The organism is Methylobacterium sp. Leaf117 (assembly GCF_001422985.1).
GTDB lineage: Bacteria > Pseudomonadota > Alphaproteobacteria > Rhizobiales > Beijerinckiaceae > Methylobacterium.
Genome location: NZ_LMNL01000001.1, coordinates 171,434 through 229,104 on the forward strand (window position 1 = coordinate 171,434; position 57,671 = coordinate 229,104).

Below are 57,671 nucleotides of genomic sequence, written 5' to 3' on the forward strand. Positions count from 1 at the left end.
TCCAGCCGTTGCAGGCCTCGCAGCGCCCGCGCCAACGGTTGTAGACCGCCCCGCAGGACTGGCAGACGAAGCTCTGTTGGATCTTGGCCATCGCGATTCCGCTGGAGGAGCCGGAGGACTCGCCCGGATCAGGCGGAGGTCAGGCCCCGGTTCCTGTCACATAATGGCGAACATAGCGAGAACCTAGCCCCGTCAGGATCTCGTAGCCGATGGTGCCGGCGGCCCGGCCGACCGTGTCGACGTCGAGGCCGTCGCCGATCAGGGTCGCGGTCGCGCCGCGCGCCGCCGCCGGCGCGTCGGTGACGTCTAGGATGATGAGGTCCATCGAAATCAGCCCGAGGATCGGGCAGCGCACGCCGCCGACCAGGGCGATGCCGCGCCCGCTCGCCGCCCGGGGATACCCGTCGGCGTAGCCCATCGACAGGGTCGCGAGCCGCCGGGGCTCGGCCGCCCGCCAGCGCCCGTTATAGCCGCAGGTCTCACCCGCAGCGACGTCGCGGATCTGCGCGATCTGCGCCTCCAGGCGCACCACCGGCCGCATCGGGTTCGGCTTCCACGGAGTCGGATTGCCGCCGAACAGGGCATAGCCCGGACGCAGCAGGTCGTGATGCGCGGCGACCCCGAGGAAGATGCCGGAGGAATTGGCGAAGGACCCCGGCACACCCGGATGGGCGGCACGCACCGCCGCGAAATCCGCCATCTGGCGCGCGTTGATCGGATCGCTCGCCAGCTCGGCGCTGACGAGGTGAGTCATGAGCAAGGCGATTCCGGCCCGCCCGATCAGCGGATCGCCGGACAGCGCCAGCGCCTCGGGCACGGACAGCCCGAGGCGGTTCATGCCGGTATCGACGTGGAGCGCCGCCGGCCGGGTCCGGCCGGACGCCTCGGCCAGAGCCGCCCATTCGGCGAGTTCGTCCCGGCTTCCGAGCACGGGCCGCAGGTCATGGGCCGCCAGGGTCGGGCCGAGGCCGGGCAGCAGCCCGTTGAGGACGTAGATCGTGGCCTCGGGCAGGAGCGAACGCGCCGCCACGCCCTCGCTCAGGTGGGCGACGAAGAACGTCCCGCACCCCGCCGCCCACAGCATCGGCAGCACCCGCGCAAGGCCGCAGCCATAGGCATCCGCCTTGACCACGGCGGCACAATCCGCCTCCGGAGCCTGCGCCGCCAGCCGGCGCCAGTTCTCCGCGAGGGCGGCGAGGTCGATGGTCAGGAGAGCGCCGTGCGTCGATGGAATGACGATCTCCTGGTTCATGGCCTCAGCTTTCCACAGAGTAGGATGCCGGGCGCACCGTGGGACCCAATGCGGTAAGGTAATCGCATATGGGGACCTGCGAGCCCAAAAGTCCTCCGAAGCACCCCGTCATCCCGGGGCCGCGCAGCGGAGCCCGGGATCCAGAAACACAGGTGGCGCAATGACTTGCGCTGTTAGCGGCACTGGATTGCACGCCGGTGGCACGCCCCTTCGGGTCCGGGCTCGCCTGCGGCGCCCCGGAATGACGGCGCGTTTTCATATGCCATCGCCCTTGCGGGAAGGAGAGGCAGAACGGCGCATGGCTTCCCAGACTTCGGGATATTCACCTGCGGCCGTCTCATGTCCCTTCGATCTTCCGGGACAACTGCCCTCCTGATCACTCCGGTCGGCAGATCACATCTGCTCCGGCAGGCGGTCGGACTGGGCAAGGTCCGAGAAGCGCGTGATGTTGGCGTCGAACTGCAGTTCGACGGTCCCGGTGGGGCCGTGGCGCTGCTTGCCCAGGATCACCTCGGCCTTGCCGTGGACGCGGTTCATCTCGGCCTCCCAGGCGAAGAATTCTTCCGTGCCTTCGCGGGGCTTCTTGTTGTTGACGTAGTATTCCTCGCGGAAGACGAACATCACCACGTCGGCGTCCTGCTCGATCGAGCCCGATTCGCGAAGGTCTGCGAGCTGTGGGCGCTTGTCTTCGCGGTTTTCCACCTGACGCGAGAGCTGGGACAGGGCGATGATCGGCACCGCCAGTTCCTTGGCCAGGGCCTTCATGCCGGTGGTGATCTCGGTCATCTCCTGGACGCGGTTGTCGCTGCGCTTGCCGGAGCCCGAGAGGAGCTGAAGGTAGTCGACGATCAGCAGGTCGAGGCCCTTCTGCCGCTTGAGGCGACGGGCACGGGCGGCGAGCTGGGCGATCGAGATGCCGCCGGTCTGATCGATGTAGAACGGGATCGTCTGCATGTCCCGGGCCGCGTCGGTGATCTTGTAGAAGTCGGCCGGCTGAATGTCGCCGCGACGGATCTTGTAGGACGGCACGCCCGACTGCTCGGCGATGATACGGGTCGCCAATTGCTCGGCCGACATTTCGAGGGAAAAGAATCCGACGATGCCGCCGTTCTTGGTCTCGGTGCGCCCGTCCGGCAGCTTCTCGGACTGGTAGGCCTTGGCGACGTTGAAGGCGATGTTGGTGACGAGCGAGGTCTTGCCCATGGCCGGGCGGCCGGCGAGGATGATGAGATCCGAGCGCTGCAGGCCGCCCATCTTGGCATCGAGGTCGGACAGGCCGGTGGCGACGCCCGAGAGCTTGCCTTCCCGCTGGTAGGCCTTGGCGGCCATGTCCACCGCCGCCGTCAGGGCGTCGGAGAACTTCTGGAAGCCGCCATCGTATTTGCCTGATTCGGCGAGCTCGTAGAGCCGGCGCTCGGTGCCCTCGATCTGGTCGCGGGGCGAGGATTCCACCGGCGCCTCGTAGGCGCCGTTCACCAGATCCTCGCCGATGGTGATGAGCCGGCGCCGGATGGCGAGGTCGTAGATGGTACGGCCGTAATCGCCCGCGTTGATGACGGTGGTGGCTTCCGCCGCGAGGCGCGCGAGGTACTGCATCACCGTCTGGCCGCCGAGGTCGGCGTCGCCCAGGTAGGTCTTCAGGGTGATGGGGGTCGCGAGCTTGCCCGCCTTGATGAGCTGAGAGGCCACCTCGAAAATCTTGCGGTGGACGTCCTCCATGAAATGTTCGGGGAGGAGGAAGTCCGAGATCCGGTAATAGGCATCGTTGTTCACCAGGATCGCGCCGAGCAGGGCCTGCTCCGCGTCGATGTTGTGCGGCGCGACGCGGAATTCCTGCGCGACGGGCTGAAGGTTGGCCGTCAGGGCGTTGGGCAGGGCCATGGGCTGATTCGAGGCTCCGACTCTTCGTTTCATGGTCCGCGCGGCGGTCCGCCACCGCGCCTCTCTATCTGCCGACCATGGCGCCGGCATGGTTAGCCGAACCTTAGCCGATTCGCGCTTGGGCCCGTCTTTTGCTGACCGGTCTTTCACGGCCACGTCTCTTCTCGAGCCCGTCTCTTCCCGAGCCCGTCTCTTCCCGAGCCCGTCTCTTCCCGAGCCCGTCTCTTCTCAGGGATGCGTCGCCCCGGAGGATCCGGCGAAACCCCTCGCAGAAACGCCCGCCATCCTTGCGGATGACGGGCGTCCATGCTGGAACAAACGAGGAACTAGTCAACCATTAAGGCTGTTCGTCCCCGTTCTTCACCGGGTGTGTGGTCCGCTTACTCGCGGTCGTCGCCAGCCTCGGCCAGGGCTGCGCCGACCTCGAGGCCGAGGTCGTCGAGGTTGAACGCCTCGCGCTCGGTGGTCGACTCGCCGCGTGCCTGACGCTCGGCCTCTTCCGGCGAACGGGCGACGTTGACGGTGACGCTGACCTCGACCTCGGGGTGCAGCACGACCGGAACGGTGTGCAGACCCAGGGTCTTGATCGGCTGGTTGAGGGCGAACTGGTCGCGGCCGACGGTGAAGCCGTCGGCGGTGACGACCTCGGCCAGATCGCGGGTCGAGACCGAACCGTAGAGCACGCCGGTCTCGCCCGACTGGCGGATGAGCACGAAGCTCTTGCCCTCAAGGGTCTCGGCGACGGCCTGCGCCTCGGACTTGCGCTCGAGGTTGCGGGTCTCGAGCTGGGCGCGCTGGGTCTCGAAGTGCTTCTTGTTGTTCTCCGTGGCGCGCAGGGCCTTGCCGCGGGCGAGGAGGAAGTTGCGGGCGTAGCCCGGCTTCACGTTCACGGTCTCGCCCATCTGGCCGAGCTTGGCGACGCGCTCGAGAAGAATGACTTCCATGGTGTTCGTCCTTTGGGGTCTGGGGTTGGTCAGGGTCGTCCGGCCGCACCCGTGGGGCGGCGGCGGTCGAGGGCGGTATCGGCGATGCCGAACAGGGTCAGGGCGGCGAGGGCGACGCCCTGGGTGAAGAAGAGGATCAGGTAGAGGCCGAACAGCAGAGCGAGGCGCCCCGGCCGGCCGCGGCTGCGATCGTGGAAGGCCGCGAGCCCCTGCATGGCGAAGGCGGCGCTCAGGGCGCCGGCGACGGCGATGCCGAGGACCCCCGGGAAACCCGGCACCAGGGCGATGAGGAGGGCACCGAACAGCACGGCCAGCACGCGTCGCGGCATCATGGTAGCGGCGAGGTCCGGCCACGGCCGTGGCAGGCGCCCGGAGACGCGGACGATTCGGGCCGCCGCCCAGAGATAGAAGGTGAGCAGAACCGTGAGGCCGTGGGCGGCGAGGCCCGGCGCGATCGCCGCCAGGGCATTGGCGACCTCGGTACGACTGGCTTCTGCGGGATCTTGTGAAGCGGAGTCCTGTTGGGGGGCGTCCTGTTGCGCCGAGTCCTGTTGCGCCGAGCCCTGTTGGCCCGATTCGGTCGGTGTGCCGGCGTCGGGTTTCGGCGTCGCCGCATTCGGGATCGGTGCGGAAGGGTTGGCGGCCCGGTCGGTTCGCACCTGGATCAGCGTCCGGGTCATGCCGCGGAGCTGCGCCTGAAAGGCCTCGTAGCTCGGGGCTGCGATGACCGCGATGGCCACGAAAGCGATGCCGGCCGTCCCGGCGGTCCAGGCGAGGAGGCGGCCGGTCGGATACCATTCCATCGTGCCGCCCGCATCGGGACGGCCGAGGAGCGCCAGGTAGGCGAGCCACCAGGCGGGCAGCGCCAGGTAGGCGAAGAAGCCGAGGCCGAGGAAGGGCTGCACGACGACAGCCAGGGCCAGCGCGCCCGTGATGGCGGCGACCAGGGCGGCCCGGTGGCTCCAGCCGAGGCCCACGATCAGGATCGGGAGCGGGGCGAGCAGGTAGAGCAGGATCGCGAGCGCTGTCGCCTTCAGCAGAACGCCGAAGAGGAGGGCGGAGACGAGGCCCGCGCCGATACCGATGCCGAGGTACTGTGCCATCACATCCCGCTGTCCCACTGTCCCGATCCGGGCAGGGTTAGAGGCGCCTGTCGCCCCAACGACTCCCGGCCGCCCTGTCGGATCGGCCGGTACGAAATCTCCTGTCCCGGACCGGATGGACCGATCCGGGACATGTTGATGCAGGCTCTCGGGGCCGCTCGCGCGTGCCCCAGGGCGCTTACTTGATCACGTAGGGGAGGAAGCCGAGGAAGCGGGCACGCTTGATCGCCTGGGCGAGCTCGCGCTGCTTCTTGGCGGACACCGCCGTGATGCGCGACGGCACGATCTTGCCGCGCTCGGAGACGTAGCGCGACAGGAGCTTGACGTCCTTGTAGTCGATCTTGGGCGCGTTCGCGCCCGAGAAGGGGCAGGTCTTCCGACGACGGAAGAAGGGACGGCGTCCGCCGCCCGCACCACCACCAGCACCGCCAGCGGCGGGTGCACCGGGTCCAGCACCAAATGCCATGACTTAAGCCTCCCCGCCGAAGCTGCGCTCGGGGCGGTCACCCCGGTCGCCGCGATCACCACGGTCGCCGCGATCGCGGTCGCCGCCGAATCCACCACCGCCGCCGAAGCCCTCGTCGTCACGACGACGGCCGCGCTCACGATCCTTGCGGTCGTCGCGGTCGCGCTTCTGCATCATCGCCGACGGCTCGGACTCGAGCTCTTCGACGCGGACGGTCATGAAGCGGAGAACGTCCTCGGAGATCTGCATCTGACGCTCCATCTCGGCGAGCGCCGCCGGGGGGGCGTCGACGTTGAGGAGCGTAAAGTGCGCCTTGCGGTTCTTCTTGATGCGGTAGGCGAGGGACTTCACGCCCCACATCTCGATCTTCTCGACCTTGCCGCCATTGGCTTCGATGACGCCCTTGTAGGTCTCGACCATGGTCTCGACCTGCTGGGCCGTCACGTCCTGGCGCGCCAGGAAGACGTGTTCGTAGAGAGGCATTAACGGGCCCTTCATATCCAAAGGGACCCGACGGCACTGCAGGAGTGCGGAAAAGGAAGCGTCGGGCCGGTTCACACGCGAGATCGCCCGGCGCCAAGCCCTTCGAGCCGTTTGAAGGCCCGAGCGGTTGATCGAAGGCGGAGACACGGGACGATGGACACTCCGTCTCCGGGTTGCCCTATGCCGATGGAATCGACACCGTCCGTTCAGCCCCCAGCCGGAGCGAACGCGAGGGATGGCGCATAAACCAATTTTTTCGGAGTGACAAGGTTTGGCAAACCGAAAGGGCATGCAGAGGCCGGCGGGATTTCGCGGAAGCCAAGGGGATTTCGCTGGACCTGAAAAGGGTCTTGCCCGGATCAGGCGTCTGGTTCGCGTCCGATCGATTCGCGGGTGATCGATTCGACACTGCCGACACCGTCGCGGCGACGCAGCCGTTCCGCGAACGCATCGACCGCGCGTCGGTCGACATGCACCAGAGACAGTGTGACCTCGTCGAAACCCTCTGGTATTCCCCGAGCGATTTCAGTCTGCCGCAGCTTCGCCGCGCAGGGTCCCGCCAGCACGCGGATCATCTCCATCGTGAGGGCGCCGTGGGCGGCGACGATCCGCAGATCGTGCTTCTGGCGACGGGCGCGATACCGCTCCTCGAACGGCTTCATCCCGGCCAGGATCGCCAGCACGATGGCGGTGGTCGCCATCGCCGGCACGAACAGCCCGCCGCCGGACGCCAGGCCGATCGCCGCCACCGCCCAGAGGCTGGCCGCCGTCGTCAGTCCCTTCACCACCTCGCCGCGCAGCAGGATGGTACCGGCTCCGAGAAAGCCAATGCCTGAAACGACTTGCGCGGCGACACGGGACGGATCGAGCGTGATGTTCGGCTGTCCCAGAACGTCCGAAAAGCCGAAGGCCGAGACGATCATCAGCAGGCATGAGCCGACGCAGACCAGCATATGGGTCCGCATGCCGGCCGCCCAGATCAGCCGCTCCCGCTCGAATCCGATGACGCTTCCCAGGAGGGCGGCGACCAGCAGACGGCCGATCATGTCGAGATTGCTCAGCATGCCCGACAATCGACGTGCCAGGAGATCAACATGGACGAAGACTTGCTGCGCCGCTGCAACCGGTCCACCGCCGAACCGGCTACTTGTCAGGCTTCTCCGACAGGATCGCGCCGGTCTTCGGGTCGGCGTGGAACTGCATCTTCATGCCGTTCTTCACACCTTCGCCTTCCCAGTGGCCGTCATCGGCCTCGAATTCGGTGATGCTGGAGTAGCCCGCCGCCATCAGCTTCTGCTTCACCTGATCGGCGGGCATCCAGTCGGGACCGGGTGTGTCGGCCAGCGCACCGGTCGCTGCCCCGGTGCTCAGCGTTACGGCGAGGAGGAGTGCCGAAAAACGGATCATGGATCACCTCTGGATCAGTGCTGTCTGATCCAACCGGGTGCAAAACGTCCGGTTCCGGACGGATCAGGTCTCGTCCGGTCCCGCAAACACGCGCGCAATCTCAGCCTCGCTGAGGATACGGTGCTCGCCGGGTGCCAGATCCGCCGGTAAAGCGAGACCACCGACGCGGTCCCGATGCAGCGCGGTGACGTGGTTGCCGATGGCCGCGAACATGCGCCGGACCTGATGGTAGCGCCCCTCGTGCAGGGTCACCACGGCGCCGGTCTCGTCTTCAGCGACGAACTCCACGGGCAGCAACGGCTTGTCTTCGCCGTCGAGCATCAGGGTCCCGGAGGCGAAAACCGCTTCCTCGTTGCCCTTGAGGGGGCGGTCGAGGGTGACGCGGTAGCGTTTCGCGACATTGGCCTTGGGCGCGATGATCCGGTGCAGCAACGCGCCGTCATCGGTGAGGAGCAACAGGCCCGAGGTCTCCTTATCGAGGCGTCCGACCGTCGACAGTGCCGGATCGCGCCGGCGCCAGCGCTCCGGCAGCAGAGCATAGACGAGGGGGCCTGCCTCCTTGTGTGAGCAGGTGACGCCCAGGGGCTTGTGCAGCATCAGGGTCAGCCCTGGCGGAGGATCGAGGGGGGCGCCATCGACCGTCATCCGCTGCGCCAAATCCGGCGTAACCGGGATGTGCTGGTCGGCGTCGCGCAGCGGCGCACCGTCGAGGACGACAAGCCCGGCCCGGGTTAGGAGCGCGATCTCGCGGCGCGAGCCGTATCCCATATTCGCCAGCAGCCGATCGAGGCGTGCGTGAACGATCTTCGTCGGTTTCGTCACCGGCGGGCCTCGTAGATCTTGTAGCCTCCCGCCGAGGCTTTCAGTGCCACGCTCTTGAAGGCCGCGTTCAGGGGCGCCTCGTAGGGCAGGTGGGTGTTGGCGGTCAGCCAGAGGGTGCCACCGGGTCGCAGCGCTTCCGCGGCTCGGGCGATGAAGGCTTGGCCCAGGGCCTGGTCTTCCGCTCCCCCGTCATGGAAGGGCGGGTTCATCACCACGAAATCCAGACGGCTCAGCCCGAGGCCACCGGCGCGGATATCCGCCCAACGCAGGCTCGCGCGCGGATCGCCGACGTTGCGGCGGGCCATCTCGATGGCGCGCCGGTCGATGTCGATCAGGGTCAGCTCCGTCACCTTCGGCGCAGCCAGAATCGCCCGGGCCAAAATGCCGAGGCCGCAGCCGAAATCGGCGCCGGTACCTGCGAGCGGCGGCAGGTTCGCCAGCAGAAGAGCCGTACCGGGATCGAGACGGTCATAGGAGAAGATCCCGGCCTGGGTGCAGAGCGCGAGATTGTCGATGTGACGCGGCCCGCCCTCAAGAATGGCCTCGTCAAGTCCGGTAAGGTTCTCGGGGCACGCGACCGTGCAGATCCGATGATGGCGGCGCGCATTTTCATGCACCGCGCAGCCGAAGCCGGTGAGTTCTTTGACCAGCCGGCTTCCCCCGCGATCCTTCGGCGCCAGAGCCGTGAGGACTCCGCCCGGCTTCAGGGCTTTCAGGGCGAGAGCCAGGACGTAGCGCCGCTCGATCGTGCCGGCCGGTGCCAGCATGTCGAGTCGGTCGAGGCTATGAGGCGCGACATCCTCCAAGCGCGCCGCGCCCGGAACCAACGGCGAGACTTGTACGGCAGTGTCGGGCACCTCCACCAGTTCCAGCGGCGGCGCGCCGTAAACGGCTTCCGAGACAGGCATTGTGGACATCGTAACGGGATCCGGCGCGACGGCGCGCGCGCCTCGACGGCTCAGGGCGTGACAGGAAAGCGGGAGGCCCGGCCCACCAGGCGACAAGAATCGCCGCCGGGGTCGGTCTCCCATTCTCTTAGCCCATGCTCAGCCGCGCGGGAACTCCAGACCCATCTCTCGGTATCGGGCCGGATCGTCGGCCCAGTTCTCTCGTACCTTCACGTGCAGGAAGAGGTGTACCGTCTGCTCGGCCGCTTCCGCGATTTCGAGACGCGCCGCTTGTCCGATGGCCTTGATGGTCTGCCCGCCCTTACCGAGCACGATGGAGCGCTGGCTCTCGCGCTCTACGAAAATAGTCTGCTCGATACGCACGGACCCGTCCGGACGCGGCTGCCACTGGTCGGTCTCGACGGTGGAGCGGTAGGGCAGTTCCTCGTGCAGGCGGTCGTAGAGCTTTTCGCGGGTGATCTCCGCCGCCAGCATGCGGATCGGCGCATCCGAGACCTGATCCTCCGGGTAGAGCCAGGGACTCTTCGGCATCATGCCGGCCAGCGTCGATTTCAGCGTCTCGATGCCATCGCCGTTCAGGGCAGAGACCATGAAGGTGTGTTCGAAGGAGATACGCTCGTTCAGCGAGGCCGCCAGGGCGAGTAGCCGATCTCGCGGAATCAGGTCGATCTTGTTCAGGATCAGAACCTTCGGGCGCTTCACGTCGGGAAGCTTGGCGAGAATCGCATCGACCTCTTCGGTGACGCCCTTGCGCGCATCGATCAGCAAGCAGACCGCATCCGCGTCCGAGGCTCCACTCCAGGCCGAATGGACCATGGCGCGATCGAGGCGGCGTTTGGGTGCGAAGATCCCGGGCGTATCGACCAGAATGATCTGCGCGGTCTCATGCATGACGATGCCGCGCACGAGGGCGCGGGTGGTCTGCACTTTCCGCGACACGATCGAGACCTTCGTGCCAACGAGGCTGTTCAGAAGGGTCGACTTGCCCGCGTTGGGGATACCGATCAGCGCGACGAAGCCGGCCGTGGTATTCTCCGGCATCGTCACGGCCGGCAGCGGGATCAGCGGCGGCGGGGCGAAATCGTCGTCGAAGTCGTGATCATCTTCAGGCATTGGAGGCGTGTCCTTCATCGACGTCCGCCGACGTCTCCTTGGATCGGGCCGGATCGGAGCCGGTTATCTCGCGCTCGAGCACGAGGCGGGCGGCCTCCTGCTCGGCGAGGCGTTTCGAGGGACCGACGCCGATACCGACCTCAAGACCCTCGACGCGCACCGCGATATGAAACACCGGCGCATGGTCGGGACCCGAGCGCTCGACCACGTCGTAGACTGGGATCGGCAGAGCGCGGGCCATCGCCCACTCCTGAAGCGACGATTTCGCATCGCGACCGCGCGGCGCGGCGGTGTCGGTGTCCGGCGTGAAGGCCGCGTTGACGATCGCCTTGGCGACCTCGTAGCCGGCGTCGAGGAACACTGCACCAAGGATTGATTCGCAGACGTCGGCCAGGATGGTCTGATTGCGACGTCCACCACTCTGGACCTCGCCGGGGCCAAGTGCGAGGTGCGGACCGACGTCCCAGCTCGTCGCGACGGACGCACAGGTTTCACGCCGCACAAGCCCCGCAAGGCGTCGCGACAGCTCGCCCTCGTCGGCGCCCGGGAAGGCCTCGTAGAGGAGGTCGCCGATGGCAAGCCCAAGGACGCGGTCGCCGAGGAATTCCAGGCGTTGGTAGCTGCCGAGTCGGCCGTTCCCACCGGCCTTACTCACGTGCGTAAGGGCGTGGAGCAGAAGCTTCGGATTGGCAAAAGCATGTCCGATCCGCGCCTCGAGTACCGCGAGGTCGGGCTTCGGACGGGGCGCGCGCCGCGCCCGGCTGGAGGGACGCGCCTCTTCGGTCACAATGCGTAACGTCCTAATGGATGGCCGTGAACAGCCGGTTCCAGCGAACCTTCGCCGGCCAGTTCCAGATCTGCCACGCCGGCGTGCCCTCGTCGATGGAGAAGAAGATCATCTCCGCCCGTCCTACGAAATTTTCGAATGGCACGAAGCCGACACTGGCGAGATCGCGCGAATCCGTCGAGTTGTCGCGATTGTCGCCCATCATGAAGAAGCGCCCCTGCGGCACGGTGTAGGGCTCGGTATTGTCCCAGTAGCCGTTATCGCCATCGCGCTCGATGACGCGGTGGGTAATCCCGTTGGGCAGGGTTTCGAGGTATTGTTCCGCCTTGGCTTGTTCGCCGTAGGGGCCGGTCGTCTCGAAAGGTGCGATCTTCTCACGCTTCACCGGCACGTCGTTGATGTAGAGGAGGCCGGCTTTCATCTGGATCTTGTCACCCGGCAAACCGATCACGCGCTTGATGTAATCGGTGGAATTGTCCTTCGGCAGTTTAAAGACGGCGATGTCGCCCCTCTTCGGCTCCGCCGCCCAGATCCTTCCGTCGGCCGTGAAGGGCAGGTATTCGCTCAAGGGTAACGAATATTTCGAATATCCGTAGGAATATTTTGATACAAACAGATAGTCGCCGATCAGAAGCGTCGGCACGAGGGAGCCCGAAGGGATGTTGAAGGGCTGGAACAGGAGCGTTCGAACCACCAGCGCGATGAGAAGCGCCTGACCGCCGACCTTCAGCGTCTCCTTGATGCTCGCCCAGGTGCTGGTATCAGCAGCCTTCAGGTCACGCTTTGTCTGCTGATCCACGTGGGCACGTTCCATCTGGCTGCCATCTCCGGTCCGACGCGCGCACCCGGATTCCGGGCGACTTCCGTCGTTGACGGTCGACCGGCGGCATAGACCATGCGGATAGGCGCCGCAACGCACGCGGCTTCACGGCTGAGTTCCGGGCGTGCTGTCCGGCACTGCCTCGATGATCACGAAGGCCTGTGCCAGGGGGGGGTCATCCGTGAGCGTGATGTGGAGTTTGGGCCGGTGACCGACCGGCATGAGCGCCGCCAGGTGCTCGGCCGCCGCTCCGGTGAGCCGGAGGGTCGGGCGTCCGCCCGGTAGATTGACGACCTCCATGTCGCGCCAGAACACTCCTTGCGCGATACCGGTGCCGAGGGCTTTGGAGCAGGCCTCCTTGGCCGCGAAACGCCGGGCATAGGACGGAGCGCGCGCCGCGCGAGCATTGCACTTGGCCCGCTCCGCTTCGGTGAAGATCCGGTAAGTGAAGCGTTCGCCGTAGCGCTCCAGCGACTTCTCGATCCGCCGGATGTCGCAAAGGTCGGAGCCGATGCCGACGATCATGCGCGTGCCTCTTCCATGGCCGCGCGCATATCGCGGATCGCTTGGCCCAAGCCCACGAAGATAGCTTCGCCGATGAGGGCATGACCAATGTTCAATTCGGCGATCTCGCGCAGGGCGGCCACCGGCCCGACGCTGTCGAGAGCGAGCCCGTGGCCGGCATGGATCTCAAGCCCGATGCCAAAGCCATAGGCTGCCGCCTTGGTGATCCGCTCAAGCTCTCGCGCGGTCCTGGCCGTATTCCCCTCGGCAACCGCGTCGCAGTAGCTGCCGGTGTGAAGCTCCACGACGGGTGCACCCAGGCGCTTGGCAGTGTCCATCACGGCCAAGTCTGGCTCGACAAAAAGCGACACGCGGATGCCTGCCGCAGCGAGGCGTGCGATGCGAGGCTTCAGTGAATCCTGAGCCCCGATGATGTCGAGCCCGCCCTCGGTGGTACGCTCCTCGCGCTTTTCGGGCACGAGGCAGGCGGCGTGTGGCCTCAATCGGGTTGCTAGCTCGATCATCTCGTCGGTGGCGGCCATCTCGAAGTTGAGCGGAATCGTGAGGGTGCGGGCGAGTGTTTCCATATCGGCGTCGCGGATGTGCCGGCGATCCTCACGCAGGTGTGCGGTGATGCCGTCGGCTCCTGCCGCGACCGATTCGCGAGCGGCACGGATCGGATCAGGTGCCGTCCCGCCGCGGGCATTCCGGACTGTAGCCACGTGATCGATATTGACGCCGAGCCGGAGACGATCTGAAGGCAGGGCACGGGATGACATCGCGGATAGCTCCGAAGGGGATCGCTGCACCCTGATGGAAGGGCGCGTGCGTCACTACATAGGAGATGCTGGGTCGCAGGGGATATGACGCGCGATGGGATTTCTAGACGGACTGCTCGGCCATGGCAGCGACCTCTCGCCCGGGGAGGTGAACGAGCAACTGGCTGGAATTCTCACGGAGGGCGAGCCGGTTCAGATCGCCTTCCGGATCATTCGCGACCTGATCGTCTTCACGGACCGCCGCCTGATCCTTGTGGATAAGCAGGGCATTACAGGTCGCAAAGTCTCGTACCTGACAGTCCCCTATCGGGCGATCACCTCCTTCTCGGTGGAGACTGCGGGAAGCTTCGACCTTGAGTCCGAACTCGCGATCTGGGTCTCGGGTCGAGCCGAGCCGATCCGCAAGACCTTGAAGCGGGGCGCCAACATACTGGGGATTCAGCAGGCCATCGCGGCATCGATCCGCTGATGCCATCCTGTATCCGATGTTTTTCCCCTGAGGGGAACTGGCCGGGGAAATCTTGCCTCAGCGCGTGGTCTCTGGTAAGGCCCCGCCCATTCCACACGCGGAGTCTGCCTCATGCCTGAATGAGGCGTTTCCGGTGGTCGTTGCCCTTAGGCGCGATCGCTTCCTCCGCGGCGGTACCAACCGGAGAGTACAAAGACATGGCCGTTGATTTCACCATGCGTCAGCTTCTCGAGGCCGGCGCCCACTTCGGACACCAGGCCCATCGCTGGAACCCGAAGATGCAGTCCTACATCTTCGGGACGCGCAACAATATCCACATCATCGATCTCGCGCAGACCGTGCCGGCCCTCCATCAGGCCCTTCAGGCGGTGAGCGACACCGTGGCCAAGGGCGGCCGCGTGCTGTTCGTCGGCACGAAGCGCCAGGCAGCTGACACCATTGCGGAAGCGGCCAAGCGCTCGGCTCAGTACTACGTCAACTCCCGCTGGCTCGGCGGCATGCTCACCAACTGGAAGACCATCTCGGGCTCGATCCAGCGCCTGCGCAAGGTTGACGAGACCCTCGACGGCGGGGCCCAGGGCCTCACCAAGAAGGAGCGGCTGATGCTGGCCCGTGAGAAGGACAAGCTTGAGAAGGCCCTCGGCGGCATCAAGGACATGGGTGGCGTGCCTGATCTTCTGTTCGTGATCGACACGAATAAGGAGCAGCTCGCGATCAAGGAGGCCCAGCGTCTTGGTATCCCGGTGGCAGCCATCGTCGACACCAACTGCAACCCGGACGGCATCACCTACGTCGTGCCGGCCAACGATGACGCGGGCCGCGCCATCGCGCTGTATTGCGATCTGATCGCTCGTGCTGCCATCGACGGCATCTCGCGCGGCCAGGGCTCGATGGGTATCGATCTCGGTGCTTCCGAGGAGCCGGTCGCCGAGGAGCTTCCGGCCAACGACGACGCGGCGGCTTCCGTCGAGTCCGGTTCGGTCACGCAAGCCGACGTCGCTGCCCTCGTGGAGTCGACCGAGCACTTCGAACTGCTTTCGGCCCCTCGCGGTGCTCCGGACGATCTGTCCAAGCTCCATGGCGCTGGTCCGCAGATCGTTCAGAAGCTCAACGAGGCGGGAATCTATCACTACTGGCAGCTTGCTGCGATGAGCGCGGATGATGTCGCCAAGGTCGATGCCGATCTGAAGCTGAACGGCCGCATCGGGCGCGATGGGTGGGTCGATCAGGCTCGCGGCTTCGTCGAGGCTGCTGCTGCCGCCTGATCCCGCATCGGCGGCCCGTCATTGGGCCGCCATCGGCAGATCCGACAATCGAAGCTGAAGCCCGGTGCTTTCCAAGAGCGCCGGGCTCATTCGCTTCCAGAGTGTCTTGCCCACCAAACACGACGCGTTTCGCCGGACACAAGTTTCGAACGACCCGCGCTTCATCACACTTCGCATTTCATACGACACGGAAAGGACCGGCCATGGCCAACATCACCGCCGCACTGGTGAAAGAGCTCCGCGAAAAGACCGGCGCGGGCATGATGGACTGCAAGGGCGCTCTGAACGAGACCGACGGCGACATCGAAGCTGCGGTCGATTGGCTGCGCAAGAAGGGCCTCGCCAAGGCCGCCAAGAAGGCTGGCCGCGTGGCCGCTGAGGGCCTTGTCGCCGTCGAGTCGGCGGGTCACCATGCAGCAATCGTGGAGGTGAACTCCGAGACCGATTTCGTCGCTCGCAATGACAGCTTCCAGGCTTTCGTTCGTGAAGCCGCCAAGCTTGCGCTGAACACCGACGGCACGCTGGAGGGCCTTGAGGCCGCCACGTTCCCGGGTGCGACGAACACGGTTAAGGAAAGTCTCGCCAACCTCATCGCCACTATCGGCGAGAACATGACTCTGCGCCGAGTTGCTAAGCTCGACGTGACCAAGGGCGTTATCGCCTCCTACGTCCATGGCCAAGTGGTCGAGGGTCTTGGCAAGATCGGCGTGCTCGTCGCGCTCGAGTCCGAGGGCGATGTCGAGGTGCTCTCCACCCTCGGTCGCCAAATCGCCATGCACGTTGCCGCCACCAACCCGGTGGCTCTCGATGCTGCTGGCGTCGATCAGGGCACGCTCGACCGCGAGATTAACATCTTGCGCGAGAAAAACGCCGGTAAGCCCGAGAACGTGCTCGCTAAGATCGTCGAGAGCGGCCTGAAGAGCTACTACAAAGAGGTGACCCTCTTGGAGCAGCCCTTCGTCCACGACAGCTCCAAGACGATCAGCCAAGTTCTGAAGGAAGCCGAGGGCAAGGCTGGTTCGCCGGTCAAGCTCACTGCGTTCGTGCGTTATGCGCTCGGCGAGGGTATCGAGAAAGACGAGGGGCCGGATTTCGCGGCTGAAGTCGCGAGCCTTTCACGCTGATCTGAAATTTCGAGCATTTTTTGCTTCGGAAATGAGAGGGGCAGCGGCAGGGATGCCGCTGCCCCTCGACGTTGAGGCCTCCGTTGGGCTAGACACCCCCCGCTTCCGATTGGCTCTCCGACCTGATCCAGGCCGGATTAGAGGGGACTGGCTCGATGCCGGAGACCGCACCGTTTCGCCGCGTACTCGTGAAGCTTTCGGGCGAGGCACTGGCTGCTCCCGATGGTTATTGGCTTCACCCGCCGACGCTCGCGGGCATCGCCGACGACATCGCCCGCACGCGCGAGGCCGGCTTTCAAATCGCGCTGGTGGTGGGAGGTGGCAACATGATCCGCGGTGCCCGTATCTCGGCGGCTGGTTGGATCGACCGGGCTACTGGTGATTCCCTGGGCATGATGGCCACGGTGATGAACTCTCTGGCTCTGGAAACGGCCCTGAATGCTGCGGGCGTGCCGGCACGCACCATGTCCGCCGTCTCAATGCCGACCATCTGCGAAACTTTTGCGCGTCAGCCTGCCCTGCACCACCTCGACAAGGGTCAGGTCATCGTCCTTGCTGGGGGCACCGGTAATCCCTTCTTCACGACCGATACCGCCGCCGTACTCCGCGCCGCCGAGTTGCGCTGTGACGCGGTGCTGAAGGCGACCCAGGTGGACGGGGTCTATTCAGCCGATCCGAAGCGCGACCCGACTGCGACACGCTACGATCGTCTGACCCATGATGAGGCGATCGCTCGCGACTTGAAAGTAATGGACACCGCGGCCTTCGCGCTGGCTCGCGAAAGCCGCCTTTCGATCGTGGTCGGCTCCATCCATGCCCCGAGTTCGGTCCTGGCTATTTTGACCGGTTCGGCGCCGGCCACGCAGGTAGTCCCATAGACCACGACTGACACGGCGCGAGGGTAGACACGCAGCGACGGCAATCAGAAATCTTGTCGATCATTTCAGCGCCGATGCCTCGCAGCACTCTTTTCGATCAATGCCATCAAGGTCGCTGATTTTATCGAACAGATTTTTCTCAAATGATGGGGTGCGTTTGCTTGGTTGACGGCGCTATCTGCATGAATCCGACGAAATGACATGTTAGAAATTCGACGCTCTCACCTGGAGCTGGAAACGTATCTCTAGCCGAGAAGCCGCTGAATTCGTGAACTGAGTGCCTATGATGAATGTCGCAATCTGTTCCGGATCATGACAGCTTTCGCGACAGCAATTCTTGCAGTCGCCGCGGATTGATCGGTCTGCGTCTTATGACGAGGTGGGACGGCGCCGATGGATTCTGCTTCGGGCTGACCCCGACGCATAAGCGCCGTAGCCCCATTTGCGGCCTCTCTGATTTTGGTTCATTGAGGCGCACGAACGGGCCTTCGCGGCTCGGCCCCCAATTTCCCCTAGTTCGCGTCGGGATAGTCCAGCATGGCAGCCATTCCAGAATTCGACCTGAATGACATCAAGCGCCGTATGCAGGGTGCCGTAGCCTCGCTGAAGGGCGATCTCGGGTCGCTCCGTACCGGCCGCGCCACGCCGAGCATCCTCGATCCGATCCAGGTCGATGCCTACGGCGCCATGATGCCGATGGCCCAGGTCGCAACCGTGAGCGTTCCCGAGCCCCGCCTTCTCAGCATCTCGGTCTGGGATCGCGGCATGATCGGTGCCGTCGAGAAGGCCATCCGGGAATCCGACCTCGGCATGAATCCGCAAACCGAAGGTCAGACCATCCGCCTGCGTGTTCCTGAGATGAACGAGCAGCGTCGCAAGGAAATGGTCAAGGTCGCGCACAAATACACGGAGGAGGCTCGCGTTGCGGTCCGCCATGTCCGGCGTGATGGGCTCGACCATCTGAAGAAGCTGGAGAAGGACGGCGCCATCAGCGAGGATGATGAGAAGCGTCAGGCCGGCGAAGTCCAGAAGGCCACCGATCAGTTCATTGCTGAGATCGACGGTGTGCTCGCCGCCAAGGAGAAGGAAATCATGCAGGTCTAGGATTTGCTGGTCCGGGTTCGAGATCACGTGTGATCGACACGAAAGACGGTTGGGGGAGAAGCGCGTTGGGTCGCTCAGAAGGCGCGCGTCAGATCGAGGCGGCAAGGGTGCACGGCGTTGAATCGTCTGGTCGTGAGCCCGCGGATGGTGCCGCGACGGTTTATGCAGGCTCTCATCAATCTAAGACAGGTCTGCAAACCGCGCCGGCTCATGTCGCCATCATCATGGACGGAAATGGACGCTGGGCGGCAAGTCGTGGCCTGCCGCGCGTCGAAGGTCATCGCCGTGGTGTCGACGCGGTGCGGCGCGCGGTACGTTCGGCGATCGAACTCGGCGTGCACTTCCTGACCATCTACAGCTTCTCATCCGAGAACTGGCGCCGCCCGCCGGCCGAGGTCGCCGACCTCATGGGCTTGCTGAAGCTTTTCGTCCGCCGCGATCTCGCCGACCTGCACGGGAACAACGTTCGGGTCCGCATCATCGGCGAGCGGGAGGGACTCAGTTCCGACATTGCTGGGCTCCTGGACGAAGCGGAGTGCCGCACGCAGGCTAATACCGGGCTCACCTTGATCGTGGCCTTCAATTATGGCGGTCGTCAGGAAATCCTTCGGGCGGTTCGAAATCTCGCACGGTCCGTAGCCGAAGGCGCCCTTGCGCCGGACGCCATCGATCTGGATGTCCTGACCGGCGCCCTCGACACTACCGGGATACCGGATCCGGATCTCGTCATCCGCACGTCGGGGGAGCAGCGGTTGTCGAATTTCCTGACCTGGCAGACAGCTTATGCGGAATACGTGATTGTCCCTGAATTCTGGCCAGACTTCGATCATGCGGCGTTCCACGCTGCAATCGAGGAATATCATCGCCGTGACCGCCGCTTCGGCGGCCTGAGCGGCAAGGTCGGGTAATCGTGGTGCCTGAAGAGGCGGCTCCCGCCTCCCGGCGCGGACTTTTTGCCAGCCGAGAGTTCCGCGCTCGGCTCGTCTCGGCAATCTTGCTCGGCGGTATCGTCGTATCGGCGCTGATCCTTGGCGGCTGGCCCTTCGCAATGATCTGGCTCGCCGCAGGCATCGTATTTGCCGCCGAGTGGATCGGCATGAGCGCGATCGCGCCGCGGCGCTTCGTTCTTTCGGTGACGGCCGCGACCCTATTCGGCCTCGTTCTCTGTCTTCACGGCGACGTTGCTCCGCTGCCAATGACCTTGGTGGGACTCGTTGGGGCCAGTCTCCTGACGGCCATCGCGAAGGAACCTGCCGGACGCCTTCGTGCCTTGGGCGGTCTCGCCAGCGCCGCTGTGATCGCTCTGGTGCCTACAGCTCTGCGCGATGATCCCGGGATCGGGATCCTGGGTCCCGCCTGGATGTTCGCCGTGGTCTGGTCCACCGATATCATCGCCTACTTCACGGGGCGGACATTCGGCGGCCCGAAGCTGATGCCGCGGGTCAGCCCGAAGAAGACGTGGTCCGGTGCCCTCGGTGGGCTGGCCGCAGGAACGCTCGCTGGAGTAGCGCTCGTGCTGATCGCCCGAGACCATGGCTGGAGCAGTCTTTCGACGACATCGCTTGCCGTCGTCGCCCTCCTTAGCGCTACTGCCTCGGTTCTCAGCCAAGGCGGTGACCTCGTTGAGTCCGCCCTCAAACGCCGGTACGGCGTGAAGGATTCGGGCCGTGCGATTCCCGGACATGGTGGCGTCATGGACCGTCTCGACGGGTTCTTCGCCGTCGCTCTCCTCGCCGGTTTCTATCTTCTCGTACGCCGCTTCGTCGCGCCCTGAAGGACCCTCCCGTTGCTGACCGTCACCATTCTCGGCGCCACAGGCTCCATTGGCCAATCGACCATCGACTTGTTGCTTCAGCATCCGGACCGCTTTCGCATCGGCAGTCTCGTAGCCGGGCGCGATGTCGACGCCATTGTTCGGCTCGCAGGTAACCTGCAGCCGGATTTCGTGGCACTCGCCGATGAAGCCGCCGGTCCGGCCCTGCGCGACGCGCTCGCTCACACTGGAATCCGCAACGGAGCCGGGGAGGGTGCCGTGCTGGAGGCGGTGGCACGGGATGCCGATATCGTCGTGGCAGCCGTGAGCGGAGCTGCCGGCCTGCGGCCCACGCACGAGGCGCTGAAGCTCGGCCGTACCGTGGCACTTGCCAACAAGGAAAGCCTCGTCTGCGCCGGCGACGCCTTCATGCGGGACGCCAAGCGCTACGGAGCTACTCTGCTGCCAGTAGATTCCGAGCACAACGCTTTGGCTCAAGCTCTCGGTGACGGCCGCCTCGACGATGTGGCCAAGATGACGATCACGGCCTCCGGCGGCCCGTTCCGAACCTGGACCCGTGAGCGTATTGCGAATGCTTCCCCAACGGAGGCGGCGGCCCATCCGACGTGGTCGATGGGCATGAAGATTAACATCGATTCCGCCTCCCTGATGAACAAGGGGCTGGAGTTGATCGAGGCGCACCATCTCTTCGCCCTCGAGCCCGATCGTCTGGACGTGATCGTTCACCCGCAATCCATCGTGCACGGTCTCGTCTACTGGCGGGACGGCGCGGTGACGGCGGGCTTGGCCATGCCAGACATGCGCGTGCCGATCGCCCATTGCCTCGGGCTCGGCGAGCGCTTGTCGATCGCACGCGGACGTCATCTCGACCTCGCGGCCGCCGGCAGCCTGACCTTCGAAGCAGCCGATGAGGTGCGCTTCCCCTGCCTGCGCATTGCCCGTGCGGCCCTTGCCGCCGGCGGCGCGGCGCCGACCGTGATGAACGCTGCCAACGAAATTGCGGTGTCGGCGTTCATCCAGGGTGCCATCGGTTTCTACGGCATCGCCGATCTTGTTGAACGCGCCTGTGAACACTTCGCCGGCCAATACAGGACCGCACCCGAGAATGTCGACGCGGCCCTGGCCATCGACGCCGAGGTTCGGCGTTGGAGCAGCCAGGCCCTCGCGGCGGCCTGAGCGAGGCTGTCAGCTTTCTGGGCCGTAGCCCTCCAGAAACACGCGCACCGCCTCTCGAACATTGTGTTCGATCTCTGCTGGGACGACCCTGTCGCCGGCGTTGAACAGGAGCCGGGTCAGCAAACCGGCCTGACAGATCTGAAGGAATTGGCGCGCGGCGAGGTTGGTGTCCGCTGGGCGGAGGCGCGTTGCCGCCACCTGCGCATCAAGGTAAGCGGCGAGCCGGGTCGTACCCTGCACAGGGCCAGCCTCGAAGAAAGCTTGGCCAAGGCGCGGGAATTTCTCGCAGGCACCGATGACCATCCGAATTACGGTGATGTGCTCCGGCCTGACCATTTCGGTGAGATAACTCAGTCCCAGCCGCGTGAGCACGCCTCGTACATCGGGATCGTCGGCATCGAGGCGAAACAGCACCTCGGCAAGCCCGCGCTTTTCGGCCAGCGCCAGCGCCTCGAATAGAGCTTCCTTGCTGTCGAAGTAGACGTAGAGCGTTCCCTTTGAGACGCCAGCCGCTTTGGCGATCTCGCCCATGCTTGCTCCGTCGAAGCCGGAGGCCATGAAGACCGCACGGGCGCCGTCGAGGATCTGCCGACGCTTGTCGGTTTCCGGCAAGGCGCGCTCACGCCCATCCATGGGGGCTTCTACGGTCGTCATGAAGCTGATCCTGATTGACCGAACGGTTCAGTCAGAATATCTAAATTTCTTGGAAAGCGCCAGCATGTGCAGTCTCAGCTCAGCATGCGCAGTCTCAGAAATGACCGAACGGTTCGGTCATTTCCGCGGAGGTCAGGATTTTCGCCATGAGCTTGCGCGAAGACGACGCATATTCGCCCAAGCCGCCTGAGCTCGATGCCGGCGGGATGACTGGGAAGTTCTCAGCGGCCGTCCCGCTTGTGCCAAAGACGCCAGCACTGATCGCGACGGAGCCGACAGACAGGCTGCGGCGCGCGCGCAAGCTGGTATTTGCCACCCTGTTGCTCGCCGGCCTCGGTGGCGCAGCCTACAAGGCGCATCATTGGTGGACGGTGGGACGCTTCTTTGTGACGACCGACGACGCCTACGTGCAGGCCGACATTTCGGTGCTTGCCGCCAAGGTCCCCGGCTATCTTGCGGCAGTGCCGGTCGTGAATGGGCAGATGATGCACAAGGGTGATGTGATCGCGCGGATCGACGACGGCGACTACCGCCTTGCCGCCCAGGCGGCGCATGACAAGCTGGTAACCCAGCAAGCAGCCATCGTCCGCATCGGCCGGCAGGTCGAAGCCGCGCAGGCGCAAATGCTCCAGGCCTCGGCTCAAATCGACGCGAGCAAGGCCGATGCGGTACGAGCAGCGGCCGATTACGCCCGCCAGCAACAGCTCGAGAAGGTCGACTTCGTCGCTAAGGCACGCATCGAGCAGGCGCGAGCCGACCGCGACCGGACCGACGCCGCGGTGAAGGGGGCCGAAGCCTCGCTGGTTGCGATGCGCGCCAATGTCGAGGTGCTTCGGGCGCAGGCCCAGGAGGCTGAGGGGCTGGCCGCCGAACTGCACACGGCCGAGGCGCGGGCGGCTCGCGATCTCGCATTCACGACGATTCGAGCGCCCTTCGACGGCGTCGTCGGCAACAAGGCCGTGGAGGCTGGCGCCTATGTCGCGCCAGGCTCTCGCATCGCTGCCCTGGTCCCCCTCGAGAGCGTTCGCATCGACGCCAATTTCAAGGAGACGCAGGTCGAGCGTATGCACCCAGGCCAGCGCGTCCATATCGCAGTGGATGCCTATCCCGATCGCGACATTCTGGGCGAGGTCGAGTCGCTTTCGCCCGCTTCCGGTTCGGTTTTCAGCCTGCTGCCTCCCGACAACGCCACCGGCAATTTTACGAAGATCGTCCAGCGCCTGCCGGTGCGGGTGCACGTACCGGCGGAGGTCGCGAGCGAGGGAATTCTGCGTCCCGGCCTGTCGGTCACCGTTCGGGTGGATACTCGAGAGGGTAGTGGATCGGCTGGCGGGGACAATCCCGTGCGCACGGCTTCACGGCGCTAGAGACGCCCATGACCGCTGATGCCGTCCCGGGGCCATCCGCGATGGCCACCGAGCCGCCGCTCGATCGCCGCCGAATGGTGGCATTCGTATGCATGGTGTTCGGGATGTTCATGGCGATCCTGGACATTCAGATCGTCTCGGCTTCCCTGGCTGAGATCCAGGCTGGTCTCTCGGCCTCGGGTGATGAAATTCCCTGGGTCCAGACCAGTTACCTCATCGCCGAGGTGATTTCGATCCCACTCTCCGGCTTCTTGTCGCGGGTGGTGTCCACGCGGTGGATGTTCGTGATCTCGGCCGGTGGCTTCACGCTGATGAGCCTGATGTGCGCGACATCGACCTCGATCAACGAGATGATCATTTGGCGCGCCGCTCAAGGCTTCATCGGCGGCGGTATGATTCCGACGGTCTTCGCGTCGGCCTTCACGATCTTTCCGCCCTCGAAGCGCTCCGTCGTTTCGCCGATGATCGGACTGGTTGCGACGCTTGCTCCCACGATCGGGCCGACAGTCGGCGGCTACCTCACCGACCTGTTCGACTGGCACTGGCTTTTCCTCGTCAACGTCGTGCCAGGCATCTTCGTGACGGTCTCGACCTATCTACTGGTCGATTTCGATGATCCGAACCTTGCCTTGTTTAAGCGCTTCGACTGGTTCGGCCTCGTCCTCATGGCGCTGATGCTCGGCTGCCTCGAATACGTACTGGAAGAAGGGCCGAACCACGACTGGTTGGCCGACGAGGCAGTGTTCGCGAGCGCCGTGGTCTGTCTCATCGCGGGGCCGGCCTTCTTCTGGCGCGCCTTCACGGCCGCCGAGCCGATTGTCGATCTGCGCGCTTTCTCCGACCGCAATTTTACCGCCGGCTGCATCTTCAGCTTCGTCCTCGGCATCGGCCTCTACGGTTTGACCTACCTCTACCCGGTCTATCTCGGACGAGTGCGCGGCTACTCTGCACTGCAGATCGGCGAGACGATGTTCGTCTCAGGGCTGTGCATGTTTGCGACAGCTCCCATCGCGGGTCGTTTCTCGGGGAAGGTCGATCCCCGCATCATGATGGGTCTCGGCTTCCTCGGCTTCGCCACCGGGACTTGGATGGTCACCGGCTTGACCAAGGACTGGGACTTCTGGGAATTGTTGGTGCCACAGGTCCTGCGCGGTTGCTCGCTGATGCTGTGCATGATTCCGATCAACAATATCGCTCTTGGAACGCTGCCGCCGGCGCGGATGAAGAACGCGTCCGGGCTCTACAATCTTACCCGCAACCTCGGTGGCGCCGTCGGTCTCGCGCTGATCAACACCGTGTTGAACGACCGCTGGGACCTCCACCTCGCCCGGCTGCACGAACGCTTCACCTGGACGAACACCGCTGTCCTTGAACGACTTGAGATGACGCGCCGGCAATTCGAGGGGTTCGGTGGCAGTGCGGACGCGATGGCTCTGAAAGCGATGATGAACACGGTTCGCCTTCAGGGATTGGTGATGGGCTTCACCGACGTGTTCCTGGTGCTGACCTTCCTGTTCGTGGCGATGGCTTGTGCCGTACCGTTTATTCGGAGGCCGCGTGCGGCAGCGGGGGCAGGGGGCGGCCATTGAGGCAGATGCCCTTTACCAACGGGCTGGGAATGCGGGGATAGACCGACGAAAGGGGTCTGCTGCGACCTCGAATCACGTCCGCCGGGTTTGCGTTCGCGTTCCACGCATCCGATCTGCTACAGCGGGACGACGGCCCCGCGAGAGGCCGAGAGGATCGACGTATGGATTTCCTGAATGCCATGGGCGGCACGGCGACCGGTTTCTTCGGTGCGGTGATTCCCTTCCTGATCGTGCTGAGCATCGTCGTGTTCGTCCACGAGATGGGGCATTTCCTGGTCGGCCGCTGGTGCGGGGTCGGCGTTCACGCGTTCTCCCTCGGCTTCGGACCGGAACTGTTCGGCTTCAACGATCGCCATGGGACGCGGTGGAAACTCTCTGCCATTCCCCTCGGCGGTTACGTCAAGTTTCACGGTGATGCCAACGGCGCCAGCGTTCCCGATCCGGAAGCGGTGGCACGCATGACGGCACGGGAGCGTGCCATTAGCTTTCCGACCCAACCGTTGCCGAAGCGGGCCGCGATCGTAGCGGCAGGGCCCATCGCTAACTTCATCCTCGCCATCGTCCTGTTTTCCGGCGCGATCTATTTCGGTGGCCGTTATGAAACCCCCGCCCGCGTCGAGGCCGTGATCCCAGACAGTGCCGCGGCCCGCGCCGGATTTGAACCTGGCGACGTGATCCGGGCCATCGGCGGATCAAAGATCGATAGCTTCACCGACATGCAGCGCACGGTTTCGGGTGCCGCAGGTTCGAGCCTGACCTTCACGGTCGAACGTGGCAGTGAGACCAGGGAACTGGTCGCCGTGCCGGAGAGCAAGGAGGACGTGACCCCGTTCGGGCGTCATCGTTTCGGGCGGCTCGGCATCCAGGGGCCGAAGGGGACAGAGGCGAAACTTGTGCACTACGGCCCTCTGCAGTCGGTGGGCCTGGGCGTCTACGAGACCTATTTCGTCGTTGACCGCACCATAGACTATATCGGCAAGCTCGTGACCGGACGAGAATCCCCCGACCAGCTATCGGGCCCCATCGGGATCGCGCGGGTCTCGGGCGAAGTCGCAAAGGTCGGTGGTATCGGCGGTCTGATCGGCCTGATCGCGCTGCTCTCCGTCTCGATCGGGCTGCTGAACCTGTTCCCCGTACCCTTGCTGGATGGGGGGCATCTGCTGTTTTACGCCTTCGAAGCGATTCGCGGCCGGCCCTTGAGCGAGAGGGCACAGGAAATCGGTTTCCGGATTGGGCTGGCTCTGGTTTTGTTCCTCATGCTGTTCGCTGCGTGGAACGATATCCTCAACCTCGGTGCATCCTGGGGCGCACGTGGGACCTGAGCTTGTCCACCTGATCTTGCGCCTGACCTGAGGACTATGACGGCCGTCCCGTTGCGAGACACGCAAACGCCTCGATCTTAACCACAATCCCCATTGCGCGCGGAACCTTGCGTTTCGCGTGCAACCGTTTGTTGACCCTATTCGACGATCGATCCGGGGCGTTAAGTGACCGGAAGGCCACGTCTCCCCAAAATCCCCAGAGTGCGGGACCTGCCGGCGTTTCCTTAACGCAGGAATCCCGATAGAAGCTGAGCTTGGGACCAGGTGTCAGGACGTCCGGAAAACGGACGCCTGACTGCGGGTGCAAACTCGCGCTGAAGATATAAAGAGACGGGCGATTACATGATGTCGATGACGGGGAAGCGCCGGCGTAAGTCGGTGGAACAGACCATCGTCCTAGTCGCCGCGGCGGCCGCTGGCCTCGTTCTCGGTGGAACCGCCCAGGCGCAGCAGATCGTCGTTCAGGGAAACAAGCGTGTCGATGCCGACACCATCCGGTCCTATGTGACCGGCACCGCCTCCGGCTCCCCCGAGGAAGCCCGCCGCAACCTGCTGGCGAGCGGCATGTTCTCCGATGTGAAGGTCTCTCGTAGCGGCGCCAGCACCGTCGTCAGCGTCCGTGAGAACAACCTCATCAATCGGGTTGTGTTTGAGGGTAATAAGAAGATCGAGAAAGCGACCCTTGAGGGCGAGGTCGAGGCCAAAGCGCGCGGCGCTTTCAGCGAGGCTGTTGTTCAGGCCGATATTCAGCGCATCAAGGAAGTCTATCGTCGCGCCGGTCGCGGTACGGCCAAGGTGACCTATCGGACCGTCGACCTGCCGAATGGTCGGCTCGACGTGATCTACGTCATCGAGGAAGGTGACAAGACTGGTATCAAGGCGATCAATTTCGTTGGGAATAGTGCCTACTCGGAATCCAAGCTCCGGGAGCTGATGTCGTCGTCCGAGATGAACTTCCTCAGCTTCATCAAGACATCTGACGTTTACGATCCGGACCGTATCACGAACGACCTCGACATCGTCCGGCGCTACTACCTGAAGAATGGCTACGCCGATTTCCGGGTCGTCAACGCCGATGCGCGCTATGTCGAGGGCGAGGGAGATGCCGGTTGGGTCATCACCGTCACTGTCGACGAAGGCGAACAGTATCGCGTCGGTGCGGTAGCGATCGATTCCCGTCTGCCGGGTCTGGATACGCAGACATTGGACGGCGAGATCCGGTCCCAGGTCGGCGACGTCTACAACGCCGAGGACGTGGAGCGGACTCTCAACGGCGTGACCAATCAGGTCGGCCGCCAGGGCTATCCCTTCGCGCAGGTGCGCCCCACTGGCCAGCGCGACCGTGCAACCCACACCGTGGCTCTTGGCTTCGTGGTGGAGGATGGTCCGCGCGTCTATGTCGAGCGCATCAACATCCGCGGTAACACTCGGACCCGCGACTACGTCATTCGCCGCGAGCTCGATATCACCGAAGGTGACGCCTATAATCGGGTGCTCACCGATCGCGCCGAGCGCCGCCTGAACGGTCTGGGCTTCTTCAAGAAGGTTCGCTTCTCGAACGAGCCGGGTTCCTCGGCCGACCGCGTGATCATCAACATTGATGTCGAGGACCAGCCGACGGGTTCGTTCTCGGTGGCTGGCGGCTACTCCACCCAGGACGGTATCATCGGCGAGGTCTCGGTCTCCGAATCGAACTTCCTGGGTCGTGGTCAGTACGTCCGTGTCGCTGGTACCGGTGGTCAGTACTCGCGCGGTTTCGACTTCTCGTTCACGGAACCGTACTTCCTCGGCTATCGTCTCGCTGCGGGTTTCGATGCCTTCTACAAGTACAGCGACCAGACCCGTTACTCGCGTTACGAGACCACGGTTTATGGTGGGCAGCTTCGTGTCGGCCTCCCAATCACCGAAGAGTTCGGGATTACGCTCCGCTACTCGGTTTACAATACCGAACTCAAGGTTCCGAATACCGTCAAGCGGCCGTATAACGACTGCTCGAACCCGATCCTTGGATACACTGCGATTACAAGAGGTGGACTCGCGACTGGTGCACCAGGCGAGCAAGCTGCCTATCCAGCTTGCGCCCTCGACGGTGAAGCCTCAATCGCGTTGAAGGGATCGCAGGGCAACACCCTGACCTCCCTTGCAGGACTTACGCTCGCCTACTCGACCCTCGACAACCTCGGTTCGCCGCGGAACGGCCTCTACGCCGAACTGAAGCCTGATCTCGCGGGTCTCGGTGGCGACTCGAAGTTCTTCCGCGTGACGGGCGATGCCCGATATTACAAGGAGTTCTACGAGGACGTGGTCGGCTTCGTCCGGTTCCAGGGCGGTCACATCTCAGCTCTGAACGACCAGCCGCTGCGGATCACCGACCAGTTCTTCCTTGGACCGTCGCTCGTCCGCGGCTTCGCGCCGAACGGCATCGGGCCGCGTGACGTCGGCATCAGCGACAGCCGCTCCAACGCGATCGGTGGTTCGACCTACTTCGGCGGAACCGTCGAAGTTCAGTTCCCGCTTCCCGGAGTGCCGCGTGATCTCGGCTTGAAGGGCGCGGTCTTTGCTGATGCTGGTACGCTGTTCGGCTATAACGGTCGGACGCAGTTCAATGTGAACGGCGACAGCTTCATCAACGGTATCGCTCCGGGTGGTGCCTGTAACTTCAACCAGCTTACCATCGGCGTTGAGCCCGAGTGCGTAAACGTTCGTGACAAGATGACGATCCGCTCCTCGGTCGGTGCTTCGATTCTGTGGAATTCGCCACTCGGACCGATCCGCTTCGATTATGCTTATGCGCTCTCGAAGGACGAAGGCGTGAAGGCCTACGATGCGAACGGCAGCTATCTGGGACGGGTCGGAAAAGATCAGCTCCAGGCCTTCCGCTTCTCCGGCGGCTCACGCTTCTAAGTCAGAGCGCCGTCTCCTTTTCGGGAGGCGGCGCGTTGTGACCGAATGTCAGATCCGATCTTCTTCTCCGCGACCTCCACCCTCAGCCTCGGCGCCATCGCCGAGGCTGCTGGCGTTTCATTGCCAGCGACGGCTGACTCCAATGCCCTGATTACCGGCGCCGCACCGCTCGAATCCGCGTCGCCGTCTGATGTCGCCTATATGGACAATGCCCGTTACGGCGATGCGCTCGCGAAGACACGTGCAGGGCTCTGCCTCGTTTCCCCACGTTTTGCGCCGCGTGTTCCTTCCGGCACGATCAGTTTGGTTCTTAAAGATCCCTATCGGGTCTATGCAGGGTTATTGGCGCGGCTCCACCCGGATGCGATGCGTCCCGGCTCACTCTTCGGTGTTGCCGGTGTCGCCCCCGGCGCTCACATCCACCCCGAGTCACGCCTCGAGCCCGGCGTACAAATCGATCCCGGTGCGGTCATTGGGCCGGGTGCGGAGATTGGCTCGGGCACGATCATCGGCGCTAATGCGAGCATCGGACAGTCCGTTCGCATTGGACGGGACTGCGCCATCGGGGCCGGTGCGACGTTGACCCATGCGCTGATCGGAAATCGGGTGATTATCCATCCCGGCGCACGTTTGGGCCAGGACGGATTTGGATTCGCGATGGGCCCGGGGGGACACCTGAAGGTGCCGCAGATCGGCCGGGTCATTGTTCAGGATGATGTCGAAATCGGTGCCAATACGACGATCGACCGGGGGGCCAGCCGGGATACAATCATCGGGGAGGGGACGAAGATCGATAACCTCGTCCAGATCGCCCACAACGTCGTCATCGGTCGGCACTGCGTCATCGTCTCAGGCGTGGGGATCTCCGGTTCGACCACCCTTGAGGATTATGTTGTCCTCGGCGGACAGGTGGGCGTCGTCGGCCACCTTCGCATCGGAATGGGATCGCAGATCGCCGGTTCGTCCAATGTGAACCGGGACGTTCCTCCTGGAAGTCGATGGGGGGGTACACCCGCAAAGCCGGTCCGAGCGTGGTTCCGTGAACTCACGACCCTGGCACGCCTCGCCGAGCGTTCGACGCCCGGCGACGAACCGAAGAGCTGACGGCGTCTGCTCGGCGGGGACACACTGGACCAAGAGCGCGTAGCGAGAGCGGGTTCGAGCGCTCTGGGAGAAGCCCGACGATAGGGCTCTCCTCCACAGCGTTCGCGCGCCATGCGAGCGGCCTGATCCCAGCCGATTTGCATCGACAAAGCTGAATGATCGCAGCCTGAGCCGGTGCACGAACCTGTCCAAATCGGGGATCTTTTGATCGGTACGTGCCTGATGGAGGCCGTAGAGGATTACCACCTCGATCCGAAGGCCGGCGATCCTTCCCTGTATCCCATTCGATCCGCAGGGGCTTGCATCCCGTCCGCTTCTGCCGAATGAAGGCGCATCCTCCAAGTTGGCGGCTGATAGGAACGAGGCGGGGCGGCGGGGGCGTCGACGCGCAGTGAGGTAATCGAATCGATGAACGACATGCCGCGTGAGCTCGGCTCGGCTGACATCCAGAAGGTCCTGGAACTGCTGCCGCACCGCTATCCCTTCCTGATGATCGACCGGATCGTGGAGATCGACGGAGACCGCAGCTGCGTCGGCATCAAGAATGTCACGATTAACGAGCCGCAATTCACAGGACACTTCCCCGGGCTGCCAGTGTTCCCCGGGGTCCTCCTTATCGAAGGTATGGCTCAGACCGCGGGGGCCATCTGCTGCCGCCACATCATGAGCGACGAACTGCGTGCTAAGCAGGTCTTCTTCATGACCATCGACAAATGCAAGTTTCGCAAACCCGTCGTTCCGGGCGACACCGTTCGCTATCACATGACGAAGATCAATCACCGAAAGACCATGTGGTGGTTCCGGGGCGAGGCGCGGGTGGATGGTACCCTGGTGGCCGAGGCCGAGATCGGCGCCATGCTGGTGACCGAGTGAGCACTGTCGGCGAGATCCATCCGAGCGCTGTGATCGAGGACGGCGCGATCCTCGGGGAAGGCGTCCGGGTCGGGCCGTTCTGCCATGTCGGGCCGTCCGTCGCTCTCGGTGATGGGTGCGAACTCGTAAGCCACGTCGTGGTGGCCGGCCGGACAACGATCGGCCCACGGACACAGCTCTATCCCTTCGCCTCGATCGGACATCCACCCCAGGACCTCAAGTTCAGGGGTGAGGCCTCCGTTCTGACCATCGGCGCCGATTGCGTGATCCGCGAAGGCGTGACCATGAACCCCGGAACCGCCGGGGGGGGGCTGGAGACGACGGTGGGCGACAAGTGCACGTTTCTCGCCAACTCCCATGTCGGCCATGATTGCCGCGTCGGTGACGGAGTCGTGTTCTCCAACAACGTCATGCTGGCCGGGCATTGCAGCGTTGGCGATTACGCGATCCTCGGCGGTGGTGCAGCCGTGATCCAATTCGCCCGCGTTGGGGCCCATGCCTTCGTCGGCGGGCTTTCCGGGTTGGAGAATGACTGCATTCCTTATGGCATGGCGCTCGGGAACCGCGCCTACCTCTCCGGCCTGAACATCATTGGATTGCAGCGGCGCGGTTTCGCCCGTGAGGATATTCACACGTTGCGGCGAGCCTATCGCCTTCTCTTTGCCAATGAGGGGACGCTGATGGAGCGTCTGGAAGACGTGGCCGCGGAGTTCGAGAGTCACCGCGCCGTCGCCGAAATCGTTGCTTTCATTCGCGCTGGCGGCAAGCGTTCCCTCTGTACCCCGCGCGAGACGCCGAGCACCTCTTGAACGCGAACCCAGCGCCCGCTGCGCAGATCACCGGGGCACCGTTATTGGTCCTGGTGGCGGGCGCCGGTCACCTGCCAGAATTGGTGGCGGCCTCGCTCGACCGCGCCGGGCGCCCATTTCGCGTTCTGGCAATTCGCGGGTTCGCCGAGCGGGCGATGCGAAGACGGGCCGAAGCGACGGTCGATCTCCTCGACATCGCCGGTATCCTGTCCGTCCTCGAGGCATGGGGACCCGCTTGTGTCATCCCGGCCGGCGGCGTGTCTCGGCCGAACCCCGCCGCGATTCTGAATGCCGCGGCGGCGTTACGGAACCGCGACGCCCTGAGGGCGATCTCTGCCGGCGGCGACGACCGGCTGCTGCGCAGCGCTCTTCTGCTTCTGGAGGAGCACGGCCATGGTGTGATGGGCGTCCACGAAGTCGCGCCCGATCTTCTCAGCCCCGAAGGAGTACTCGGCCTGCATGCGCCCGACGCTGCTTCACGCGAGTCGATCGAAACCGGCCAGGCTCTGCTGTCTACGCTTTCTCGATACGATGTCGGGCAGGCAACGGTTGTGGTGGGTCAACGGGCGCTCGCCATCGAGGGACCTGAAGGCACCGACCGAATGCTGTCCCGCGCCCGGGGACTCGGCCGCCGCCCCTTCGGTTACGGCAACGCGCAGCCCGGCACCGTGCTGGTGAAGTGCGCCAAGATCGGACAGGATCTTCGCGTCGACCTGCCGGCAATTGGACCCCGTACCGTGGTGAATGCCGCTGCGGCCGGTTGCGCAGGTGTGGCCGTCCAGGCTGGCCACACGCTGATCATCGATCGCCAAGCGACGATTGCGGCGGCGGATCGGATAGGCCTCTTCGTCGTCGGATTGAATCTCGATGCCAGAACGGGACCGGACGCATGAACGAGCCCCATCCTGAGCGAGTCATCTGGCTGGTGGCAGGCGAAGACTCGGGGGATCAACTCGGATCGAAGCTGATGCGCGGACTGCGTGAGTTGTCGGATCGCCCGATTCGTTTCGGAGGGGTCGGCGGCGAGGCGATGGCGGCAGAAGGCTTCCGGTCCCTCTTCCCCATCGATGACGTGGCGGTCATGGGCTACCTGCCCGTCGCCGCGCGGCTGCGGACCCTCCTGCGCCGTATTCGCCAGACGGTGCGTGACGTCATCGAAGCCCGGCCCGATGTGCTTGTCATCATCGACAGTCCCGGTTTCACGCATGCCGTGGCTGCACGCGTCCGTAAGAGAATGCCAGACCTTCCCATCGTCGACTATGTGTCGCCGAGCGTCTGGGCTTGGCGCCCCTGGCGGGCCGCGAAGATGCGCCCCTTCATCGATCACGTCCTCGCCCTTCTGCCCTTCGAACCAGAGGCACACCGACGCCTGAATGGCCCTGCCTGTACCTATGTCGGTCATCCGCTGATCGAGCGACTCTCGGAATTGCGCCCGTCCCGCACCGAAGCCGAGGCACGCCTCGTAGGATCACCGGTCCTGGCGATCCTGCCTGGCTCCCGCCGATCGGAAATCGAGCGTCTGATGCCGGTCTTCGGGGCCACGCTGGCGCGTCTCACGGCGCGCTTCGGACCGATCGAGGCGGTGCTGCCGGCGGTGACGCGGCACCGAGCCTTGATCGAGCGGTCGGTGCTCGCCTGGGATAATCCCGTCACGCTCGTTCACGGCGAGGCAGCCAAGCATACCGCGTTTCGCCGGGCCCGGGCAGCGCTGGCCGCGTCCGGTACGGTCACGCTCGAACTGGCCTTGGCCGGTGTTCCGATGGTGGTTGCCTACAAGGTCTCGCGGATCGAGGAGGCCGTCGCGCGACGCCTGATCCAGGTCCCGACCATCGTGCTTCCGAATCTGATCCTGGGCCACAACGCGATGCCGGAGTTCATTCAGGGCGACTGTACTGCGCCACGGCTTGCCGCAGCCCTCGAGCCCTTGCTGGCCGGCGCTTCGGAGCGCGATGCGCAGGTGGCGGCCCTGGCGCAGATCGACAGCCTCATGCGCTTGCCGGACGATGATCAGCCGAGCCGAAGCGCAGCGCGCATCGTCCTCAAAGCGAAGCGTGCAGCGTGAGCCGTTTGCAATCCAATGGGACTGCGCCGTAGCGGTTGGCCTCCCGGCTTCCGGATCGAAAGACCGTCTCGAGAAAGAACCAAACGAAGAAGCCTAGCATTGCCAGGACGAGCCCAATGACCGGGATGGGATAGCTGTCGACCACCCCCTCAAGCGGCAGAAGGCTGGTTGCCTCCGCGAGAATGTATGCCCCCAACCACCAGCCACTGCGGTTGCGGTCATGTAGCCGTCGGACCGTCTGGATCGAGGTTGCCAGGATGACGGGGAGCGTGCCGGAGGCAACGAGAATACCCGACCAGCGGAGGCCAAGGGCGGCGAGCCAGATCCCCAGGCAGAGCAGGCCAAACCCGAGGACGATCATACGCATCAGAAAGCCGCGATAGGCCGGGGCCGAGAGGCGACCGCTTGGATCGAACGGAGCCCAGGCGCGACAAAGTTCCTTGCTCATGTCCCCCTCGGCTTGACACGCCGCGTCGGAGGCTCGGCCACAGGATCTTCCGGCCAGGGATGGCGTGGGTAGCGCCCGCGCATCTCCGAGCGTACGGCGCTCCACGATCCACGCCAGAAGCCTGGAAGGTCGCGGGTGATCTGGATGGGTCGCGAGGCTGGTGAGAGCAGATGCAACACGAGGGCGATTCTTCCACCGGCAATACTCGGATGGCGTTCCAGACCGAAAAGCTCCTGCACTCGGACGGCCAGCACCGGCCCGGTCTCGAACTCATAGTCGAGTGCGATGCGCGATCCGGTTGGCACTTCGAAATGGGTGGGCGCATCCGCGTCGAGGCGGGCGCGCCGATCCCAGGGCAGCAACGCTTGAAGGGCGCGCGCGAGATCGTCGGCGGTGATGGCGTCGAGGCTCGTGCGCCCGATGATTTCCGGTGCCAACCAATGCTGGATGTTTGCCAGCAACTGAGTGTCTGACACGTCGGGCCAGTTCGCGGGGTCAGCCTCTCGCAGGAAGCGTAGGCGTGCGCGCCATTGGGTAAGTTGCGGCGTCCATGGCAGGGCGTGTAGCCCGATCTCGACGACGCCTTTGGCGAGTATCTCGGCCGCGGCAATCTCCACCGGCACAGGCAGCGGGTGGTCGCCCAGCGTCACTGATCCAAGTCGTCGCATCGACCGCGCGCGTAGGGCACGTGCCGTCCGGTCGAAGGTGATCTCTGTCTTCGCCTCGATTGCAGTCCCGAACAGCGCTTCGATCGCCCCCAGGGAGATCGGAGCCGCAGCAAGAATGCGAGCCTGGGCCGCTGTCCCGGTGATTTCCGCTACGACGAGGAACGGCTCGCGGGCCAGCGCAGAGCTCGGATCGACCCGTCCAGCTCGTCCGTTGGCCATGACGAATTCGCCATCGCGGCCACGGGCTCGGGCAACCCGATCGGGATAGGCCAGGGCGAGCAGCGTTCCGGCCTCGCTCAAGTCGAGGCCAACCGGAGCATGGTCACGGGTTCCGGCGAACGCGTTGGCTTGTCGTACCCAGCTCTGTGCGAGCCGGCGCATGTCGCTCGCCCTTTGCCCACGGTCCCGCGTGTAGCGGTCGAGCCGGGACCTGACGTCGGTGTCGTCGCCACCGAGCCCCCGCTCGACCAGCACGGCTGCAAGGTCTGCCGCCTCGCGAGCCCTGTCGTAGCCTGCTGCCTCGACAACCATACGGGCGAGTCGTGGAGGCAGAGGAAGTGCGCGCAGAGCGCGCCCAGTTCTGGTCAGGCGACCATCCGGGTCGATCGCTTCAAGGTGGCTCAGCATCGCTCGGGCTTCGGCAACGGCGGGGGCAGGGGGCGTGTCGAGAAATGCCAGGGTCGTCGGGTCCGTGACACCCCAGGCTGCGCAATCCAGAATTAGGCCCGAGAGGTCGGCCGCCAGAATCTCGGGACTGGTAAAGGGCTCCAGGGCGTTTGTTGCAGCTTCGGACCACAGTCGGTGACAGATGCCCGGCTCGGTTCGGCCGGCACGGCCTCGGCGCTGATCGACCGAGGCGCGTGAAGCACGGGCGGTGACTAGACGAGTCAGTCCAAGGCCAGGCTCGTAGATCGGCACTCGCGACAAACCCGAATCCACGACGATCCGCACGCCCTGAATGGTCAGCGAAGTCTCGGCGATACTGGTGGCGAGCACCACTTTGCGCCGGCCAGGCGGCGCGGGGCCGATGGCACGGTCCTGTTCGACAGGCGTAAGAGCGCCATACAGGGGAGCCACCTCGATGGATGCATCGACTCGGTCGGCCAGAAGAGATGCCACGCGACGGATCTCGCCTTGACCCGGCAGGAAGGCGAGCACCGAACCCGGGTCTGCCCGCAGTGCCCGTAAGATCGCCTCCGCCACGACGTCCTCGATCCGTCGGCTCGGGTCTCGATCCGAGTATCGGGTCTCGACCGGGTAGGCGCGCCCCTCGGATTCGATCACCGGCGCTCCGCCGAGAAGCGTGGCGACACGGGCGCCATCAAGCGTCGCCGACATGACGAGGATGCGAAGATCCTCCCGCAAAGCACCTTGGCTGTCGAGGGCCAAGGCCAAACCGAAATCCGCATCCAGCGAGCGCTCGTGGAACTCGTCGAACAGGACGGCGCCGATGCCGGTGAGTTCCGGATCCTCCAGGATTATTCGGGTGAAGACACCCTCGGTGACGACCTCGATTCGGGTGCGGCTCGAAACCTTCGAGCCGAGGCGGACACGCAGTCCGATGGTTTCACCGACGTTCTCACCCAGCGTCGCGGCCATACGCTCGGCAGCGCCGCGGGCTGCAAGACGGCGAGGCTCCAGCAGGATGATCTTGTCCGCCGGCCGTAACCAGGGTGCTTCGAGGAGGGCGAGCGGCACCCGGGTGGTTTTACCGGCGCCGGGCGGTGCCACGAGGACAACCGACGGACGGACCGCAAGAGCGTCACGAAGGGCTGGAAGGACGACCTCGATAGGCAGGGTGGCGACGAGAGGCGCGGGTGCAGAGTGGACCATTCCAATGCTGGTGACGCGATTGCGGACGATCCGCAACCCGCTGCGGTTCAGGTCGAGTCACGGATGTTCCACCATACTTGCCATGACCGGGGCCAATTCCATCATTCTGTTGGATCACCTGGGAACGGATTCACTTCGAAGGACTTGATCGCTCGCAGCGCAAGTGGCGCTTTGACGGAAGATGGAATTCATGAACAAGCTTGCGATCGCTTTGGCTGCCAGCACTCTGCTCGGTGCATTCGGGCTCACGTCCGCATCGGCCGCCCCCGTTATGCCGGCTCCGGCCGTTGCTGTCGCAGGTGATCAGGCGCTCGATCAGGTCGCCTATCGGCGCCATCACCATGGGATGCGCCATCATCGTCATCACCGCCGGATGCATCGCATGCCGCGTTCGCGGATGATGAGCGATCCGAATTCACGCAACCCCTCGCAGCCCGGCTACCAGCAGCAGAAGGGCAGCACCACGGGCGGTCCGCGCTACTGAGTTCCCTTTCAGTCCCTTCAATCGGCTTCGACGAGGGTCGGTCTGCGCAGGCAGGCCAACCCTTTTCATGTGGCGATGCGTGGCTCTGCGTTCTCACTGGTCGTAGACGTATCAGCTTTCTCCCCAGGCCAGACGGGCTACCGCGCTGATTCTTGCCAGCTAGGTCTGCTATGCTGGGACCATGTCACAGCGCCCCGCTCGATCCGTCGCCAAGACCGGCTCCGCCCCCTCGGACTACACGACGAGCGCTGCCGTTCTCGACACGACCGGTGCCACGCCGATGATGGCGCAGTATATCGAGATCAAGGCGGCCAATACCGATTGCCTCCTGTTCTACCGTATGGGCGACTTCTACGAGTTGTTCTTCGAAGATGCCGAGATCGCCTCGCGCGCGCTCGGCATCGTTCTGACAAAGCGCGGCAAGCATGGCGGTGCCGACATTCCGATGTGCGGCGTTCCGGTGGACCGCGCCGACGACTATCTTAGCCGCCTGATCGCGCTCGGCCACCGCGTGGCTGTCTGCGCACAGACGGAAGATCCCGCCGAAGCGAAGAAGCGCGGCCCGAAATCTGTGGTTCGCCGGGAAGTTGTCCGCCTGGTCACGCCCGGTACCATCACCGAGGATCGTCTTCTTGACCCCGCCCGTGCCAACGTTCTGTTGGCGATCGGCCGACGCAAGGCTGGTGAGACTGCTTTGGTTTACGGGTTGGCTGCAGTCGATATCTCGACCGGGCGGTTTTCCCTCAGTGAAGTCCCGGCTGCCGAGCTTGCCTCCGCAATTGCCCGACACGATCCGCGCGAGATCGTTATGTCGGAAGCGATCCATGCCGATCCGGCTCTGACCCGGTTCTGGCGCGAATGCTCCGCTCCCGTCACGCCGCTCGCACAAGCTGAACTCGAGCCCTCTTCGGCGGAGCGGCGGATCAAGGCACAATTCGGAGTCTCGACGCTCGAGGGCTTCGGGCAGTTCGGCCGCGCCGAGATCGCAGCGGCAGGAGCGGTCCTGCTTTACATCGAGCGTACGCAGATCGGCGCTCGCCCGACCTTGTCGCCGCCGTCGCGCGAAAGCGCTGGCGCGACCCTGTCCATCGATGCCTCGACCCGGGCCAATCTCGAACTTACCCGGACCCTGTCGGGCGAGCGCAAGGGCAGCCTCCTCGACGCCATCGATCGAACCGTCTCCGCGGGCGGCGCCCGGATGCTCGCCGAGCATCTGGCGGGTCCGTTGACCGATCTTGAGGCGATCCGGCATCGTCACGCCGCTGTCGAGTTTCTGGTTGAGGACGGGCCGACCCGGTCCGCCTTCCGCGCTAGCCTCGCCCGTGCCCCTGACCTTGCCCGCGCCTTGTCGCGCCTCGGGCTCGGCCGGGGTGGCCCGCGGGATTTGGCAGCCTTGCGTGATGGTCTGGACGCTGCCCAGGAACTCGCGACCCGCTGCGACGGCTTGGAGAGGCTTCCCGAGGATTTGAAGGCCCTAGCCACCTGTCTTGCTTCCGTCGATGGCGAGCTTGTGCAGACATTGCGTGCGGCCCTCGCCGAGGATCTTCCACTGAAGCGCCAGGACGGCGGCTTCGTCCGCGCCGGCTATGACGCAGAGATCGACGAGAACCGCCTCCTCGGCCAGGATTCGCGCAAAGTCATCGCTGCCTTGCAGACGCGCTACGCCGAAGAAACGGGCTGCCGTACGCTTCGGATCAAGCATAACAACATGCTTGGGTACTACATCGAAGTCCCACAGGGGGTGGGCGAGGCCTGCCTCAAAGGAGTAATGCGCGAGACCTTCATCCATCGCCAGACCATGGTCGACGCCATGCGGTTCACCAGTGTCGAACTCGGGCAGTTGGAGAGCCGCATTTCCGGCGCATCCGACCGCGCGCTGACCCTGGAGAATGCGGTGTTCGATGCCCTGTCAGGGCGCGTCCTGGAGCAGGCGAGCGCTATTGCGGATGTGGCTGAGGCGCTGGCGCGCCTCGATGTGGCGGCCTCGCATGCCGAGTTGGCCGTCGAGCGCGACTGGCGCAGGCCAATTGTCGATGAAAGCTACGCCTTCGTGGTTGAGGGTGGGAGACATCCGGTTGTCGAGGCTGCCCTGCGCGCGTCGGGAGCGCCGTTCATTGCCAACGACTGTGACTTGTCAGGGGAGGGGCGTGGACGCATCCGGTTGATCACTGGTCCGAACATGGGCGGTAAGTCCACCTTCCTGCGCCAGAACGCCCTCATCGCCGTCCTGGCGCAGATCGGAGCCTTCGTGCCGGCGGCCCGCGTCCGGCTCGGGCTTGTCGACCGCCTGTTTTCGCGTGTCGGTGCCGCCGACGATCTTGCCCGTGGTCAATCGACGTTCATGGTCGAGATGGTCGAGACCGCTGCGATCCTGAATCAGGCGACCCGTCGCTCCCTCGTCATCCTGGACGAAATCGGTCGTGGTACGGCGACCTTCGACGGGCTTTCGATCGCGTGGGCCTGTCTCGAGCACCTGCACGAACAGAATGGTTGCCGGGCCCTGTTTGCCACCCACTTCCATGAACTGACCGCTCTTGGGCAACGCCTCTCGCACCTCGACAATGCGACCCTTCGGGTTGCCGAACACAAGGGCGAGGTCGTCTTCCTGCACGAGGTGGTGTCGGGTGTGGCCGAACGCTCCTATGGGTTGCAGGTTGCCCGCCTCGCTGGCCTTCCGGCCGGGGTGATCGCGCGGGCAGGGTCGATCCTGAAGCACTTGGAGAAGGCGGAGCGGGACCGGCCGTCCCGCCCCCGGATCGACGACTTGCCGCTCTTCGCCAACCTTGCTCCTCCGCCGATGCCGGAGCCCGTTCCGGAGGTTTCGGATGATGCCTTGCGTTCAGCCCTCGATGCGATCGACCCGGACACGCTGACGCCACGCGAAGCTTTGGAGGCCTTGTACCGCCTCAAGGCCGTCGGCAGCGGACCGCATTGACGCCGCTCCCGTTCGCGTATGGGGATCGGGATAGGCGGCCCGAGCGGGAGTTCGTCAGATTGAGAAAGCGACGTCGGAGGTTTTGCAAAAAGTATCGGCGACCTGCAGGGACCTGTTCAAACGGCGCCCATTGTTCCGTGCCTCGTGGCGAAGCGAGTTCCAGAGATCCCACGCGTTTCGGCTATTCGGCCTCTTGTGATCGGGGCACGAAACGCCGGCATACGGCGCTGGGATAGCTTTCAACCCAGTCGTGAGGGGCGAGCGTTCGTGACTGCGGCAATCGTGTACGATCGACAGCCAGCATCGCCCTTTTGGTATTCCCACCCCGGTTTCGGAGGGTTTGCCTATACCGAGGCGGGTCCAACACCAAAATTGAAATCGATAGAATCAATATGCGATATTGAATCCATTTGTTTGAATCATGATGCGGTGCAAAATATCTTCGGATCATCGAACGGGGCTGTCGCCCCGGAAATTCCGAAGGAAGCTCACGATGACCACCCGTACCATCGTCCTCAGCGCACTCGCATCTCTGACCCTGATCACCACTGCGTTGGCGGATGACCGGACCTACCTCACCCCTCCCCTGTATCGTGAGCAGGCGCGCGCCACGGCAACCGTGCGTCCGGCTTCTGAACTGATCACCACGCCGTTCATCACACCGCGTGCACCGGCAACTCGGCAGCTCGTTGCGAAGACGGCCGAGGCATCGGTTCGCTAATCTCGATCTCGCTCGAATATGCCGTCAATCGAGAAGGGCTGCGCTCCGGCGGACGATGCTTCGCCGGAGCGCCTATTCACAGTCGGCGGTCACGATCTTATCGGCTGATCCTCTGACCATAATCCTGGTCAGCGATCTCTCCCGGCGCCGAATTATGTCGCGCTTTCCTCGAACGAGCGCGGCCACGCTCTTGCGAGCGGTTTGCTACCCGATGGATCAACGGAAGCGCGACCGGCGCTTGCCTTCAGGATGGAATGACCTGTGTTGCTCCTGCGGTTGCGCCGGGAAGCACTTGCGGGTATAGGCCGCGCCAGCGCTCGCCAGACACCCTTGGAGGCACGGGCGCTTCGGGATTCGGGGCTTGGCCGTCCGTTTCGGGCGGCCTTTCGCGTTTTCCGTTCATTCTCATACGCAAAAGGATCACGCCATGAGCGCAGTCAAGACGCTTGAGGCCGTGGCACGCGACCGGGTCGGCAAGGGGGCCGCCCGGGCCGTTCGTCGCCAGGGTCACGTTCCCGCCGTCATCTACGGAGGCGGCCAAGCCCCGCAATCCATCGCGGTCGACCTCATCCGCATCCGCACGCTGATCTACGCTGGTGGCTTCAAGACCACCCTGTTCGAGATCAACGCCGGCGGAAAGAAGACCCGTGCGATCCCGCGCGATTTCCACCTCGATCCCGTGACCGGCGTGCCGATCCATGTCGACTTCCTACGCGTCGTCGCCGGTCAGTCGATCACGGTCGAGGTCCCGGTGCACTTCGCCAACGAAGATGCGGCGCCCGGCATCAAGCAGAAGGGTGGTACGCTCAACGTCGTCCTCCACACCCTGGCCCTCGAAGTCGCCCCTGACGCGATTCCGGATGCCATCGAAATCGACCTGACGGGTCGGGAGATCGGCGATGCGATCCACATCACCGATGTGAAGCTCCCTGCTGGCGCGACCTTCACGGGTGAGCCCGACGCCACCGTCGCCAACATCGTACCGCCGACCGTCCTCGGCGCCGAGGTCGAGGCCGAGGAGGCTGCAATCGCCGAAGCGCAGTCCGCCGAAGCTGCCGACGAGAAGGCCGAGGAAGAGGCCGCCGAGGCCGTTGCCGAAGACGAGAAGAAGGAAGACTGAAATCTGGGCTCGCGCCCGGCTTCACGTCATCCATGACAGTGCCCCGGCCAGCAGGCTGGGGCATCTCTATTTCGAGGCCTACGCCGGCATCCGCTCACTCTCGCGGGTCCGGCCGCAAACTCGCAGGGATCCATTCGCGCCATGCGCCTGATCGTCGGTCTCGGCAATCCCGGCCCTCGCTACGCGAAGAACCGACACAACATCGGCTTCCTGGCCCTCGACGAAGTGGCCCGTATCCACCGGGCCGGTCCGTGGCGGCGCAAATTCCAGGGTGAGATCGCCGAGGTAGCGCTCGGGCCGGAGCGTGCGATCCTCCTCAAACCGCTGACGTTCATGAACGAGTCCGGTCGCGCGGTTCAGGAGGCTCAGCGCTTCTACAAGATCGCGCTCTCCGACGTGATCGTGCTCCATGACGAACTCGACCTCGCTCCGGCCAAGCTGCGGGTGAAGACCGGCGGCGGCAATGCGGGTCATAACGGCTTGCGCTCGATCACCGCGCAATGCGGCAACGATTACCGGCGTGTCCGCCTCGGCATCGGTCACCCAGGAGACAAGGCCCTCGTACACGCCTATGTGCTGAACGACTTCGGTAAGGGCGAGGAAGCCTGGGTCGACGACCTCTGCCGGGCGGTGGCAGACCAGGCGCCGCTCCTGGCGGCCGGCGAGGATGCGAGCTTCCAGAACAAGGTCCACCTCGCCATGGCGGGACGGGGCTGGGACGACGTCAAGCAGGTCAACGCCCGCGATTGACCGCGGCAGCGACATCGGATTTCACGCAGGCCGACTGCGGTCGGCTTCGCGAACGGACAGGTGACCCATGGGCTTTAAATGCGGCATCGTCGGCCTGCCGAACGTCGGCAAGTCGACCCTCTTCAACGCGCTGACGCAGACGGCCGCCGCTCAGGCGGCGAATTACCCGTTCTGCACCATCGAGCCGAATGTCGGCGAGGTGGCGGTGCCGGACGCGCGCCTTGATGATCTGGCCAAGATCGCCGCCTCGAAGGAGATCATCCCGACGCGTCTCACCTTCGTGGACATCGCCGGCCTCGTGCGCGGCGCATCGAAGGGCGAGGGCCTCGGCAACCAGTTCCTAGCCAATATCCGCGAGGTCGATGCCATCGCCCATGTCGTTCGCTGCTTCACCGACGGCGACGTGACCCATGTCGAGGGCAAGGTCGATCCGGCTGCCGATATCGAGACCATCGAGACCGAGTTGATGCTTGCCGACCTCGATAGCCTGGAAAAGCGCGTCATCGCTCTGGAGAAGAAGGCCAAGGGTGCCGACAAGGAGGCCAAGGAAACACTCGACCTCGTCCAGCGCGCCCTGCCGCTGCTGCGCGAGGGCAAGCCGGCCCGTCTGGTCCAGCGCAAGCCCGACGAGGAGAAACTCTTCCAGAGCCTCGGCCTGATGACAGCGAAGCCTGTCCTCTACGTCTGCAATGTCGACGAGGGCGATGCCGACAAGGGCAATGCCTATTCTGAAGCGGTGATGGCCCGCGCGAAGGCGGAGGGCGCCAAGGCGGTGGTGGTTTCGGCCAAGATCGAGAGTGAGATCGCGGTGATGCCGCTGGCCGACCAGGGAGATTTTCTGGAGGCGGTCGGCCTCGCGGAGCCCGGGCTGAATCGCGTGATCCGCGCCGGCTACGAACTTCTCGGACTCATCACCTACTTCACGGTGGGTCCGAAGGAAGCGCGCGCCTGGACCATCGAAAAGGGCACCCGTGCGCCCGCGGCTGCCGGCGTGATCCACACGGATTTTGAGAAGGGCTTCATCCGGGCCGAGACCATCGCCTTCAACGATTACACCACCCTGAAGGGTGAGAGCGGTGCGAAGGAAGCCGGTAAGTTCCGCCTCGAGGGCAAGGAGTACGTGGTCCAGGACGGTGACGTCCTGCACTTCCGCTTCGCCAACTGAGCCAATCCGGGCCGGATCGCGCGCGAAACGGGTGCCACTCTGCGGGGCGGCATCGGTTTCGCGTCGTCCAGGCGCGAAGACGTTCAAAGCCAGAGAGGCCCCGCATGCCCGGCATCACCTTCGAAGACTTCACCCCCGGGATGGCGATCGACGGTGGCCCTTTGACGGTCACCGAGGCCGAGATCGTCGCTTTCGCGGCGGAATTCGATCCGCAGCCGTTCCATCTCGATGCCGAGGCGGCCCAGGCGACGTTCGTGGGTCGGCTGATCGGCTCTGGATGGCAGACCGCCGGGTTCGGCATGCGACTCCTTCAGCGGCATGCGTTCCGCGGAGCGACCTCGATGGGCTCGCCCGGGATCGCCGAACTTCGCTGGCTCCGGCCTGTCCTGCCGGGGGATGCCCTCAGCATATCGGTTCGCGTCGAGTCGTGCCGGGCATCCAACACCAAGCCGGATCGCGGCTTCGTCGTCTTCGCGATGACCATCCTGAACCAGGATGGCGAGCCGGTGATGACCCAGAACTTCACGGTGATGTTTGCCCGTCGCGGAGCGACACCACTGCCGCCACGCAGGGTCGAAGCGCCGGACGACGCACCTCTCATCGAGTCCGCTGACGCCGAACCCTTGTGCTTCCTGGAAACGGCGCCCCTTGGCGCGGCCCGGGAACTTGGGGCGCATCGGTTCACGCCGGAGGCCGTCATGGCCTTTGCCCGGACCTACGACCCGCAAGCCTTCCACCTCGACCCCGAGGCGGCCCGGCAGACGCATTTCGGGGGGCTCTGCGCCTCGGGTTGGCATACGGCGGCCGCCTGGATGAAGCGTCTCCACATCACCCGTGGCCGCGACGTCGTCCATACCGCCCGCACCGGTCCGGTGCCGCAACTCGGGCCGTCACCGGGGTTTCGCGATATGCGCTGGCTCGCGCCGGTCTATGCCGGCGACACGATCCGCTACACCTGCACCCTGGTGGACAAGCGGGCCACCGCCTCACGACCGGGCTGGGGGCTCGCGACCCACCAGAACGTCGGCGTAAACCAGCGCGGTGAAACGGTTTTTTCCTTCACCGGCTCGGTTTTCTGGCAGTGGGCGCCCGAGGCGTGACGCCTCAGGCGGCCTTGCGGCGCTCCGGATAGAGCGACAGCAGGCCCTCGGAATCGGCCGACGCGACGCCGCGCTCGGTGATGATCCCGGTGACGAGGCGGCCCGGCGTCACGTCGAAGGCCGGATTGGCGACCGGGCTTCCGGGCGAGACCACTTCGATGGTGGCGAAGCCGCCATCGGACAGACGGCCCGTCAGGTGGGTGACCTCGCGACCATCGCGTTCCTCGATCGGAATCTCCCGCACGCCGTCATCGAGGGTCCAGTCGATCGTCGAGAAGGGCAGAGCCGCGTAGAACGGCACGTGATTGTCGCTGGCGGCGAGCGCCTTCAAGTACGTGCCGATCTTGTTGCAGACGTCGCCCGATGAGGTCGTGCGATCCGAACCGACGATGCAGATGTCGATCGCGCCGTGCTGCATCAGATGCCCGCCGGCATTGTCGGCGATGACGGTATGCGGGACGCCGTGGCCGTTGAGTTCGAAGGCGGTGAGCGCCGCACCTTGGTTGCGGGGGCGGGTTTCGTCGACGAAGACATGGATCGGCACGCCGGCATCGTGCGCCACATAGATCGGCGCCAGAGCGGTGCCCCAATCCACCGTAGCGAGCCAGCCCGCGTTGCAATGGGTCAACACGTTGATCGGCCTGCCTTTTTCGCGATGCAGATCGCTCAGGATCGCGGCGCCGTGCACCCCGATGGCGTGGCAGCTCGCGACATCTTCCTCCGCGATGCGCCCGGCTTCGGCATAGGCGAAGGCGGCGCGGTCGGCTTCCGGCACGGTGCGGAGCTTGGCGGCGACCCGGTCGAGGGCCCAGCGAAGGTTGATCGCGGTGGGGCGGGTCGCGGCGAGACGGTCGACCGCATGGTCGAGGCCTGCCTCGGTGGCGTCGGCCCGCAAGCCGAGGGCGAGACCGTAGGCGGCGGTGACGCCGATCAGCGGCGCGCCGCGCACCACCATGGTGCGGATCGCCACGGCGGCGTCGTCCAGGGTCGCTAAGGTCTTGAGCTCAAAAGCGAAAGGCAGGCGGGTCTGATCGATCACCGCCACGGAGGCGGCGTCCTCGGCGGGGAAGATGGTGCGGTAGGGCTTGCCGTCGATCTTCATGCAGCGTGTCCGGGTGCGGGTGGGCCGGGCCGAGACGCCCTATCGAGAGAGGCGGGCGACGGAGGTTCACAAGGAATCCGTCGCCTGTATACCAGCGCTTTTCAGGGGCGTGGTATACACGAGCGTCGCGTCACGGTCGCGGGGTCTACGCCGCCCGCGCGAGCAGCTTCGCTTTCTCCTGGGCAAACGCCCAGTCGAGCCACGGCGTCAGGGCCTCGAGATCCGAGCGCTCGACCGTGCCGCCGCACCAGATCCGCAAGCCGGCGGGGGCGTCGCGATAGGCGCCGATGTCGTACGCGATGCCGTCCCGGTCGAGGGTGTCGGCGATGCCCTTGGCGACGGCGCCGACGGCGGCATCACCGAGCGCCAGCACGTCGGGATCGGCGATGACGAGGCAGACGCCCGTGTTGCTGTAGGTGCCGGCATCGGCCGCGAGGTGGTCGATCCAGGGCGTGCGTGCCACCCAGTCGTGGATGATTCGGGCATTGGCGTCGGCCCGGGCATGCAGCGCCGGGAGGCCGCCGATTCGCTCGGCCCATTTCAGGGTGTCGAGATAATCCTCGACCGCCAGCATCGAGGGCGTGTTGATGGTGTCGCCCTTGAAGATGCCCTCGATGAGCTTGCCGTCCTTGGCCAGGCGGAACACCTTCGGCACGGGCCAGGCCGGGACGTTGCCCTCGATGCGGGCGACGGCGCGGGGGGAGAGCACGATCATGCCGTGCGCGGCCTCGCCGCCCATGACCTTCTGCCAGGAGAAGGTGACGACATCGAGCTTGGCCCAGTCGAGCGGCATCGCGAAGGCCGCCGAGGTGGCGTCGCAGATGGTGATGCCCTCGCGGTCGGCGGCGATCCAGTCGCCGTTCGGCACGCGAACGCCGGCGGCGGTGCCGTTCCAGGTGAAGATGACGTCGTTGTGCCGCGTATCCACCGCCGACAGGTCGGGCAGGATTCCGTAGGCGCCGACATGGACGCGCGGCGCGATCTTGAGTTCCTTCAGGGCGTCGGTGACCCATTCCAGGCCGAACGCCTCCCAGGCCACGACCTCGACGGTCTTCGGACCGAGCATCGACCACATCGCCATCTCCACGGCGCCGGTGTCGGAGGCCGGCACGATGCCGATCCGGTAATCGGCCGGCACCTGCAGCACGGTGCGGGTCAGGTCGATCGCCTCGGCGAGCTTGGCCTTGCCGACGGCCGAACGATGCGAGCGGCCGAGCGGCGCGTCCGAGAGGGCGTCGAGGCTCCAGCCGGGACGCTTGGTGCAGGGGCCGGAGGAGAAGTTCGGCACGCGGGGGCGCGTGGCGGGTCGGTTGGTCACGGACGTCATCCTTCCAGATGAGAGCTCCTAGGCGGGGAGGAGTGGCCCGGAGACGCCAATGGACCCGCGTCGCACCGGACGCAAGCGCTCGCCGGACCGCCGATGGGCGAACCGACACTCGACCAGGGCCGGGCGGCACCGCAGCGCCGGGGAGTGCCGGCGGCCCGGGCCGAGACGAGGCCGCCCCGACTTCGCGCCCGCCTCAAGGCTGTGCAGCCCGGTTGGGCAAGGTCGCGAAGATGCCGCCCGCCAGAAACGTGACAATTCCTAGAATGACGACGGTCTCGCGAAAGGCATGAACGTAACCCAGCGGCGTTTCGTCGAGCAGGAAGGCCTTCATCAGCAGCGTTGCGATGGCGATTCCAAGGCTCATCGAAAAATACTGCATCATCGATGCCATGGAAGACGCCATGGCGATATCGTGCTCACGAATATCGGTATAAATCAGCGTGTTCATCACGGTGTATTGAAGCCCTGTGAGGCAGCCATAGAGAAACATGTAAACCCTGAGAACCAGGGCGCCCGTGCTTGGGCTCAATGCTGCGAATCCGCCGACCGATAAGGCCACGAGCGTCGTGTTCACCAGCAGGAACGGTTTGTATCCGTAGCGGACCAGCAGTCGATCAACCAACCGTTTGGCAACGATCGATCCGATCGCTTGCGGAACAAGCATCAGGCCGGCTTCCGCGGGCGACCATGCGCAACCGACCTGAAGGAAGATCACCTGTATCAAGAACAGGCTGGAGATTCCGAGCCGTGCGAGCAGGTTTCCCGCCATCGCGACCGCAACGCTGCGCACCCGGAACAGTGCGAGGTCGACCAGAGGATGCCGACAGTGTCGGCTCCAGGCGATGTAGATCGCGAACAGGACGATCGCGCCGGCCAAGCCGGTCACCCCTTGCCACTGGGACGCCACGACGTTCTCGGAACTGTCGAGGAGCAGGACCGATCCCGCTCCGAAGAGCGCGAAGCCAAGGGTGTCGAACCGTTTCCACGCGACCGCCCGGACGTCGATCATGTGCCGATTGTTGACGATCAGCGCGAAAACCCCGATCGGGACATTGATGAAGAAGACCATGCGCCAGGAGATGTACTGCGCCAGAAACCCGCCCGCGAACGGTCCGATCGTGGCTCCGACCAGTCCCACCGTCGCGACGGTGCTGATCGTGGCGACCAGCCTCTTCGGATCGATGCTGCGGACCATGACATATCGGCCGACGGGAAGGAGGGCGGCGCCACCGATCCCCTGAAGGACCCGAGCGGCGACCAGCTGTGACACGCTCGTGGCGAGCCCGCAGAGAAGGGAGGCGACGGTGAAGACGACGATCGCGCCGCCGAAGATGCGCTTCGTTCCGTAGCGCTCGCACAGCCACGGTGTCGCCGGAATACAGACGGCCAGCGTCAGAACATAGGCCGTGAGGACCGGATGCAGTTCCAGCGGGACGGTCGAAAACGCGGACGCGATGATCGGGATCGCGGCATTGACGATCGTGGCATCGACGGCCTGCATGAACGCGCCGGTCGATACGAGCAGGAGCAGCCAGAAACGGCGCTCGCTTTCCGGTCCTTCAGGCATCCCCACCTTGTCCTGCTCGATATGCGGAACCGACGGATGCGATGTCGTCCCGATTGGCGCGCCGTCGGGTGGGAAACCCATCATGGAATCGGGGCCGCACAGTCGGTGAGGGCTATCCGACATCGAGAATCCGCGAGATCGGATTGCGCAGAGCGGTCCGGATGCATCGCCGTTCCGGCCATGCCTATAGGCTGAACTGTCATGTGTATAGCAGGTTTGCACGTGAGAAATAGCCCGCTCGAAGGGGGCGAGGATTGTCGTGTTCTCGACTCGGCCGCGTTCTATTGATCCTGGTTCAGCAATTCCGAACGTATCCGTCCTGTTGTGCGATCTGCCACTCTCGGGTTCGTCCGGGTCGAGTCACAAACCAGACGCCTGATCAAAGATCGTCGACAATCGATCGTCGAATCAAGTGTCGGGTTTGTGTTTCGATGTTCTGTTTGATCATTTCTGGTGACAGCGTCACCGAAGGAAAGATCACGGCGTTAGGAATGCCTGCGCCGTTCGACAGGCGTGTGGAGATTGTGGCGATGGGCCTGCGCCAAACCTTCGTTCGATCCCGCTTGATCGCAGGATCGATGCGCGCTCGGCATGGCTCGGATGCCGGACCCGCGCGGCAATTCCTGCGCGCATTCTCCAGCCGCGACGTTTGCCGCGCCCGCGAGGCGATACGGGCGCCGAAGCCCACGGTTCAAGCGGCCACAAACGCCAGACTATCGCCCAGACGGTATTTTCGGCGCCCGAGCCTCCACGGTCTTTTGTCGACCGTCACCAGAGTTTCACAAATGTTCTCTAGACAAATTCCATACCAAGATTTTCTTATAGCCAAATCTATATCAGTATAAAATATTTTACGATCAGAAAATATCTCCAAACGCTGCACGCCATCCCCGGAAACAGAATAAAACTCGATCTGAGAAAGAGACTACAATGCTTCTTCGTATGTCTGGCGTGTCCGCACTTGTGCTGGCTGCTTCCTTCAGTCCGGCGCAAGCGCAAAGCTTGAACACGCTACCGCAGCGGGAGGGGGCCCAGGTGCTGAACGGCATCTTGAGCCTTCCGCGGAAGACCTATCTGGAGAGCTTGCAGCGCACGATCGAGTTCAATCGTAGCGCCAGCCCGGCGCGATTCGACAAGGCGGTGATCGATGCCAACAGCTACGATCTCCGCTTCTTCGGGACGAAGGCCGCCAATTTCCTGCAGGCGGTCCCGAGCGGCAGCCCGACCCCGGTCGGCAACGCGCTCGACTTCATCTCGAAGACCGCCAACGGCCGCGTCGGCGGTGACAGCGGCGTGCTCAAATTGTACTATGGAGCCATCAACACCTACGGCACGGTCTTCGGCCTGACTCAGCCGGGCGTTCCCAATTCCCAGGGCAATCCGAGGCCGTTCCAGGTCAGCAGCGAGATCAAGCTCGACCCGCGCTACGGCCTGGTTCAGAGCAGCAATTCGGCGGCCTTTCCCAGCGGACACTCGACCGCCGCCAACACCAACGCCCTCCTCTACGCGGTGATGGTACCGGAACTCTACCAGCGTTCGTTGACGAAAGCGGCCGAGTTCCAGAACAGCCGCCTCGTGCTCGGCGTGCACTATGCCCTCGACGTCATCGGCGGCCGGATTCTCGCCTTCCAGGAAACCACGAAGCTCCTGAACAATACGCCCGGCTATCTGCAGCCCGGCGAAGATTTTGCGGCAACCGTCGCGCAATCTGCCCAGGCGCTGAACAGCTATATCCGGGCGCAATGCGGCCTCGGCGCCGGGGAGTGCGCCGCGCAGAGCCCGAACGAGTACAGCGACAAGGCGAAGAACAAGGCTTTCTACGAAAACACGCTGACCTATGGCCTGAGTCCGGTCGGCCCCACCGACCTCGCGCCGGTGGTCCCGGTGGGCGCCGAGGTCCTCCTGGCCACCCGTTTTCCCTATCTCAGCGCCGAACAGCGCCGCGACGTGCTCGCGACCACCGAACTCGCCTCGGGTCAACCCCTCGATGACGGCAGCGGCTGGGCCCGGCTGAACCTGTTTGCGGCCGCCGACGGATACGGTGCGTTCAACGGCCCGATCCGGGTCGTCATGGATGCGGCCAAGGGCGGGTTCTCGGCTTATGACAATTGGGGCAATGATATCGGCGGGTCCGGCTCATTGACCAAGGACGGCACCGGCACGCTCGCGCTGAGCGGCAACAACACCTACGCGGGCGGGACGACCGTCCTCGGGGGTACGCTCATCGGACAGGCCCGCGCCTTCGGTACGGGGACGATCACCGACAACGCCGTCGTCATCCTCGATCAGGCCGCGGATGCCACCATGGCCAACACCATCAACGGCACCGGCCGCCTGACCAAGATCAATGCCGGTCGGCTGACCCTCACCGGAAGCGGCACCCTTTCCGGTCCCCTCTCGGTGCTGGAAGGTGGTCTCGCGGTCAACGGATCGTTCGCGAACGCGCCCGTCATGGTCGGGTCCGGGGCGAGCCTCGGAGGCACGGGGACGATCGGGACCGTGACGGCGCTGTCGGGCGGTACCGTCGCGCCGGGCAATTCCATCGGGACTCTGTCCGTGGCCGGAAACGTCGCCTTCGCGGCCGGCGCCACCTATCAGGTCGAGGCCAATGCCGCCGGGCAGGCGGACCGGATCGCTGCCGGAGGTCAGGCGACGCTGTCGGGCGGCACGGTTCAGGTGCTGGCCGCCTCCGGTGCCTACAACCCCCGCACCACCTACACGATCCTCACCGCCACGGGCGGCGTCTCGGGCCAGTTCGCCGGGGTGACTTCCAACCTCGCCTTCCTAACCCCGACCCTTCGTTACAGCCTGTCCGACGTCGACCTGACGCTCACCCGCAACGACGTGCCGTTCGCCGCGAGCGCCACCTCCCGCAACGGCATGGCGGTCGCCAACGCGATCCAGGCGGCCGGGACGGGCCGGATCTACGACGCTGCCGTAGGGTTCACCGCCTCGGAGGCCGCGGGCGGCTTCCGTGCCCTCGCGGGCGGCATCCATGCCAGCACCGTCTCCACCGCCTACGAGACCGCCTTCTTCGTGCGTGAAGCGGTCCTCGACCGCCTGCGCTGGGGCAACCCCGGCACCGGCCTGGATTACGGCACCCTGCCGTCCGCCTACACGGCCGATCTGCCGGGCCGCTCGCCGGCGGTGGCGAGCGTGCCCATGCGGATCCTGGACCCGCAGGTGGTCGGGCTCTGGGGCCAGGGCTTCGGCGCGTTCGGCAGCGCGAAGGGCGGCGGCAACGCCTTCGATATGAACCGGCAGATCGCCGGCTTCGCCACCGGTGCGGACCTGCAACTGCCGAGCGGCCTGCGCCTGGGCGTGGTTGGCGGCTACACCGAGGCCTACCTGGACAGCGCCGGACGAGCCGGCGGCACCAGGGACGCGGAGAGCGCCGCGCTCAAGAGCGGGTTCGGCGGCGTCTATGGCGGCTACGCGGTCGGCCCGCTTTCGCTGCGGCTGGGCGCGATCTATGCCGGCACCGACACGCGCACCCGACGGGCGGTGCCGTACGGGCTGTCGAGCACGCTGGGCGGCCACGGCGGCGGCTACACGGTCCAGGGTTTTGGCGAGATCGGCTGGAAGATTGCGCTGGGAGCGCCGATCGCGGCGGTGCTGGTGTCGAAGGATGGCGGGACCGGTGCCGGCGTGCCGCTGGTGGCGACCTATGTCGAGCCCTTCGTGGGCGGAGCCTATGTGGGCGTCCGGCGCGATGCCTTCGCGGAGACGGGCGGCGCGGCCGCACTGGCGGGCGCGGCGGCGGATTACGGCGTCGGCGCCACCACGGTGGGCGTGCGGGGACAGACGGGCCTGGATCTCGGGCTGGGCTTGCCGGTGACGGTGCGGGGTCTCGCGGGCTACCGGCGGGCGTTCGGGGACGTGGTGCCGAAGGCGCTGCTGACCTTCGCCACCGGTCCGGCCTTCCTCAGCGCGGGCGTGCCGATCGACCGGGACGCGTTTGTGGCCGAAGTCGGCCTGGACGTCGCGGTGGCACCGAACGCCAGCCTGGGCGTGGCCTATACCGGCCAGACCGGCAGCCGGGCTCAGGACCAGGCCGTCAAGGGGAACTTCGTCTGGCGCTTCTGATCCCCCGGCCCGACGCGGTTCGATCCGCGTCGGGTCCCGCCGCGGGCGGACGGGTCCGAGCGGGACGTCAGCCCTTCGCCGGCCGGAGCAGATCCGGCCGGCGCTCGCGTGTGAGGCGCAGGGCCTCGGCCTGACGCCAGCGGGCGATGGCACCGTGGTTGCCCCCGGTCAGCACGTCGGGAATGGCCCGGCCCTCCCAGTCGCGGGGGCGGGTGTAGTGCGGATATTCGAGCTGCCCGGTCTCGAAGCTTTCCTCGACCCCCGAGGCGAGCTTGCCCATCACGCCGGGGAGCAGGCGCACGCAGGCATCGAGCACCACCAGGGCGGCGATCTCCCCGCCGGAGAGGATGTAGTCGCCGATCGACACCTCCTCCAGGCCGCGACCGGCGATGACCCGCTCATCGACGCCCTCGAACCGGCCGCAGACGACGACGAGGCCGGGGCCTTCGCTCAAGGCCCGGACCCGCGCCTGGGTCAGCGGCCGGCCACGCGGACTCATGAGCAGGCGCGGGCGCGGATCGTCGGGCGGGGCGGCGGCGTCGATGGCCGATGCCAGCACGTCGCAGCGCAGCACCATGCCGGCGCCGCCCCCGGCCGGGGTGTCGTCCACCGCCCGGTGGCGCCCCAGGCCGTGCTCGCGGATGTCGCGCGCTTCCAGGCTCCAGGTGCCCCGCGCAAGCGCCTCGCCGGACAGGGACAGCCCGAGCGGCCCGGGAAACATCTCCGGGTAGAGGGTGAGGATCGTGGCGGTCCAGGGTCGGCTGGACCCGGCGACGGGGGAGGGGACGGTCATGCCGCTTGATGGCGCGCGGAGATGCGCCCGGTCAACGTGGCACCGAACCGTTCGGGGTGGGTTGTCCCGCCATGGTCCTGTCCGGCATCGCCCATCTCCGTTCTCCCCTCGTCCGATCGCTCGCCCTGGCGGCGGCGCTCTCCGGGGCCGGCGTGATCACACCGGATACGACGCAGGCGGCCGAACCGCTGGCGCCGCCCGGCGCGCCCGCGACCGCGTTTCCCAAGCCCGACCGGCCCGTCGCCGAAATCGTGGCGCCGCTCTGGGCCTCCGAATCGCAGCGCAATTCGGTCGACGAGGTCGGGCAGGTGATGCGGCTGATGGGCATCGCCCCGGGCCAGAGCGTCGGCGATATCGGGGCTGGCAGCGGCTATTACACGGTGCGGATGGCCGAGCGGGTCGGCCCCCAGGGGCAGGTCTATGCCGAGGATGTCACGCCACGGTACCTGGCGGGGCTCGAGACCCGGATCGCCAAGAGCGCCCTGACCAACGTGACGGTTGTGCGCGGCGGGCCGCACGATCCGCGCCTGCCGGCGGGCTCCCTCGATGCCGCCGTGCTGGTCCACATGTATCACGAGATCGCCCAGCCCTTCGGCCTGTTGCACAATCTCGGCCCCATGATGAAGCCGGGTGGCAAGGTCGGCATCGTCGATGCGGACGACGTTCCCGCGCGCCATGGAACGCCGCCGAAGCTGCTGGCCTGCGAACTGGCCGCCGCCGGCTACCGCCAGACCGGGTTTTCCGTGCTCGAGGGCGGCGTCGGCTACCTCGCGATCTTCGCGGCGCCGCGACCCGAGGACAGGCCGGACCCGGCTTCGATCCGGCCCTGCCGGGATGAGACCACGCGCGCGGGCCGGCGATAGCGCGGGGCCTGGAGCGCGGTTCGGGCGATCCCCGGGCTACGATCCCCCGGACGCTGGCACGGCGCGGCGCGGGGGAAGGTCGTCGTGAGACACGCTGAGGTTGTCGTTACGAAAAGGGGTGGTGGGCCGGCCTGAACGCAGGCTGGATTCGTTCTGTGCGTGGTATCGCCTTCTGGGCTTTACAACCAGGGGATGATTCCGACGATGCGCCTGGTGGCCGGCTTTTGGCGTCGTCTCGATGCGACCAGCGCCTGGATCGGCCTCGGCATTCTCGCGCCCCTCGGCATGCTCGTCGTCTCCGGGACGATGCTGCTCAACCTGCGCGACGATGCGTGGGAGAAGGCGCAGCAGACGTCGCGCAACCTGCTTCAAGTGATCGAGCGCGATATTGCCCGCAACATCGAGGTGATCGACCTGGCCCTGCGCGGTGCGGTCGAGAACCTGTCGGCACCGGGCTTTACCGACGTCAGCCCGGAACTGCGCCAGCTCATCCTGTTCGACCGCGCGGTCACCACCCGCGACATGGGTGTGATCCTGGTGATCGACGAGGCCGGCAACACCCTCTACGACGCCAACGCCGTGCCGGCGCGCCAACTCAACAACGCCGATCGCTCCTATTTTCGCATCCATCGCGACCATCCCGAGATCGGGCTCGACATCAGCGAGCCGGTGATCTCCCGGTTCCTCGGCGTTCCGGTGGTGGTGCTGAGCCGACGGATCGCCAAGCCGGACGGCAGCTTCGGCGGCGTGGTGCAGGCCTCCCTGAAGCTCACCTATTTCAGCAGCCTGTTCGAAAACCTCGCGCTCGGGACCAAGGGGGCGATCAACCTCTACCGGGCGGACGGCACGCGCCTGGTGCGGTATCCCCCCTGGGACGGAACGCTGGGGACGAGCGTTGCCGATTCACCCGTCTTCCAGCACCTCGTCCGCGTCGGGCACGGCAGCTTCGTCGGCCCCACGATCCAGAACACGGGGTCGCGGCTCCACACCTTCATGCGGATCGGCGACCTGCCCCTCATCCTCGACGTGACCCTGGCGCCCGAGGAGATCGAGGCCGAGTGGCGCGGGCGGGCGGCGGTGCTGGGCGGCGTGCTGCTGATCCTGTGCGGGCTCACCGCCGGTCTGTCGCTGCTGTTCGGGCGCGAATTGCGGCGGCGCGCCCGGATGCAGGAGGAACTGGTCCGCCTGTCGCGCACCGACGCCCTGACCGGGTTGCCGAACCGACGCCGGTTCGAAGAGGCCTTGGCGGGGATCGGTGGGGCGGGGATCGGTGGGGGGGGCATCGGTGAAGCCGGGGCGGTGGGATCGCTGTCGCCGTTCCCCCTGTCGCTCCTGGTCATCGATGCCGACCACTTCAAGGCGCTCAACGACCGCTATGGCCACGCCGTCGGCGACGAGGTGCTGAAAGGCCTCGCGCGCTGCCTCGAGGCCAGCGTCGCCCGCGCCGGCGACCTCGTGTGCCGGGTTGGCGGCGAGGAATTCGTGGTGCTGCTTCCCGGAAGCGACGGCCTGGGCGCCGCCCGTGTCGCGGCCCGCATTCACGCGGCGGTCGGCCGCCTCGATCTCGCCGTCTCGGGCATCGCGGCGGGCACGCTGACGGTCAGCATCGGCGTGGCGAGCAGCGACGACGTCGAACCGGGGATGTGGTCGCTGAGCGACCTCTATCGTGCCGCGGATGCCGCCCTATACGCCGCCAAGGCGGACGGGCGGAACCAGACCCGCCATGCCGACCCTTCGGGCGGGTCCGCTGCTTCGGACGACGCGGCATTTTTCGAGCGACGCGCTTTGGCGCGGCCGATGCTGTCCGACCCGGACGGAGCGCCGGCGTCCGGGTCCGTCGCCTGCGACCGGTCGAGGGAGGATGGTCCGTTCTCCGACTGCTCCGGCTGAGGTAACGCTGTCGCGGCGCTGCCCTTGGCCTCCCGCGCCTCCGGGACCGATGGGCACACGCACGGTGCTTGCGAGACAGACTCGGCCGCGCTTCGACCTCGACTTCTACGATCGGGCTGTATTGCGGGGCGACGAGGGCGTGGTGTTCGACACCCGTCAGAACGGGCGCACTACGCCAAGCAGCGCCTGCCGGCGATCACGCCTGCCCACGCGATACCCCGGGGACGGCGAACGTCGGGCCTTCACCGTCTCGGTGCCGAACGCGGCGCGTCACCCGGTCCGTTCGGCCACCCGGTCCGTTCGGCCACCCGGTCGTATGGGGGACGCTGGCCGATCCGATGATCCTCCCCGAGCGTCACCGAATCGGCAGTTCCCGCTAAACGGGTTCCTCAGACGGGTTCTTCGGGCGGGCGCGGCTGGGCCGGAGCGAACAGGTCCTCCGGCGGGTCGATCACCACGCGGCCGCCGGCGATGTCGAGATCCGGCACGAAGGCCTTGGTGAAGGGCAGGAGGGCGGTGGCGCCGCCCTGGGCCGGCTTGATTTCGAGAAGGTCGCCGCCGCCGTAATTCGGCACGTCCGCGACGGTGCCCAGCACCGTGCCCTGCGTGTCGACCACGTCGAGACCGACGAGATCGGCGGTGAAGAACTCGTCCTCCTCCGCCACGGTGCCGAGGCGATCGCGCGGCAGGTACAGGGCGAGGCGGTTGAGACCCTCCGCCCCGGTGCGGTCGCCGACGCCCTTGACGCGCGCGACCAGGAGGTCGGGGGAGGCACCGCCAGCCTGCCGGACATCGGTGAGCTCGATGCGGCGGCCATCGGCACCGATCAGCGGCCCGTAGGACGCGATGGCCTGCGGGTCGCCGGTGTAGGATTTCAGCCGGACCTCGCCGTTGAGCCCGTGTGCCCGCCCGAACTCGCCCATCTGGACGAGACTTGGGTCGGTGGGCGGCAGAGGCGCGTCGACCTCCGCCTTGGGCCGGTGGGGCGAGGTGGCCGCCTCGCTGCCGATGCGGCCGGGCCGCGCACGGCGGCCGCCGTCACCGTGGGTCGATAGGCCTCCGGGACGACGCGCCAT

Annotated in this window: 52 protein-coding genes (1 of these 52 cut by a window edge); 27 read left to right on the forward strand and 25 right to left on the reverse strand. The window is 65.4% G+C overall.

Annotation, left to right across the window (positions count from 1 at the left end; translation table 11 throughout):
• The 16 genes from radA to ASF57_RS00830 all read right to left on the reverse strand — a co-directional run.
• A protein-coding gene (gene radA, locus ASF57_RS00755; RefSeq protein WP_056190041.1) for a DNA repair protein RadA crosses the window boundary here: on the reverse strand, positions 1-91 show its start. The gene continues 1,346 nt to the left of window position 1, outside the view; 91 of the gene's 1,437 nt are visible here — the first part of the coding sequence; it begins with the start codon at positions 89-91; its stop codon lies beyond the left edge, outside the window.
• Between the two features lie 48 nt (positions 92-139).
• Positions 140-1,252 carry an alanine racemase gene (gene alr / locus ASF57_RS00760; RefSeq protein WP_082503606.1) on the reverse strand — a complete coding sequence of 371 codons (1,113 nt, stop codon included), beginning with the start codon at positions 1,250-1,252 and terminating at the stop codon, positions 140-142.
• Positions 1,253-1,645: 393 nt separating this feature from the next.
• Entirely contained in the window at positions 1,646-3,133 is a 1,488-nt protein-coding gene (locus tag ASF57_RS00765) for a replicative DNA helicase (protein WP_056190043.1), read from the reverse strand.
• A gap of 380 nt (positions 3,134-3,513) precedes the next feature.
• Complete coding sequence (rplI, locus tag ASF57_RS00770) at positions 3,514-4,077, reverse strand: 50S ribosomal protein L9 (RefSeq protein WP_056190044.1); 564 nt, start codon at positions 4,075-4,077, stop codon at positions 3,514-3,516.
• Positions 4,078-4,106: 29 nt separating this feature from the next.
• Positions 4,107-5,180 carry a DUF2232 domain-containing protein gene (locus tag ASF57_RS00775; protein WP_056478910.1) on the reverse strand — a complete coding sequence of 358 codons (1,074 nt, stop codon included), beginning with the start codon at positions 5,178-5,180 and terminating at the stop codon, positions 4,107-4,109.
• A gap of 178 nt (positions 5,181-5,358) precedes the next feature.
• Positions 5,359-5,646 carry a 30S ribosomal protein S18 gene (gene rpsR / locus ASF57_RS00780; protein WP_056173092.1) on the reverse strand — a complete coding sequence of 96 codons (288 nt, stop codon included), beginning with the start codon at positions 5,644-5,646 and terminating at the stop codon, positions 5,359-5,361.
• Positions 5,647-5,649: 3 nt separating this feature from the next.
• On the reverse strand, positions 5,650-6,129 hold the full coding sequence (gene rpsF, locus ASF57_RS00785) for a 30S ribosomal protein S6 (RefSeq protein ID WP_056190048.1): 480 nt from the start codon (positions 6,127-6,129) through the stop codon (positions 5,650-5,652).
• Between the two features lie 359 nt (positions 6,130-6,488).
• Entirely contained in the window at positions 6,489-7,193 is a 705-nt protein-coding gene (locus tag ASF57_RS00790; protein ID WP_056190051.1) for an MgtC/SapB family protein, read from the reverse strand.
• Between the two features lie 79 nt (positions 7,194-7,272).
• The gene (locus ASF57_RS00795) at positions 7,273-7,536 is read right to left on the reverse strand and encodes a PepSY domain-containing protein (RefSeq protein ID WP_056190052.1); all 264 of its coding nucleotides are present in this window, start codon (positions 7,534-7,536) and stop codon (positions 7,273-7,275) included.
• Positions 7,537-7,599: 63 nt separating this feature from the next.
• Entirely contained in the window at positions 7,600-8,340 is a 741-nt protein-coding gene (locus ASF57_RS00800) for a pseudouridine synthase (RefSeq protein ID WP_156375938.1), read from the reverse strand.
• A gap of 14 nt (positions 8,341-8,354) precedes the next feature.
• The gene (locus ASF57_RS00805) at positions 8,355-9,275 is read right to left on the reverse strand and encodes a methyltransferase (RefSeq protein ID WP_156375909.1); all 921 of its coding nucleotides are present in this window, start codon (positions 9,273-9,275) and stop codon (positions 8,355-8,357) included.
• 129 nt (positions 9,276-9,404) lie between these two features.
• On the reverse strand, positions 9,405-10,307 hold the full coding sequence (era, locus tag ASF57_RS00810) for a GTPase Era (RefSeq protein ID WP_244476789.1): 903 nt from the start codon (positions 10,305-10,307) through the stop codon (positions 9,405-9,407).
• A 64-nt stretch (positions 10,308-10,371) separates the two neighbouring features.
• Positions 10,372-11,166, reverse strand: coding sequence for a ribonuclease III (gene rnc, locus ASF57_RS00815; RefSeq protein WP_056478913.1), 795 nt, complete (start codon positions 11,164-11,166; stop codon positions 10,372-10,374).
• 13 nt (positions 11,167-11,179) lie between these two features.
• Positions 11,180-11,980: a signal peptidase I gene (gene lepB, locus ASF57_RS00820; RefSeq protein WP_056190056.1), complete on the reverse strand. Its 801-nt coding sequence runs from the start codon at positions 11,978-11,980 to the stop codon at positions 11,180-11,182.
• 111 nt (positions 11,981-12,091) lie between these two features.
• Entirely contained in the window at positions 12,092-12,511 is a 420-nt protein-coding gene (gene acpS, locus ASF57_RS00825; protein WP_056478916.1) for a holo-ACP synthase, read from the reverse strand.
• Positions 12,508-13,269, reverse strand: coding sequence for a pyridoxine 5'-phosphate synthase (locus ASF57_RS00830; protein ID WP_056478919.1), 762 nt, complete (start codon positions 13,267-13,269; stop codon positions 12,508-12,510). The genes acpS and ASF57_RS00830 overlap by 4 nt, the downstream gene beginning before the upstream one ends.
• Before the next feature lie 94 nt (positions 13,270-13,363).
• On the opposite strand from ASF57_RS00830, the gene ASF57_RS00835 reads away from it, so the two are divergent.
• The 8 genes from ASF57_RS00835 (at position 13,364) to dxr (ending at position 21,059) form a co-directional block, all read left to right on the forward strand.
• A complete protein-coding gene (locus tag ASF57_RS00835; RefSeq protein ID WP_056478922.1) occupies positions 13,364-13,738 on the forward strand; it encodes a PH domain-containing protein in 375 nt (124 codons plus the stop codon).
• Positions 13,739-13,935: 197 nt separating this feature from the next.
• Complete coding sequence (locus ASF57_RS00840; protein WP_056190063.1) at positions 13,936-15,003, forward strand: 30S ribosomal protein S2; 1,068 nt, start codon at positions 13,936-13,938, stop codon at positions 15,001-15,003.
• A 203-nt stretch (positions 15,004-15,206) separates the two neighbouring features.
• Positions 15,207-16,127, forward strand: a complete 921-nt coding sequence (tsf, locus tag ASF57_RS00845; RefSeq protein ID WP_056478925.1) for a translation elongation factor Ts — start codon at positions 15,207-15,209, stop codon at positions 16,125-16,127.
• Positions 16,128-16,282: 155 nt separating this feature from the next.
• Positions 16,283-17,005, forward strand: a complete 723-nt coding sequence (gene pyrH, locus ASF57_RS00850; RefSeq protein ID WP_056190066.1) for a UMP kinase — start codon at positions 16,283-16,285, stop codon at positions 17,003-17,005.
• A 537-nt stretch (positions 17,006-17,542) separates the two neighbouring features.
• A complete protein-coding gene (frr, locus tag ASF57_RS00855) occupies positions 17,543-18,109 on the forward strand; it encodes a ribosome recycling factor (protein WP_056189640.1) in 567 nt (188 codons plus the stop codon).
• A gap of 224 nt (positions 18,110-18,333) precedes the next feature.
• Positions 18,334-19,017, forward strand: coding sequence for an isoprenyl transferase (locus ASF57_RS00860; protein ID WP_056478929.1), 684 nt, complete (start codon positions 18,334-18,336; stop codon positions 19,015-19,017).
• Positions 19,018-19,019: 2 nt separating this feature from the next.
• Positions 19,020-19,883, forward strand: coding sequence for a phosphatidate cytidylyltransferase (locus ASF57_RS00865; RefSeq protein WP_056478932.1), 864 nt, complete (start codon positions 19,020-19,022; stop codon positions 19,881-19,883).
• A gap of 12 nt (positions 19,884-19,895) precedes the next feature.
• A complete protein-coding gene (gene dxr / locus ASF57_RS00870; RefSeq protein WP_056478936.1) occupies positions 19,896-21,059 on the forward strand; it encodes a 1-deoxy-D-xylulose-5-phosphate reductoisomerase in 1,164 nt (387 codons plus the stop codon).
• A 9-nt stretch (positions 21,060-21,068) separates the two neighbouring features.
• On the opposite strand, the gene ASF57_RS00875 is transcribed toward dxr, so the two are convergent.
• The gene (locus ASF57_RS00875) at positions 21,069-21,713 is read right to left on the reverse strand and encodes a TetR/AcrR family transcriptional regulator (protein WP_056189628.1); all 645 of its coding nucleotides are present in this window, start codon (positions 21,711-21,713) and stop codon (positions 21,069-21,071) included.
• 146 nt (positions 21,714-21,859) lie between these two features.
• Here ASF57_RS00875 and ASF57_RS00880 point away from each other — a divergent pair, with 146 nt between their 5' ends.
• The 9 genes from ASF57_RS00880 (at position 21,860) to lpxB (ending at position 33,743) form a co-directional block, all read left to right on the forward strand.
• Positions 21,860-23,080, forward strand: coding sequence for an HlyD family secretion protein (locus ASF57_RS00880; protein ID WP_056478939.1), 1,221 nt, complete (start codon positions 21,860-21,862; stop codon positions 23,078-23,080).
• Between the two features lie 8 nt (positions 23,081-23,088).
• Positions 23,089-24,669: a DHA2 family efflux MFS transporter permease subunit gene (locus ASF57_RS00885; RefSeq protein WP_056478942.1), complete on the forward strand. Its 1,581-nt coding sequence runs from the start codon at positions 23,089-23,091 to the stop codon at positions 24,667-24,669.
• A gap of 161 nt (positions 24,670-24,830) precedes the next feature.
• The gene (gene rseP, locus ASF57_RS00890) at positions 24,831-25,991 is read left to right on the forward strand and encodes an RIP metalloprotease RseP (RefSeq protein WP_056478945.1); all 1,161 of its coding nucleotides are present in this window, start codon (positions 24,831-24,833) and stop codon (positions 25,989-25,991) included.
• 342 nt (positions 25,992-26,333) lie between these two features.
• Positions 26,334-28,895, forward strand: coding sequence for an outer membrane protein assembly factor BamA (gene bamA, locus ASF57_RS00895; protein WP_056478948.1), 2,562 nt, complete (start codon positions 26,334-26,336; stop codon positions 28,893-28,895).
• A gap of 45 nt (positions 28,896-28,940) precedes the next feature.
• Positions 28,941-29,999 (forward strand): UDP-3-O-(3-hydroxymyristoyl)glucosamine N-acyltransferase, encoded by a 1,059-nt coding sequence (gene lpxD / locus ASF57_RS00900; RefSeq protein WP_056478953.1) that lies wholly within the window; start codon positions 28,941-28,943, stop codon positions 29,997-29,999.
• A gap of 408 nt (positions 30,000-30,407) precedes the next feature.
• On the forward strand, positions 30,408-30,872 hold the full coding sequence (gene fabZ, locus ASF57_RS00905; protein WP_056189609.1) for a 3-hydroxyacyl-ACP dehydratase FabZ: 465 nt from the start codon (positions 30,408-30,410) through the stop codon (positions 30,870-30,872).
• The gene (gene lpxA / locus ASF57_RS00910) at positions 30,869-31,681 is read left to right on the forward strand and encodes an acyl-ACP--UDP-N-acetylglucosamine O-acyltransferase (RefSeq protein ID WP_056189606.1); all 813 of its coding nucleotides are present in this window, start codon (positions 30,869-30,871) and stop codon (positions 31,679-31,681) included. Before fabZ ends, lpxA begins: the two co-directional genes overlap by 4 nt.
• Positions 31,682-31,725: 44 nt before the next feature.
• Complete coding sequence (gene lpxI, locus ASF57_RS00915; protein ID WP_244476755.1) at positions 31,726-32,574, forward strand: UDP-2,3-diacylglucosamine diphosphatase LpxI; 849 nt, start codon at positions 31,726-31,728, stop codon at positions 32,572-32,574.
• Entirely contained in the window at positions 32,571-33,743 is a 1,173-nt protein-coding gene (lpxB, locus tag ASF57_RS00920) for a lipid-A-disaccharide synthase (protein WP_056478956.1), read from the forward strand. Before lpxI ends, lpxB begins: the two co-directional genes overlap by 4 nt.
• Here lpxB and ASF57_RS00925 read toward each other — a convergent pair.
• Positions 33,721-34,191, reverse strand: a complete 471-nt coding sequence (locus ASF57_RS00925) for a DUF805 domain-containing protein (RefSeq protein WP_082503610.1) — start codon at positions 34,189-34,191, stop codon at positions 33,721-33,723. The two genes, lpxB and ASF57_RS00925, sit on opposite strands and share 23 nt — an antisense overlap.
• A complete protein-coding gene (gene hrpB, locus ASF57_RS00930; RefSeq protein WP_056478961.1) occupies positions 34,188-36,692 on the reverse strand; it encodes an ATP-dependent helicase HrpB in 2,505 nt (834 codons plus the stop codon). Before hrpB ends, ASF57_RS00925 begins: the two co-directional genes overlap by 4 nt.
• Positions 36,693-36,873: 181 nt before the next feature.
• On the opposite strand from hrpB, the gene ASF57_RS00935 reads away from it, so the two are divergent.
• The 7 genes from ASF57_RS00935 (at position 36,874) to ASF57_RS00965 (ending at position 44,967) form a co-directional block, all read left to right on the forward strand.
• A complete protein-coding gene (locus ASF57_RS00935; protein WP_056189596.1) occupies positions 36,874-37,176 on the forward strand; it encodes a hypothetical protein in 303 nt (100 codons plus the stop codon).
• A gap of 280 nt (positions 37,177-37,456) precedes the next feature.
• Positions 37,457-40,111, forward strand: coding sequence for a DNA mismatch repair protein MutS (gene mutS, locus ASF57_RS00940; protein WP_244476790.1), 2,655 nt, complete (start codon positions 37,457-37,459; stop codon positions 40,109-40,111).
• Between the two features lie 493 nt (positions 40,112-40,604).
• Complete coding sequence (locus tag ASF57_RS00945) at positions 40,605-40,832, forward strand: hypothetical protein (RefSeq protein WP_056189589.1); 228 nt, start codon at positions 40,605-40,607, stop codon at positions 40,830-40,832.
• 427 nt (positions 40,833-41,259) lie between these two features.
• Positions 41,260-41,952, forward strand: coding sequence for a 50S ribosomal protein L25/general stress protein Ctc (locus ASF57_RS00950; protein WP_056478967.1), 693 nt, complete (start codon positions 41,260-41,262; stop codon positions 41,950-41,952).
• A 141-nt stretch (positions 41,953-42,093) separates the two neighbouring features.
• Positions 42,094-42,702, forward strand: a complete 609-nt coding sequence (gene pth, locus ASF57_RS00955; protein WP_056189582.1) for an aminoacyl-tRNA hydrolase — start codon at positions 42,094-42,096, stop codon at positions 42,700-42,702.
• Between the two features lie 67 nt (positions 42,703-42,769).
• The gene (gene ychF / locus ASF57_RS00960) at positions 42,770-43,867 is read left to right on the forward strand and encodes a redox-regulated ATPase YchF (RefSeq protein WP_056189579.1); all 1,098 of its coding nucleotides are present in this window, start codon (positions 42,770-42,772) and stop codon (positions 43,865-43,867) included.
• Positions 43,868-43,971: 104 nt separating this feature from the next.
• Positions 43,972-44,967, forward strand: a complete 996-nt coding sequence (locus ASF57_RS00965) for a MaoC family dehydratase (RefSeq protein WP_056478971.1) — start codon at positions 43,972-43,974, stop codon at positions 44,965-44,967.
• 4 nt (positions 44,968-44,971) lie between these two features.
• On the opposite strand, the gene mtnA is transcribed toward ASF57_RS00965, so the two are convergent.
• From mtnA to ASF57_RS25310, 4 genes are all read right to left on the reverse strand, one after another.
• The gene (gene mtnA / locus ASF57_RS00970) at positions 44,972-46,069 is read right to left on the reverse strand and encodes an S-methyl-5-thioribose-1-phosphate isomerase (protein WP_056478974.1); all 1,098 of its coding nucleotides are present in this window, start codon (positions 46,067-46,069) and stop codon (positions 44,972-44,974) included.
• A gap of 145 nt (positions 46,070-46,214) precedes the next feature.
• The gene (locus ASF57_RS00975; RefSeq protein ID WP_056478977.1) at positions 46,215-47,396 is read right to left on the reverse strand and encodes a phosphoserine transaminase; all 1,182 of its coding nucleotides are present in this window, start codon (positions 47,394-47,396) and stop codon (positions 46,215-46,217) included.
• 193 nt (positions 47,397-47,589) lie between these two features.
• Complete coding sequence (locus tag ASF57_RS00980) at positions 47,590-49,086, reverse strand: MFS transporter (protein ID WP_200935788.1); 1,497 nt, start codon at positions 49,084-49,086, stop codon at positions 47,590-47,592.
• A gap of 256 nt (positions 49,087-49,342) precedes the next feature.
• A complete protein-coding gene (locus ASF57_RS25310) occupies positions 49,343-49,651 on the reverse strand; it encodes a hypothetical protein (protein ID WP_156375910.1) in 309 nt (102 codons plus the stop codon).
• A 347-nt stretch (positions 49,652-49,998) separates the two neighbouring features.
• Here ASF57_RS25310 and ASF57_RS00985 point away from each other — a divergent pair, with 347 nt between their 5' ends.
• Complete coding sequence (locus ASF57_RS00985) at positions 49,999-53,049, forward strand: autotransporter domain-containing protein (protein ID WP_056478980.1); 3,051 nt, start codon at positions 49,999-50,001, stop codon at positions 53,047-53,049.
• A 67-nt stretch (positions 53,050-53,116) separates the two neighbouring features.
• Here the strand turns inward: ASF57_RS00985 and trmD are convergent, their stop codons facing one another.
• On the reverse strand, positions 53,117-53,842 hold the full coding sequence (gene trmD, locus ASF57_RS00990; RefSeq protein WP_056478984.1) for a tRNA (guanosine(37)-N1)-methyltransferase TrmD: 726 nt from the start codon (positions 53,840-53,842) through the stop codon (positions 53,117-53,119).
• A gap of 56 nt (positions 53,843-53,898) precedes the next feature.
• Here trmD and ASF57_RS00995 point away from each other — a divergent pair, with 56 nt between their 5' ends.
• The gene (locus tag ASF57_RS00995; protein ID WP_244476756.1) at positions 53,899-54,705 is read left to right on the forward strand and encodes a methyltransferase domain-containing protein; all 807 of its coding nucleotides are present in this window, start codon (positions 53,899-53,901) and stop codon (positions 54,703-54,705) included.
• Positions 54,706-54,909: 204 nt separating this feature from the next.
• On the forward strand, positions 54,910-56,595 hold the full coding sequence (locus ASF57_RS01000) for a sensor domain-containing diguanylate cyclase (protein WP_082503658.1): 1,686 nt from the start codon (positions 54,910-54,912) through the stop codon (positions 56,593-56,595).
• A 389-nt stretch (positions 56,596-56,984) separates the two neighbouring features.
• Here the strand turns inward: ASF57_RS01000 and rimM are convergent, their stop codons facing one another.
• Complete coding sequence (gene rimM / locus ASF57_RS01005) at positions 56,985-57,671, reverse strand: ribosome maturation factor RimM (protein ID WP_056478987.1); 687 nt, start codon at positions 57,669-57,671, stop codon at positions 56,985-56,987.

What these genes read in the sequence shown, in the direction of transcription:
- alr (WP_082503606.1), bottom strand. Translation starts at nt 1,252, where the DNA reads ATGAACCAGGAGATCGTCATTCCATCGACGCACGGCGCTCTCCTGACC.
- ASF57_RS00765 (WP_056190043.1), bottom strand. Translation starts at nt 3,133, where the DNA reads ATGGCCCTGCCCAACGCCCTGACGGCCAACCTTCAGCCCGTCGCGCAG.
- rplI (WP_056190044.1), bottom strand. Translation starts at nt 4,077, where the DNA reads ATGGAAGTCATTCTTCTCGAGCGCGTCGCCAAGCTCGGCCAGATGGGC.
- ASF57_RS00775 (WP_056478910.1), bottom strand. Translation starts at nt 5,180, where the DNA reads ATGGCACAGTACCTCGGCATCGGTATCGGCGCGGGCCTCGTCTCCGCC.
- rpsR (WP_056173092.1), bottom strand. Translation starts at nt 5,646, where the DNA reads ATGGCATTTGGTGCTGGACCCGGTGCACCCGCCGCTGGCGGTGCTGGT.
- rpsF (WP_056190048.1), bottom strand. Translation starts at nt 6,129, where the DNA reads ATGCCTCTCTACGAACACGTCTTCCTGGCGCGCCAGGACGTGACGGCC.
- ASF57_RS00790 (WP_056190051.1), bottom strand. Translation starts at nt 7,193, where the DNA reads ATGCTGAGCAATCTCGACATGATCGGCCGTCTGCTGGTCGCCGCCCTC.
- ASF57_RS00795 (WP_056190052.1), bottom strand. Translation starts at nt 7,536, where the DNA reads ATGATCCGTTTTTCGGCACTCCTCCTCGCCGTAACGCTGAGCACCGGG.
- ASF57_RS00805 (WP_156375909.1), bottom strand. Translation starts at nt 9,275, where the DNA reads ATGTCCACAATGCCTGTCTCGGAAGCCGTTTACGGCGCGCCGCCGCTG.
- era (WP_244476789.1), bottom strand. Translation starts at nt 10,307, where the DNA reads ATGCCGGAGAATACCACGGCCGGCTTCGTCGCGCTGATCGGTATCCCC.
- lepB (WP_056190056.1), bottom strand. Translation starts at nt 11,980, where the DNA reads ATGGAACGTGCCCACGTGGATCAGCAGACAAAGCGTGACCTGAAGGCT.
- acpS (WP_056478916.1), bottom strand. Translation starts at nt 12,511, where the DNA reads ATGATCGTCGGCATCGGCTCCGACCTTTGCGACATCCGGCGGATCGAG.
- ASF57_RS00830 (WP_056478919.1), bottom strand. Translation starts at nt 13,269, where the DNA reads ATGTCATCCCGTGCCCTGCCTTCAGATCGTCTCCGGCTCGGCGTCAAT.
- ASF57_RS00835 (WP_056478922.1), top strand. Translation starts at nt 13,364, where the DNA reads ATGGGATTTCTAGACGGACTGCTCGGCCATGGCAGCGACCTCTCGCCC.
- ASF57_RS00840 (WP_056190063.1), top strand. Translation starts at nt 13,936, where the DNA reads ATGGCCGTTGATTTCACCATGCGTCAGCTTCTCGAGGCCGGCGCCCAC.
- tsf (WP_056478925.1), top strand. Translation starts at nt 15,207, where the DNA reads ATGGCCAACATCACCGCCGCACTGGTGAAAGAGCTCCGCGAAAAGACC.
- pyrH (WP_056190066.1), top strand. Translation starts at nt 16,283, where the DNA reads ATGCCGGAGACCGCACCGTTTCGCCGCGTACTCGTGAAGCTTTCGGGC.
- frr (WP_056189640.1), top strand. Translation starts at nt 17,543, where the DNA reads ATGGCAGCCATTCCAGAATTCGACCTGAATGACATCAAGCGCCGTATG.
- ASF57_RS00860 (WP_056478929.1), top strand. Translation starts at nt 18,334, where the DNA reads ATGGACGGAAATGGACGCTGGGCGGCAAGTCGTGGCCTGCCGCGCGTC.
- ASF57_RS00875 (WP_056189628.1), bottom strand. Translation starts at nt 21,713, where the DNA reads ATGACGACCGTAGAAGCCCCCATGGATGGGCGTGAGCGCGCCTTGCCG.
- ASF57_RS00880 (WP_056478939.1), top strand. Translation starts at nt 21,860, where the DNA reads ATGAGCTTGCGCGAAGACGACGCATATTCGCCCAAGCCGCCTGAGCTC.
- ASF57_RS00885 (WP_056478942.1), top strand. Translation starts at nt 23,089, where the DNA reads ATGACCGCTGATGCCGTCCCGGGGCCATCCGCGATGGCCACCGAGCCG.
- rseP (WP_056478945.1), top strand. Translation starts at nt 24,831, where the DNA reads ATGGATTTCCTGAATGCCATGGGCGGCACGGCGACCGGTTTCTTCGGT.
- bamA (WP_056478948.1), top strand. Translation starts at nt 26,334, where the DNA reads ATGATGTCGATGACGGGGAAGCGCCGGCGTAAGTCGGTGGAACAGACC.
- lpxD (WP_056478953.1), top strand. Translation starts at nt 28,941, where the DNA reads ATGTCAGATCCGATCTTCTTCTCCGCGACCTCCACCCTCAGCCTCGGC.
- fabZ (WP_056189609.1), top strand. Translation starts at nt 30,408, where the DNA reads ATGAACGACATGCCGCGTGAGCTCGGCTCGGCTGACATCCAGAAGGTC.
- lpxB (WP_056478956.1), top strand. Translation starts at nt 32,571, where the DNA reads ATGAACGAGCCCCATCCTGAGCGAGTCATCTGGCTGGTGGCAGGCGAA.
- ASF57_RS00925 (WP_082503610.1), bottom strand. Translation starts at nt 34,191, where the DNA reads ATGAGCAAGGAACTTTGTCGCGCCTGGGCTCCGTTCGATCCAAGCGGT.
- hrpB (WP_056478961.1), bottom strand. Translation starts at nt 36,692, where the DNA reads ATGGTCCACTCTGCACCCGCGCCTCTCGTCGCCACCCTGCCTATCGAG.
- ASF57_RS00935 (WP_056189596.1), top strand. Translation starts at nt 36,874, where the DNA reads ATGGAATTCATGAACAAGCTTGCGATCGCTTTGGCTGCCAGCACTCTG.
- mutS (WP_244476790.1), top strand. Translation starts at nt 37,457, where the DNA reads ATGATGGCGCAGTATATCGAGATCAAGGCGGCCAATACCGATTGCCTC.
- ASF57_RS00945 (WP_056189589.1), top strand. Translation starts at nt 40,605, where the DNA reads ATGACCACCCGTACCATCGTCCTCAGCGCACTCGCATCTCTGACCCTG.
- ASF57_RS00950 (WP_056478967.1), top strand. Translation starts at nt 41,260, where the DNA reads ATGAGCGCAGTCAAGACGCTTGAGGCCGTGGCACGCGACCGGGTCGGC.
- pth (WP_056189582.1), top strand. Translation starts at nt 42,094, where the DNA reads ATGCGCCTGATCGTCGGTCTCGGCAATCCCGGCCCTCGCTACGCGAAG.
- ychF (WP_056189579.1), top strand. Translation starts at nt 42,770, where the DNA reads ATGGGCTTTAAATGCGGCATCGTCGGCCTGCCGAACGTCGGCAAGTCG.
- ASF57_RS00965 (WP_056478971.1), top strand. Translation starts at nt 43,972, where the DNA reads ATGCCCGGCATCACCTTCGAAGACTTCACCCCCGGGATGGCGATCGAC.
- mtnA (WP_056478974.1), bottom strand. Translation starts at nt 46,069, where the DNA reads ATGAAGATCGACGGCAAGCCCTACCGCACCATCTTCCCCGCCGAGGAC.
- ASF57_RS00975 (WP_056478977.1), bottom strand. Translation starts at nt 47,396, where the DNA reads ATGACGTCCGTGACCAACCGACCCGCCACGCGCCCCCGCGTGCCGAAC.
- ASF57_RS00980 (WP_200935788.1), bottom strand. Translation starts at nt 49,086, where the DNA reads ATGTCGGATAGCCCTCACCGACTGTGCGGCCCCGATTCCATGATGGGT.
- trmD (WP_056478984.1), bottom strand. Translation starts at nt 53,842, where the DNA reads ATGACCGTCCCCTCCCCCGTCGCCGGGTCCAGCCGACCCTGGACCGCC.
- ASF57_RS01000 (WP_082503658.1), top strand. Translation starts at nt 54,910, where the DNA reads ATGCGCCTGGTGGCCGGCTTTTGGCGTCGTCTCGATGCGACCAGCGCC.
- rimM (WP_056478987.1), bottom strand. Translation starts at nt 57,671, where the DNA reads ATGGCGCGTCGTCCCGGAGGCCTATCGACCCACGGTGACGGCGGCCGC.